The sequence below is a fragment of the Membranihabitans marinus genome (assembly GCF_019802045.1).
Classification (GTDB): domain Bacteria; phylum Bacteroidota; class Bacteroidia; order Chitinophagales; family Saprospiraceae; genus Membranihabitans; species Membranihabitans marinus_A.
This window is the reverse complement of record NZ_JAHVHU010000006.1, coordinates 115,344-173,014: the sequence shown is the minus strand read 5'-3', so window position 1 is coordinate 173,014 and position 57,671 is coordinate 115,344. Positions and strand designations below refer to the sequence as shown.

Genomic DNA, 57,671 nt, shown 5'->3' with positions numbered 1-57,671 from the left:
GCGTCAGATGATTTACGCGACATTGCTGCAAAAGCCCCTGGAGTTTTATAAAGAAGAACGAAAAGGAAACTTATTGACCATCATGAGCAGTGATGTGATGGAGTTCGAATCCAGCGTGCTTTCTGTTCTGGAGACTATCATTCGGTCGCCATTGATTGTCGCAGGCAGTCTGGGCTACATGCTCTATGTAAGCCCCACGCTCACGTTATACGTTTTGGGGCTTATGGTCTTTACAGCGGTGGTCATTGGGGGTCTGAGCCGACAATTGAAGCGTCAGTCCCGCGAAGCCCAGGATCTGATGGGGTCTACATTGTCTGTGACAGAAGAATCGGTGTACGGGATCAAAACCATTCGGGCATTTCATGCCCAAAAATACGTTGAGGGACTTTTTTCACAGTTTAATGAAGCTTTTCGGAAGATGCGTAATAAATTATTATTTCGCAAGGATCTGGCTTCCCCCATGTCTGAATTTTTGGGTGTATCTGTAGTTACATTATTGCTGTGGTTGGGAAGCAATCAGGTGTTTTCCGGTGATTTGGAAGCCAGCACATTTCTGACTTTTATATATGCGTTTTATAACATCATTGAACCGGCCAAATCATTTTCAGGGGCGTATTACAATTATCAAAAAGGGATGGGGGCCTGGGATCGCATCCGATCGCTGATGTACAGTGAGCGAGAACATCAACTCACCAAAGGGACGGTTACTCTACAGGCTTTCCAATCGTCGATCAGTGTGGAAGAAGTTTCCTACCGATACCCTGGGGAACCCGCCGAGGTACTTCACAATATTAATCTGGAAATTCCTAAAGGGAGTCGGGTAGCCATCGTCGGTGCGTCCGGGTCGGGGAAGACGACCCTGGTTGATCTGATCTGTCGGTTTCAGTCACCGACATCAGGACGGATTACAATGGACAGCATTGATATTGCGGAGATTCGGGAAGCTTCGTTCAGAGAAAAGATTAGTATCGTTTCGCAGGAGCCTGTCTTGTTTCATGACACGATTCGCAATAATATATGTCTTTCGGAATCTGTGCCGGATGAAGAGCGACTGACCGAAGCCTGTCGTAAAGCCAATGTGTGGACTTTTGTCACGGGTATGGAAGATCAATTGGATACGGTGATCGGGGAAGCCGGTGGAAAATTGAGTGGGGGACAACGACAACGCATCGTTTTGGCTCGAGCGCTCTATCACGATTCTCCGATATTGATTTTAGATGAAGCGACCAGTTCCCTGGATAGTGAATCTGAGGACATTATTCAGCGAGCGATTGAGAACCTGGGGAAAGACAAAACAATTATTATTATTGCGCATCGTTTACAAACCATCCGGAATGTAGACCGAATCATTGTTTTGGAGCAGGGTGAGATTATAGAGTCTGGCCGACATGATGATTTGATGGCCTCCAAAGGTGTGTACAGCCGTTTTGTTGAACTTCAGAGTTTATAGAGTTTGAAAATCAAGTCCTCCATCCCGCGAATGATTCTTTTAGGCATATTCCTGCTTGGTACGATGTATGGATCCAGTCAATCCGAGTATTTTCCTGCAGTAGGAGACACTTTGTATTTTCTCGTTGATCGGATGCCTGATAATATAACTATCAATGATCACAATCGTCATTCGAGATGGGATATTAGTATGGCCAAAGCTCCTTATCTAAGACCGGTGGTGCCTGTAAATCCGGGCGATGCAGCAGGTAGTTCGCATTTTCCCGATGCTGATTATGCCATGCGCATGGAAGATCGCACCATTCATTTTTACAAGAAAGAAGGCAAAGAACTTTACATGCTGGGACAGTATGGGTTTTATATATTCCAACAGTACATTCCCACGATCGTCCGGTTTGATTATCCGTTTATCGTCAATTATCCTTCTGCTCAGTATGGTCAAAAATGGGAGTACAACAGCCAGGCTGTGGTCGAATTTTCCGTGGCAGAACTCAAGCCCACATTTGTGTCAAAGTTGCCAGTCCATGCAGACAGCGTGCGGATTATAATGAATATTGATCGCCTGACGACCCGGGATGCGGAAGGTCAATTAAATTATGAAATTATTTCTGATGATGTTCTGCGACACTTTACCATAGAGCAATATCAATACCAGGTATTATTGCGGATTGGAGAAAAACCCTGGCAAGATTTTTCCGAATATGTAAATTATGAAGAATTATTTGGTCCGTTGGTTCAGTATCGGTATGACTTTCTAACTGATAAACACGGCATCCCGGTGGCCAGTGTTTGGATGAATCGACAAAATGGAAAACCGACCCGCATTAAATACTGGGTTCGGTCATACCTCCACCGATTCCGACGAATCGATGAATTGACTGAGCCGGATATCTATGCCTTTCCCAATCCGGCCATCGGATATGTCAATATAGAATTGAATAACCTCAGACCCGGACAGTACAAGATTGCTTTGTATAATTTTCTGGCACAGGAAGTATTTCAAATGCCTGTCAAGGTCGAAGCTGATGAGACCGTACGAATCGATATCACGGAATTTGACAAGGGACCTTACCTGTATGCACTGATTGATCAGTATGGTCGTCGTATTATCACCAAGCGGTTAACGATCATGAAGCCATGATTTTTTTAATTTTCAAGCTAAAATGAGTTGTAATTTGTAAAATTCTTGTAATTTTGCAGCGCTGAAGGGATAAGCTCAGGGCACACCCTGGAAAAAGCGTACCCCTTTAATATGGCCGCGTAGTTCAACTGGATATCTCTGAGGGTTGGATGAAAGTTGGTCGATAAAAAGGAATATCTTTAAAGTTAGATGTTGCAAAAAAAGAAATAATTCCTGAGTAGGAATATATGGCCGCGTAGTTCAACTGGATAGAATATCAGATTTCGGCTCTGAGGGTTGGGGGTTCGAATCCTCCCGCGGTCACTTGTTGGTCAAAATATGATGACCAAAGGTCATCATAGAAAAGAAAAAAATGCCCGCCCGAACTTGTTCGGGAGCGGGCATTTTTCTTTTCTAATGGACCGTAGGTCCATTTATTTTGAGCTCATACACGGATTAGGTGAGGCTCAACGCAGTTCATCCTATTCATATTTTGATTATCAGTCAGATCAAGATTCTCGTAGGTCCATTTATTTTGAGCTCATACACGGATTAGGTGAGGCTCAACGCAGTTCATCCTCCTATACTGATTTATAATCCATTGAAACTGTTTGTATTACCGAAGGTCCATTTATTTTGAGCTCATACACGGATTAGGTGAATGTGTTGAATGACTGAATGCAGTACCACGACGAGTGGTACCGATGGTTGATACACCATCGATGAAAGAACCGAAAACCCTTTTTTCGGTCGGGCGGGCAGTTCATCCTCGCGTAAAAAAGCTAATCCGACTTTCCGAAGTCGTTTTCAATTTTCAGCAATAGAGCTAACCTAATCCGACTTCTCTGAAGTCATTGGATGAAAAGCTGGTTGGCATGTCCATGGTGAGAAAGCGCAGAAAATTGAAATTAAATAAAATCTGTATTCGGATAGATCAATTGAATCTTAGATAGGTGGCACAATATTTTACGAATATAACCCATTATTCTAGAGCTACTGCCTCTGTTTATTGAAATTATTTATCTTTGAAAAATGAATTCAATGATTTACGACCAATTTTATTCGGCCCATCGTCATGGAAGAAAAGGCATTGCCTTGTTGATTGATCCCGACAATATAGGTCAAAATCATCTCGATATTTTAAGATCCAATGTTAATCAGTGTCACATTGACTATGTTTTTGTGGGGGGAAGCCTGCTGAAAAAGGATCATCTGGATCAATGTCTTCGTTTTACTAAAAAGCATTTTGATGTTCCTTCTGTTCTGTTTCCAGGAGATGTGTTTCAGATCAATACCCGGGCAGATGGCATCCTGCTTTTGTCGCTGATTTCCGGTCGCAACCCGGAGCTTCTTATTGGTAAACACGTCACAGCAGCACCTTATCTTCGACGAAGTAACCTCGAGATTATTCCGACCGGATATATTTTAGTGGATGGCGGTAGACCGACCACGGTGACCTATATGAGTCAAACGATGCCAGTCCCACGTGACAAACCGGATATAGCAAGTTGTACGGCAAGTGCCGGAGAGCTGTTGGGTTTGCGTGTCATCTATCTCGATGCGGGCAGCGGGGCGCAGGAACCCGTGAGCCAGGACATGATTCGGGAAGTGAAAAAGGAAATCGATATCCCACTGATCGTTGGAGGAGGAATCCGAAATGGTGATCAGGCACATGCCATGTGTGAAGCGGGCGCAGATATTTTGGTCGTCGGTAACGCAGTAGAAAAAGATCCTTCGCAGCTCATTGAGATCTCGACTGCCATCAATGCTTTTAATGAAATCAATCAATTTACATAATTTATGCAGGAAGGCGTTGTAGTGAAGTCAACCGGGAGTTGGTATGCTGTCCACATCAAAGGTGAGGTGGTTCTGTGTCGCATTGGTGGTAAATTCAGATTGGGAAAACTTAAATTAACCAATCCGGTTGCTGTTGGAGACCAGGTCATGGTGGAGATGGAGAATAATGAGGAGGGCACCGGTGTCATTCGAAAGATTCTGAACCGGGATAATTACGTTCTGCGACAAAGCCCCCGTCGAAAACATTATATGCACCTCATGGCGGCGAATATTGACCAGGCGGCATTAATGGTCACGTTGAGAGATCCTGCCATTAAGCCTGGGTTTATTGATCGGTATTTATTGATGACCGAACCACATAATATTCCCGTTCTTATTGTCTTCAATAAAATAGACATCTACACAGACGAAGATTTTCAAAAGCTGAGTGAGTTTGAGGAAATTTATCAGCGCATAGGATATGACACCCTTCGTGTTTCAGCACGTACCGGGATACACATTGATGAACTTAGAGGGAAGCTGGAGGGCCAAAGAACTCTGGTTAGCGGCCAGTCCGGCGTAGGCAAAAGCTCTTTGCTCAATACACTGGATCCCAACCTTCAAATTCTGGAAGGTAAATTGTCGGAATACTCTGGCAAGGGACAACATACGACTACTTTTGCTGAGATGTATACATTATCTGATCAAACTGAAATTATTGATACGCCGGGAATTAAGACCCTTTCATTCAACAACCTCGAAGTGCAAGACGTCGCGCATAATTTTCGGGAATTTTTTGAGTATTCCAAAGAATGCCGATTTGGGGATTGTACCCATCGGAATGAACCTGGTTGTGCGGTGAAAGATGCGGTTCGGGCGGGTGCTATTTCTGAAGTCAGATATTTAAATTATATCGCAATATTATCTGAGATTGAGGATCAAAACTATTGGGAAAGGCATACAGATCTTTAGGGGAAGGGGAAACCCACTGTAATCCATAGAGATAAATTTAGCTAGCTCCATTTCTCACTTGTTTGTGGTGGGCACGCTAACTCACTTCGTATTGTGCGGTTAGCTCTGCTGCATGTAGAATTTCGAAACGAAACACCAGTGGGGCCCCCACTGTTCAACTCAATCCACTTACCGGACCGGAATCTCTACCGTGAGATATTCTGCATTGCCGGTCGAGTCTTGGCCTTGCCAAAACTTGAAAGTATAAGGTTCGGCGTAAATAACCTGAAACAAAAACTGGTCTGTCGCCTCTTCAATAACCTGTGTGCATACCTCGTCTTCATACCGGGCGCCAATAGCCTGGACCTCCCTGACGGTTTGTTGGACGGGAAGGATGTCGAAGCCTTGCAGGTGCGTGCATCCATCCGGCCGATTGTAGTTCACTCTCATTTCATAGGTTTGTCCCAGTAAGAAAGTATCGGGAAGATCAACACTGGTGATTTCCAGCCGTTCGAAAGTGGGATTTACGATATCATCTTTTTCACAGGAGTAGATTACCAGTGAAATGAGTGCTAATACGGATATTATTAATAACTTTTTCATAGTGTAATGTTTTCGTCCTTATTTTTTAAGTATAATGAGAATCAAACTTAAATGTTGCTTGATTGAATTATTTAAATTAATATTATAATGCGTTAATTTAATTTATAGCAATGGTGATTGTGTTGGTGTAAAAGTCCCACTTAACTACGAAAGGCTTTCTACGATGTATCACAGATCTGATATATAAAACATGAGTTGTACGTCGGATTGGGTTTTACAATAAAATCAATTGTGTTCTTGGCGAGTGATTTGAGCGGAGGAGAAAAGCTCACTCTTGGAATAAATACTTCCGAGTTATTTGTATCTTTCCGCTCTGAGCATTACACAACGACCCATATTCATGATCGATCAGAACACCCTTGATTTTTTAAAAGAACTAAAAGAGAACAACAACCGGGACTGGTTTCAAGAGCACAAATCCTGGTATGAGGAAAGCCGGAAGGATTTTAAATCATTTGTGCAAAAGGTCCGATTGGAATTGATTAAACGGGATGGGATAGAAAAAACAAAAGTGTATCGGATCTATCGCGATTTGCGTTTTACAAAGGACAAGACACCCTATAAAACCCATTTTGCAGCCCATTTTACCCGGGCAGGTAAGTATCGCCGGGGTGGATTCTATTTGCAGGTATCATCGGATGAAATTTTGGTAGCCGGTGGGTTCTGGGGCCCAAACCGGGACGATCTTCAGTTTATCCGGGAGGGGATAGTAGCTCATGCTGATGATCTACGAGCGGTCCTGAATCAGCAGGAGGTCGTTGATCGTTTTGGCGGATTGACGGGCGATGAATTGAAAACAGCGCCGAGAGGTTATGACCGGGATCATCCTGATATTGATTTATTGCGTAAGAAGCAATTTATACTGCAGCGGAAGTATCCGGTAGCAGAAGCACTGCAGCCTGAATTCTATAAAAAAGCAGCTTCCGATTTTGAAGCTATGATTCCGGTTTTTGACGTGGTGACCGATTATCTGGTGTACGACGGGAATGGGGTGGAACGGTGAATTTTAATTATTAATTGTTAATTATTAATTGTTGATGATGAATTATTGACGATGAATTTTGGAGGGTGTGGACCACTGCTGAATGATTCTTTCCTTTTAATGTAAAAAACTATGATGAAATATCAAAACCCCGCATTACTCATTTTTATACTCCTGTACGGATTCCAGCTGAATGCTCAGGATGACCACCAGAACCATCCGGCGACGAGTCAGGAAATAATTATATCCATTGGCAATGATTCGATAGCAGGCTATGGCCTCTTTGCATCAGGAGCGGGAAAAAAGGAAACTGTATTGCTACTGCATGGCCTGCCGGGGAATGAACGAAATTTCGATGTGGCCCAGGAATTGCGGAGAAATGGAAGGAATGTCATTTTCTTCAACTACCGGGGCACCTGGGGGAGTCAGGGCGAATTCATGTATTCGAATTGCATAGAAGATGTGACCAAGGTCTTGGATTATTTCTCTGTGCCTGCGCATGCGGACCGATACAATGTTAAAAGTGATTCATTTGTTCTGTTTGGACACAGTATGGGGGGCGGAGTTGCGCTGATAAGCGGTGCTGAAGATCCCAGGGTAAAGAAGATTGCGATCTACTCGCCTTATAATGTCGCATTAGCTGCCAGGGATCCGCAAAGTTTAACCGGCGCCAGAAATCACCTCAAAAGTTTATTTATGCTCAAAGTGGATCCCGATCGGTTTATTGGAGAGTTGATCGATCGTACCGATGAATACAATCCTCTGACGTATCAAAAAGCATTGAGCCATAAGAAGCTTTTAATTTTTGATGAGAACGAACGCAATAAGGAGTGGATTGATCAGTTGGATGGCGCCCAATATATTTTAATGAAAACTGATCACGCCTTCTCTGACAAAAGGCTTGAAATGATTGATCGAGTTTCCGAATGGTTAGAAGAATAAGAATCGTATTCGGAGGTGATTATTCGTGAGGATCACGTATTCTGAGGGCTCGAAGTTTATTGAAGAGAAATGATTAAACTTTCATGTCAATGGGGACCAGTGCAAAGCCGGCCATTCCAACTTCACCTATCGTCCATTTACCCTGGAGGGGAACTTGGCTTTTGCGGCGGGTATCCAGGAAATGTTGATCCAGAGCCATACCGGAGTGGTGCATATATTTCCGGCGATCCCAGAAGAATGGCAGGACGCCTCGTTTGAGGATCTGCGTGCTCAGGGTGCTTTTCTGGTGTCGGCTGAGCGGAAGGATGGCTATGTCGCCTCTGTGGAAGTTTATTCGGAAAAGGGCTGGCAGCTACGGTTGAAGAATCCGTTTGGAGAGCGGTCCTTTGAGGTGTCGGGGGAATATGTGATGGATGGGGAGGTGATCGTAGTGGATATGGTAGAAGGTGAAAAAGTCCAAATAAACGAGAGGAAGGCGAGAAACTAAGATCGTAATCCTCATAGTGGGTTTATGTACCTGCAATTGTTTTCACTAGTGCACAAGGAACGAAGTTCGCATCATTATTTTATTTTCCCGCAGATTACACAGATCAACGCAGATAGTACCAAGTCTGCGGCTTGGTCTGATAGTAAATCTGCGAAAATCAGCGAGATCAGCAGGATCAGCGGGCAATATAGTAATACGGATTTAGTACCTTACGCACTAGCTATGATAAAATCCGTTTGAGTATTTTGGAATTTCTCCTTATCTTAACAATAGATATCCAATCAAAAATTATGGAAGCTAATGAAAACATCAATATTTCTGTGTCAGTATTAAAAAACCACTTGATAGATAAATTAAAAGAGGTCAATGATGAGAACATTCTTGAAGATGTCTTGGCTTTTATTGAGTTTGAAGTCTCTTCAGATAAAAATGTACACTTGTCTCCTGATCAGATATCCCGGATCGAAGAATCCAGGAAACAAATACAATCCGGGAAATATTTGACGCAGGAAGAAGTTGAACAGCGCATGAAAGAATGGATAAAAAAGTAATTTGGTCAGAGTTGGCGTTGATTGATTTAGAATCCATATTATCTTATTGGATTCTTCGAATTAATTCTATTAGCTATTCAGAAAAGTTGAACGAACGGATCCTTAAGGCTGTTGCCTTTATCGGTGCAAACCCAAAGATTGGAAGATGTCAGATTACGGAAGTATTAGATTGAAGTTAGAACTTAGTTACAACATTGTTTATGAGGAACTCGACGATAGAATTTTGATTCATGCAATATGGGATGTGCGACAGAATCCAGTTAAACTAAAAAAACGTCTTGAGAAATAATCAAAATGACTTCCAAGAACTATGAATATAAGCGAAAACAGTTTGTGCTGAATGTGATTTCTCATTGTTGAAGTAGTACACGGTGTCACTACTCGCCCGCAAGGGTACTTTTCGGTTTTCTCACTCATTCGCTCATCCAGCGCCTGAACCCTGGAGTATCTCAAGGTTCGGGGCACATTGGAAGTGCCACGCACCAGTGCTGTCAATGAGGTTAGGCATCGTCTCGTCCAAGGACAGCCTGTCTCGTAGGAGCGGAGAGAAGACAAGTTGTCCGTCAGGGAGAATTCGAAGGAAATCTTTCACGATCTTAGGATTATGTGCGTAATACCATGTTCGCACCGTTATTTTGTCAACCAAGCTGGTCCACTTCCCACCACCTCTTGATAAACCGCACACTCCTTATGATGCGCACCGGCCAGATAACCCGTGCTCATCAAAAATTCTTTGGTGATTTCACCGCCGGTGAATTTAAATGTTTTTTTGAATAACTTTGTCCATTCCTTCAGCGGTAGAGGATGGTGGTGATCCAGCCAATCAGCGAATGATCCGTATTCTTTTTGCAGCTCGAGAATTTGTTGGGCGTTGGATATCGTGGCATTGACTTTTAGTTTGTTGCGGATAATACCGGCATTGTTGAGTAATCGGTCCCGGTCGGCATCGTCATAGAACGCAACTTTATGAATATCAAACTGATCGAAAGCTTCTCTGAAATTTTCCTGCTTTTTCAGGATCAGTGACCAGTTGAGGCCGGCCTGGTTAATCTCGAGAATCAGCCGTTCAAATAATTCGTTGTCATCCTCCACAGGAAAACCGTAGACGGTATCATGATAAATCTTGTCCAGATTGTCGTGTGGAAGAAGGGTGGCTTTGTGGCAGTAATGGTTTTCGGGGATCATAATTGGTGATTTTTCAGTGGGTTTTTTTAAGAATGTAAAGCAGTGTGTTCAATATCATTGGTATATTCAGAATAATCTAAAGTATTATAATCCAAGAAAACATGTACGTGTTTAACATTTTTTGTGGCCCGGGAGGCAATCCCCAATGAATTCAGTGAATTTGCTCGCATAATTCACCTTACATATTTTTTCTTTCTTTTGAGCGGAGACATACTGTTTGAAAAAAGTTTACTACTAACGCCAAAGATCTCCCATATACGATACAAAATTTTCAGAAACCCTTGTATCGCCCCGCATGGAATTTGGGGCCGCTACGGGGGCTTCTGCTAATGTTTATCTGCTAGAGCGCTGCTCTTCCATTAGTACTTCGTTCCAATGCAGCGCCCGGGAGAAACGAACAGCTCTGATAGTTTCCAGGACTGATCTCAAGCCAAAACCACTGCACCCCTGTAGCGGCGACTTTAGTTGCTCGAGATGAGATGAGTTTTTCTCATCTCATCTAAAAATGTATGATTTATTATGGCGACCAATATTTCGATACTGCTTAATATGTTTGAAAATTAGAGCTAAAATTTAAGATCAAGAAAATCAGTTCGCCATAATTAATAAAACATAATATACTATCTTACTGATTATTAACAAAGGGCCAAGCAACTTCATTCTGGTTTTCAAGATTCAATTCAAAAGTAGAATGGAAGAGTTCTCCGTATACTTATGTAAAAGAAGGATTTGAATTAGGTTGAAGGAATGGCCTTTCGGCCATTGCGCCACCGCTAAAGCTTCAGCGAACGCGGTAGGCGGCTAAAGCCAGCTTGTACGAGGGTTTATCGGGTCGTTTTCTGACTTTGGAAGTTAAGAATGACCGTTGTAGTTATTTTGTAGTATTAGGAGCATTTGTTATTGGATGGAAATAAGTGTAAGATATACTGCCCGCTAAAAATCTCTGAATGAATTGGGGACAGCTCTTGGGCGAAAACGTTTTCCAGGGAGCAAGAGCTCCTTCTTCCCGGGGGCGCTTAACCATGCGGTATTGATACACTCAATTCATGCGGGAACAGGTTATCTTGGAATTATGTGCTTTATATATTGTACATGAATAAATTACTCAGTCGTGGTATTTTGTTCTTATATCAATTAATGATTGCCCGGGCACTGGAAATTCACTATTCTCAGAATCTACCACCAGCACCCAGTCATTGCCTAGGCCATGCGTGGATGGTGTGATCGTTACCTTATCGATGGAATTAGTGATCTCATTTCCCCGATATGAATTGCCGGTACGGGGATTATACCACCAGCTCTTAAATCGATCACCCTTTAACGCGCTCAGATCGAGCCTCGTTTTCTTTCCGGTCGGAAAATAAATCATGGCAAAAGCGCCCTTTTCATCTCGGGTAGCGATCACATAATCTTTGGTATTTTCTTGATCTTCCACCACCATGTATTGATCCGGGATGCGACTGAGGAACGGTCGGGACAACATCAGATTCTTCAAATGCCGGACCTGCGTGGCCATCGGCAGATCCAGGGCTTCCGGCCAGGGACGCAGCGGACCATTGATCCCTTTCTGGCCTGTGGTGTACATTTGCCAGACATCATGACAGCCATAAGTCTGACCAAATGCTCCGGCAAATACATTCCAATACATGATCCGGCGGATATCGCGGGCCATACTATATCCTTTATTTTTCGCATCGAAGCAAATGGGATGATCTTCATATAGAGGTTCCCCATCCAGGACGGGTTTGGTTGGTTTTAAATGATAATCGTGCGCAATGTTCTTATAACTGTCTTTGGGGCAGTGGCCGGTTTGGTGCATATTGAAATCCAGCCAATCATCCTGATGAAACCAGGTGGAAGATCCCCCCGGATTGCGTGGCTGCGGATGATAGCTCATCAAGGCTTTATCATTTCCACCTACTGCTTCGACGATACCTTTGGCCATCTGCTGCCAGACCTCCACGTCATCGGAGTCTGTACGGGGGGTACGGTCTCCACCGATGATCCAGATAATATTGTCCCGGGATTTGTATCGGTTTCCGATCCACCATCCATACTTCCGGGCATTTTCCCGGTTAAAAACCTCTGGACCTATTCCCCAGCTTCTGGTATGGAGTTTATCACCCCAGGTGGGGAGCAAAGCAATATACATATCAAGTTCGGCTGCCTTGTCAATGATAAAGTCCACGTGCTCGAAATAAGCCGGATTGAGCGTGGCCGGATCATCGTTGAATAATGGCGTTTCACCATATGTATTGGGTGTATGGAGTCCGTCCAGTTCAGCCAAAGCGACAGCCTGGATCACATTAAATCCCTGGCTTTTTCTTTTTTTCAGATACATGGTTGCTTCTTCCCGGTCACATCGGTGGAATAATTCCCAGGCGGTATCTGCGAGCCAGAAGAATGGAGATCCGTCTGACCTGACCAGAAATCGCTGGTTATCGCTAACCCGGAGCGGTTGTGCAAGTAGAGAACCGGTCGTCATGCTAAATATGACTATAATAAACCATATCACTCTAATAGAATGGCTCATGCTTTGTGGTGTTTATAGAAGCAACTATGTGAATATATTGATTTTCCATTTCTTGGCCGCCAACTTTCTTGGATCGACGAAGCTTTTTGCAATCGGCAGCACAGGAGTATCAGTCATTCCGCTTTTCCATTTCAACTTTCCATTTCCATTTTCCAATGCAAAGACCGGTAACTATAAATTCCGACAACCGCCAGACAGATCAAGGGAAGAATGAATGAAAACTTCACTTCGGGGATGACCCCCAGGACGGTTACATCCGAAAATCCGGTTCCACCCCAGTCCAGAATAGCTGCCTGCAGCGGTGGCATCAGTGCGCCACCGACGATCGCCATCACCAGCCCGGCGGAACCAAGCTTGGCCTCATCGCCCATACCTTTGAGGGCAATACCATAAATGGTTGGGAACATGAGCGACATGAAGATACTGATGGACACCAGTGATATAAGTCCTGCCATACCGGGTAAAAGAATCGCTCCGGCACAGGCGAGCACGCCTCCGATGGAGAAATAAAACATCAACCGGGCTCCATCGATGTATTTCATCAGCCAGGTACAGATCCATCGCCCGGTCAGAAAGGAGATCATAGCGGCCATGTTGTACCAGGTCGCCGTCAGCTGTTCATCCGGGCCGCGGGATGCATTCATATGATCCACGTATTGGAAAATAAAAGTCCAGCACATAATTTGTGCCCCCACATAAAACGCCTGTGCGATAACCCCTTCGTAGTACCGCTTGTTTTTTAGCAGGAGTGAAAGGGAATCGCGAAACCCCATCTTTACATGTTCTTTGGAGATCGGGAACCGGGTAAAACCAATAATGATTAATATGACCAGGACCAAAACGCCCAACCCTATGTATGGGAAACTAATAATGCTGAGATCATTTTCACGGATAGCCGCTTTTTCCAATACATCCAGCGCATCGTACGCCGCCGGTGTATAATCATCAGACCGTAGGGCACTGATCACAAATACTTGCGCGACCAACATCCCCAGCAGGGAGCCCATCGGATTGAACGCCTGTGCCAGATTCAGTCGTTGGGTAGCGGTCTTATCATCGCCCATCGCCAGTATAAATGGATTGGCCGTGGTTTCCAGAAACGCCAGTCCAAATGTGAGGATGTAAAGCGAAGCCAGGAAAAATCCAAATTTTTCATACGCCGCCGCCGGATAAAACAGAAATGCACCCAGGGCATACAGCACCAGACCGACCATGATCCCTTTTTTGTAGCTGAATTTTCGAATAAATATGGCCGCAGGAATGGCCATGGTCGCATAGCCTCCGTAAAAAGCCAGCTGTACCAATGCCGCTTCAAAATTGGATAATTCGGGCATTACCTTTTTGAAGGCAGATACCATCGGATTCGTCAAATCATTCGCTATCCCCCATAGAAAAAACAGGGACGTAATGATGATGAATGGGAAAAGCAGATTTCGGGCGACAACGGGGGTTCGACTGTTTGTTTTCATAGGATGATAAATATAACAGAAATACTCTGAAAAAATGAAAACAAATTCATCCAGGGTGACCCCCCGTAGGCAACATAAAAAAAAGGTAGTGTTTAAAAAATTGAAATGGATAATTGGTCAATTTGAGCCGACACAAATCTAGCCGTCCTGCTTATCCACAATACGTCCGGACTAATGGATTAGTTTGATATTGATTTCAGTATCATTTTTGACCTGAAATTTAGCATCATCAAATCCCGGCTTACTAAATTTTGGAACGAAATTATTTGAAAATCCATAGGGTTCTTTGGGAATAAAGAACATTTTAAAATTGAGCTCATCATCGGCATTCACGTCGTGGTACAGTGCGATCGCATAATCCCCTGCCGGAATATTTTCAAAGGAATAACTCACTTGCGGTTTCTGTGCGGACACCTCACCCACTTTATAAGCTTTGGTTTGTTTTGGAAAATCCGTCGGAGCATTATAGAGCGCTATTTTGATTGATCCGGCCCCGGTTTTGATATTTTGGATCGTGAGGTCGATGCTGCTGGTGGGTGGTGAAGTCAAGGTAGTTATGAGGAAGAGATACCAATAGGAGAATAAGGTCATCATTGAATTTGAGATTTACAACTAAAACGGTGAAATAGCTGGAATTGTTGGATGGGATGCCGGTAACCCGAAGGATTTATGGATGATCCCGGCAGACCTGGCTCTGAATATTAAACCATTAAGAGTGAGATTAGCAGAGATTTGGATGGATATGCTTCCTATGAAAAAAGGTTTGTCTAGATGGGTTATTTGACCGCCCGGATCAAGCCATAGGACCACAACCCGTTTTTTATTCCCGTGTAGAGATAATAGCACATTCGCGTATTGGCTAATTCCGTGGGGCCAAAAGGCTTTCCGATGAGTGCACGATACTGATTGTAAAGCCAGGCCGGGTAATAAAACCGCCGCAATCGTCTTACAGATGGAATCACATGGCGCGTCATGTCTTCGCATTCGTACTCCCGAAATCCGATTTTCTTCAGGTTTTGAAGGTACTGATTTTCCGTGTCCAGCGAATTAATTTTACACCCGTTGAACCCATAGGTGTATAGCTGATCGTATTCCGTGGGTGTCAGTTTTTCTTTGGCTTGCAGATTTTCGGCCAAAACCAGTCTTCCCCCCGGTTTTAGAAGTCGGTATGCTTCGGTTAAAAACCTTTTTTTTGAGGGTGCATGGCATATGCTTTCGATGCCTACTATGACGTCAAATTGCTCATCTTCAAATGACGTGTTGCAATAATCCATCACTTGAAAATCAGTCAAGTGAGATACTTTTTCCAACACGGCATTTTCATGCGCATCTGCTGCCTGCTGGGGAACCAGGGTGATTCCATGGGCTTCGAATCCATGGTTTTTGGCCATGTAAATGCTGGTTCCCCCTACGCCACATCCGGCATCTAGCAGGGTGTCTCCCTCTTCTGCGTTTGCTCTTTTTGCTACTTCAGCATTAAGATTTTCAAAAGCCTGAGCCAGATTTTTGGTGTTTTTGTACCACAGTCCGAGGTTGAGTTGCATGTATTTCTCCAGTCCCCAGGCGTCTTTGTACGCGTTGCGGCTTTTATTGTAATATTCTACGATACTTGAACGGTCCATTACTATGTAACCGAAAATCAGGCTTTTTATTTTTCGTAGTAATCGGCAGGCCAGACATCGTTGGATCCATTGATGTCGGGAAGCAGACGTTCCGGATCAATGATAATGGAATCAATTTTTTTATCGGTTCGGTGAAGGTGTGTCCAGTCGTTCCCGCGCTGCCAGATTTCCACAGGCAATTTTACATTTTCGGAAGTTTGGTCATCATAGGTTATTTTCATCAACACCGGCATTGGGATTTCTCCGTTGTTTTGAAGACGAAGCAAATATCCGTCCCGTACTCTTTGTGCCGCGGTGATGCTCAGATCGATATTCCCGGTTTCATAGAACCACCCTTTCCAAAACCAGTTGAGATCTTCTCCGGTGACATTTTCGATGGTGTTGAAAAAATCGGCCGGCTGGGGGTGTTTATAAGCCCACCGCTCAATGTAGGCCCGGAACGCCCGATCAAATCGATCGGGACCGATAATGTATTCCCGTAGTAAAACCAAACCGGCTCCGGGCTTTCGGTACGCGGTCATGCCGAGGTTTCTCAGGTTGGTGACATCGGGGTAAGTGGCGATCGGTTCCCGGGAATCATTGGTCATCCAACTCACGAACCGACGGGTCTGATCGAGTGTTGCCGGATACTCGCCGTTGTTGAAAGCCTGTGTGCTGTAGTGGTTGATAAAGGTATTGAACCCTTCATCCATCCAGGCATATCGGCGTTCATTGCTGCCTACGATCATGGGGAACCAATTGTGTCCGAACTCGTGATTGGTGACCCCCCACAGGCGACTGCCTCTGGCTTTGTAGTTGCAAAACGATACGGCTGGATATTCCATCCCATTGACATTGCATGCCACGTTAATAGCCGTGCCATAGGGGTAGGGGTAATAGGTCTTGTCAAAAAACTCAATGGCTGCTTTAGTGTATTCTGTGGAGCGTCCCCACGCCTCTTGCCCGGCACTCTCACGGGGGTAGGCCGACTGGGCCAAACCGGATTCTCCATTGACCAGATTCATTCTGGCAGCATCCCAAATGAATGCATTGGAAGTGGCAAAAGCGATGTCGCGCGATTGTTTCATATGAAAATGCCAGGTGATGGTGCCCGAATTTTTGGGTCGCGTCAGACTGTAGTTTTTGACTTCATCCTCGTTGATCAGAAAGACGGTCTCCTCACTTTTACTGGCTTCATCCCATCGGTCCAACAGTGTCTTGGAGAGCACTTCTTTTCGGTTAACCAGTTCCCCGGACCCCACAACGATGTGATCATAAGGAACGGTGACTTTATAATCAAAATCGCCATATTCCAGATAGAACTCACCGGCACCCAAATAAGGTAAGATGTTCCAGCCTCTGATGTCATCAAATACAGCCACTTTGGGATACCACTGCGCCAGTGCATAGATGGTTCCATCTTCCACGTTCAGGCGTCCCATACGATCCATCCCGCTCTCGGGTATCTTATAGGAAAAATCCATGCTGACTGTCCCCGAACCGCCATAGGGCGAGATGGGTTCGTCAAAAAAGACCTGCATGCGCGTATCCTCCACGATGTATTCGTGACTTGTGGTGTTGCGACCGGATTTGGCGGTCACATTTTTGATGTCATACCCGCCGTCCAAGTTTCCGGAATACCGGTTGCCTTGAATGGGGGTCGTCAATGTACCTCTGGAATCGGGCGTGAAGCGATTTTGTTCCATATGAAGCCAGATGAATTCCAGACTTTCGGGGCTGTTGTTAAGGTAAGTGATGGTGACTTTGCCCGATAGGGTGTGGGAGGTGGTGTCCAGCTGTACCTCGATTTCATAATCGGCTTCGTTTTGCCAGTACTTGGGTCCTGGTTTGCCTGAGGCTGTCCGATACTCATTCCCGCTGCGGTCCATAAAATCACCAAATGTAGCCTGATTTTGGAGGACATCATTCTGGGCCATGATGGATTCATGGGAGATTAAAAATAAGCTTGCGGTCAGGAGCAGAAAGTGAAGGAGGCGCTTCATGTATTTTAATGATTTAATATAAAGGAAAGCCCCAAAGATAAAGGATGTGGAGTAATAATCTAATTTTTTTATAAATAACAAACGGTAAATTCGGTGCGATAAGCTTTATTATAAATCAGTAAACATGGTGGTGTTTTGTGCCAACAGATAGCCACGTAGTTTATTACAGTTCTACTACAGTTGAAATAATTTACACAGATATATATCCCAATTCTACCAGAATCCTTTTGTAGTTCTCGGGGCAGATCAAACCACCTCTGGGAACGAAATCCATACTGCTCAGATGACGTCGAATAGTGGCATAGGACATGCCGGTTTCGTCTGCAATAATCTGTCGAGTGACGGGGCGATCGAATGTAAATTGCAAGTTTTTTTCGGGATTCTTTGATGAGATCGTGTCCTTTTCCATGCCCAGTAATTTTTGAACCAAAGAATTAGTTCTTTAATATAAGAATAAAATGTTAAAATGCAGTAAATTAAACTTATTTATTTTAGTGAATTTTAGTCATTATTATCTCGGATACGATACCTTAGGAGCCTAAAATCGTTTTCTTCCCAAATTGTGCCTGAAATAATGTCGCATTGAAATGGACATGTAAGTTGATTTGTCCAATTTTTTCAACGCTTCTTCAATCCATCTCCAGGTTTAGATTAATTATTCTAAGGCAAGTAGAATGGCCTCTATTTTTGTTTCTCCGCTAAACTTATGTGTCAGATTGCCAGAACTATTATACACGAGAATGTAAGGAATTGTTGTCGCACCCGCTGATTGCCATAAAAATCCGGTGGAATCATGAATGAAATGCAATCGTGAAATTGGAGTGAGCTTATATTCATTACTAAAATTATTGATTTCCTGCTGAGTAGCATCACTGATCCAATACCAGTTTGCATCCCCCAATTTTGTTCTATAATTGTAAAATCCAATGGCCTCATGCTGACAAAATTCACAATCCGGGTTAAAGTAGATCAGAACGGTTGGTGTGTTATTTTGGGAGAGAGTATCATTTGATCTCATATATTCTTCAAACCAATCGATGGTTTTACTGTTTTCTGTAACTCTTTCAATTTGTGCGTTTTTATAGATTATCCGGGCGATAAAATAGGCCGAAATACCTATAATGCTGAATATCAGTACGAAGGACAGTGGTTTCTTCATGGTAGTACAGGAATAAGATAGTCTTCCCAGGTTTGGGAATAGTTATTTTTATCCTTTAAAAGGTGATCGTGTGTACCATAGGTGTCTATAGTGCCGTTTTCCAATAAATATATTCGGTCAGCCTGACGAGCCATCCTTACATCGTGAGTTAATACAATCACTCCTGCGCGATTCCGGAGGTTTTCCAGTACAGAGAATAGATATTGCACCGATCTGTAATCCAGGTCAGAGGTCGGTTCGTCAAGTAACAAAAGTTGTGGATTGTGGTAAAGCGCTCTCGCCAAACTAATGAGCCGTCGTTGTCCACCGGAAATGTTGACCCCATCCTCTTCAAGGGTAGTCATGAGACCATTGGGGAAATGACTGAATTGTTGGTCCAGGTGATATGCTTCCAAAAACTCTTGTAATACTTCAGGGGTATCTGCAGGAAGTCCCAGTAAGATGTTATCGAGCAAGCTACCATTGAATATAATCGGCGTTTGTGGCACGATACCAATTATAGATCGTAATTTATCCAGGCTGAACTCTGAATGTTCTTTTCCATTGATTAATATTTGGCCCGACTCGTGCTTGAGAAATCTAAGAAGTACATTGAATAATGTACTTTTACCACTACCTATTTCGCCCCATATACCAATTATTTCACCTTTTTTTACCTGAAAAGACACATCTTTCAGAAGGCTATGATGACCAGGGAACCTAAACGACAATGCATTTACGGTCAACTCTTCAAATTCAGCAGAGGATTTAGTCTGAGTGGAAGTTCCAGTATTTTCTTTAGAAAGAGAAGTGAATTCATACATTCTATTAAAAGCAATACGGGCTTCTTGCAGCTGAATATTAGTTATAGCCAGATTACCGGCGGATGCCATAATCAATCCAGTCATCTGGAGAATGGCCATCAAAGCACCGGCGGTCATATCCCCCGAATAAACCGACCAGGAGGTCCATGCTAATACGGATACCAGGAAAAAAGTACCTACTACTTCTGAGATGAAATTGAACCGCGCGCCAATCATTGACAGTGTGTATATCGATTCCTGAAAAGTAGAAAATATTTGATTGGTGAGCTGCTTAAAAATGGATTCTCGTCGGTATGATTTTATAGGGGCAATGCCCCGGACAACCTGAACAAAATTATGCTCATTTTCAGCATATTTTTTCATAACACGTTCCTGGCCTTTTACAATAGGGCTGTGATACCGCCAAATAATCAATCCGTAGATCGGAACCCAAGCCAATACGAAGAAACCAATCTTCAGATTATAAGCCATCACTGCTATGCTTGCAACCAGGATCATGATTACATCGATCATCACATCTGCTATCAAGGAGGAAATGGTCTTTTGTATCCGCTGAATATCATTGAGCCGGGCAACCAAATCTCCGGTTTTACGGTGCGTGAAGAAGGTCATAGGAAGTCGGATTAACCTCCCGAAAAAGAAATCCAAGGTCCGCGTATTAAAATCCCGGGACTGTCGGTAAATGAATATTTGGCGGATGAGGGAAAACCCTGAACGAATAAATAATAGAACCAACAACAATCCCAATCCAACCATCAATCGCAGCATATCCCCAGAAGGAAGTATATCGTCCAATAACCTTTGTGAAAAAACAGCCGTTGATAGCCCAAGAATTGACATGCAAATGCCCAGAAAGAGCGCCAGGCCAAGAATATTGATGTCTTTCTCTATCAGCGCCTTAATCCACCGGAATTTTTGATGTCTTGATGAGGGGACCATTTTGTTAGGATCAGGATCTTTGAACAAAATGAGTTTCCTGGACATCCAAATGTTTTTCAATTCATCATCGCTGATAAAAGAAATATGACGATCAGCTGGATCTCCTATTTGCCAGGTTTTCTTTTTTAGATCATACCCGTAGCATACGACATAGTGTTCCCATTTCTGGTCTTTTACTACATGTAGTATAGCCAGTTCATTACAATTTCTCAAACTTTCCAGGTCAGCTTCATAGCCTTCTGCATCCAGCCCGCAAGCTCCAGCAGCATCCACCAACCCCAACATGGTGGTTCCGGAAGCTGTCGTTCCACTCAGTTTTCTCAGCCGGTTCAGGGCGGGTACTTCTTTGTGAAAGTAATGCAGCACTGATGCCAAACAAGCCACTCCGCAGTCGGACTGATCGTGTTGGTGGATGTGGGTCAAGTATTTTTTTTTTTGAGCATGTATTATTTGAACAACTTCTGAAATATCATCAATCTGTTATTTTTATAATAATCTTTATATTTAAATAATAATATGATGCCAGATATGATATATATTATTGATGTAGAGATTACTAATAGGTTTATTCTGTATCCAAATACAAAAGGTGAACAAATTATTATTGAAACTAAAGCAGGAATAAAACCTATCATTGGGGAAGGGTTAAAAAGTGAAAGGCTAACTTGCTTGGGGAATTCAACTGACCAATAAAATGCTAATGGAACAAATAATATAAGTTGACCCAAATAACTAACAAGTAATATTATAATATGCTCTTTTAAAAAAATCAATATCAATATAGTGACTATGATATCTGCCAATAATAGATTTTTGAAGATCCTGAGAAAATATGAGATAACAATGTGTCCTGAATTGGTGCTTTTATCTATTAAAAACCAATATCTATCTAGATATCCAAAAAGATTATTTAGTAGGTAGTTGAACATGATCACAGGAGAGGTAAAAAGAAAAATAAACGGAATCAACTCTGGATTAGCTTTCTTATGATAACCAACAGTTAAAAGTGTAAGGAATATTAATTTTATGGAAATTGCTAGAAGTCCTACGCTGCGGATATCTCGGTTATAAATTAAAATAGATAAGGAATAGCTTGTTGAACCACCGCTATTTGAAGAATGAGACGATAAAGGTGGAGATGTTATGAACTCTTCCAAGAAATAAACTATGACCACTATGCACATTATAGAGGCAGGAAATAACCAAAAATTTTGATTAGGGATTATAATGTTGCCAAAATATAGGACTATTACCGAGGCCCACATTAATGATATGAACACTTTTGACTTGATAGAAGCGGATTTCTGAACGATTGTAACTATCAAACCACGACGAAGTAAATAGGATCCCACTATAACACACCCCATCCAGAGCCATTCAGAAATATCGGTGGAATTATAAAGTATTGAAAATGTAAAACATGAAATTAAAATGAAATAAATACTAAGAATTGAATCATTTATAATATTGGTTAAGAAACGATTAAATGATCCTGGCGGATGTAGGGGTTTTACTAAATTGACCAGTTGGAATGGTGTTATAGTTCCTCTCCGTATAATAATGAGCATAAAAATTAAAATAGATAGAACCATTCGAGCTTGATTCCAGTGTAGTTCTTCCAGTAGCATAATACGAGCAAGGTATCCATTATAAAATGCAGCAAATATTAACAATAAATAAGTCAATACTTTACCAGTATTTCGAAGCTCATTTTTTATATATACATATGTTAAATATGGTAGAATATGCATAAAACTATTTACCTTGAATAAATTGCAACTAATCCATCATGCAAATCAGCTTGAAATGTATTCCTGAAATTTACTATACTTCCTTGATATTGGATTTCATTGTTATTTAATAAAATTAACTCAGGGTTTATTCTTTCAATATGATCTAGTTGATGCGAGGTTACTATAATTGTTCTACCTTCTATTTGGGTACAATACCCAGATAAATACTTAATAATCTTTTCTGCCCCGACTGGATCAAGGCCGGAGAATGGTTCGTCAAGTATAAGCATATCAGGTTTATGAATTAATACTGCACAGAATTCTATTTTTTTCCTCATTCCTGTAGAGAAAGTATTAATTTTGGTATTTTCTATTGATTCATTTTCAAAGAAATAATCGAGTAACTTTCTTATTCTCCTTTTGGGCTCTTTAACGTGGTAAAGATTTGCTATTAAAGTTAAGTATTGAAGGGGGGTTAGTTCATGAATTAATGAACTCTGATCAGACATAAACCCAATATTCTGTTTAATAAAAGTAGGTAAGGATGTGTATTTATAACTATTATATCTAATTTCACCAGAATCATATGGGATTATATTGCAAATAATATTTAATAAGGTGGATTTTCCTGCTCCATTTTTACCTAAGATTGAATATATTCGTCCTTCCTCGAAATCCACAGAAAAATCTTTCAGAACAAGTTTCTTTCCGAAACTCTTCCTTAAATTGTTAATTGATATCCTCATATGTAATATGTAAAATATAGTGCTGGGAAATTCCCAGCACTATATTTAATTAATCAACAATGATACCTATCATTGAGCCAAAACATGTGGGGCCCCACATAGCTACACCGGCTAATGCAAAAGGGGAAGCCAAAGCTATCGCCATCATTGCACATGTAAATCCTCCAATTCCGGCTAATGCGTTACTTCCTGCAGAGGTATTTCTAAGATTTTTTTCTGTTAATTTTTTCATTTTTTCATTTTTTCATTTTTTCGATTATTAAAATATTTGTGTGATAAATCTGGCACAAGCGAGCACGCTAAAGACGTTGGGGAAAAAGAAAGTTGAAGTACACCCTCCGACACCAATAAAAATATCGATTTCTCCTTGTGTTAATCTCCCTCCTTTTGACACCTCCATTTCTAAAATATTTAATTTTTTCATTTTTGTTAATTTAATATTATTACTAAAATATCACATCCCACCTTCTTTTTCGACATCCGGAATGTGGGTGAATGTCGTCCGGTATGCGTCCATATTGGCATGTCATATGACAATTTAACTTTTATCCTCCATAGAGGTTGATCATCAAAAATGTTCCTGTCAAGATCCATATCCAAAGACCAACACCATAGGTCATGGCAACGAATCCAAAGGCTTTTGGCCACTTTACTTTCAATAGTAACATCATACCCAGTGACAATATAATCCAGTATGCTAACTCAAGTAAATTGAGCGATCCCAGGGCAAATACCGCCCACTGGGGTACCTGATCGTAACCGATCACTCCAAGCATTGAAAAAAGATCAGCTTTGACCACATCGTCAATAGTCTGTAAATCAATCGAGGCGAAGTAGCCAATGTAGATCAACTTGCCGATCGCAAATACCGCTGTAGCATTCACTACGATACGCCAAATTTGTCCAAAGCCTATCTTGTAATCCATTAAAAAGGCACCTATATTCAGGCAAATAGTGGTTAGAAACATCTTGGCGAATACAAATATTATCACTACAAGATATCCCATGCCTTTCCACTGATCCTGCCATGCCAATACTTCCCGGATACGATCTACCGTCATCTGTTCACTCCAGGTATTGATGTAGAGTTGATCTGTAAGTATCAATTCGTTTTGGATGTAATGACATATAAGATATTCCATAATCACAAAACCAAACATAAACCAAGAATTGAGCTCGAAAAATGAACGAACCCAAGTTGATTTTTGATTGTATGTCAATGAAATTGTACTCATAATGACACCTTACAATGATTAAAAGAGACGTAGTAAATTTGAGAATTATTCCTCAATTTTTTTCGCTCATAATCGCTCATAATCGCTCATAATCGCTCATGGTTGAATAAATTTATTTAAGGACGTCACACTTAAAGATATTGCCCCAGGTGCCGGACCCTCCTCCCGCACCCTCTCAGCGGCAAAAAGCCACACCCGCATCCTGGTTCAGTCGAGTCTCCGAACCTGGACAAAAGTATGTCCTCGCCTAGTTCATTCTTAGGAGATTGCCAGTGAAAGGTGAGCACTTATTACGATCTTCGCACCTCTTAAGACTCATGCTTACTCCTCTGGTTACGATCCGCTGGTTTCAACAGCATTTACTACCCCAGCATGGTGGCTCCGGAGGCTGTCGTTCCACTCAGTTCTCTGAGTCGGTTCAGTGCAGGTCCTTCTTTGTGGAAGTAATGCAGCACTGTCGCCAGGAAAGCCACCCAGCAGCCGGATTGACTTGATAATGAGACGAAGCTTTATCTCATATAAGTTGTTATATATTCCTTATCAATAAAATGGTAATAATTGCTGAAATAAAGACAACTATGGAGACGATAATGAGATTCCGTCTTCCTTGTTTGGAATTCTTTACTGCTGGGACTTTTTCATATTTAGAATTTGGATAAAAAGCATATAGAACCCATCCGATTAATATAGCCACAAAAACTATAATTTTAATGGTCCATGAAATTTCCATATCAGCAATTCGCTCAAAATTAAAGACCGTAACCGCACAAAAGGCACCCCAGATAAAGGCATTAAATTCTCTAAGCTTGCTTTTACTCATTTTAATTGTATTGGTTAATATTATGTTCTTGTAATTGAAACTCTCTTACTATTCCACTTTATAGGAGAACCCTTCTGGCACCACTGAAGCGTGTCTGCCACAGCGTTACTCATGATCTGGTCTCACCTTAGTCCAGCTGATTGTATTCGCAGAATGTGTTTCACATTGTATATTTGATCATATAGCCATACTAGACAATTACAAATAAGCAAATAGCATTAGGAAAAAGTTTACCTTTTTACCCAAAGGATTATTCTGCACCCAATTAAAAATTAATCCTATAAGAGATATTCCTAAGAATAATATTCCAACTCATACCCGTCCAAAATAAATTCTGGTCTAAATGTAACTAATTGATATTCTCTATATTGTAATTGTGAAATCCCCAAAATTGAAATCAAGGTTCATTTTTTGCTTGTCACGATTTTTGGTCAAAAATCGCGCCAAGCCAACCTCGAAACCACATATACCCCGGGTTGAAACCCGGGGCTATGATATTTTGACCCCGTTGGGGTCTTTTAAATTAATTATTTTGGACGCTTATGATTCCAACTATGAATTTGAAAGAATAGTCCTCATCTGAAAAGTAGAAAAATAGGGCAGAAAGAAAAGTTGCTATAATTTGAGAATAAATTATCCGACGATTCATCTTAGTAATTTATAAATCAAAGATATATGCAACACTACATCCAACCCCAACAGATGTTACAGCTGCTGAAGAAAGAGGTATGACCAATAATGTTAATACTGATACTCCCATTGTAAACCCTGTACAATAATCACTCCATATAGAACCTCCTGTAATCCATTGTACATCCAAAGATATTTATCGATTTTTGCTTATAAATAATATAACAGTAATTAAAACTGACATGCCAAATGACACACTGATTACATATAGAAATCCTTGTTGTCCAGGAGTTTCTATGATACTGTTGAGCAATATCATGACCAATGAACTTACTGTCCAGCAGCCAAGAAACGCAAGTAGATATAATTTTTTTGCAGTTTTCATCGCCAAATACGATCTAAAACCTGAAGAGCTGCGTTTCCTACGGCCCCTCCTACTGCACCTCCAATACCTCCAGCTACATATCCTGGTATGGTAGCTGCTCCCATAGTAACAGAGCCACCAACGATAGCCCCAGCAACTGCACCACCAGCACCATATGCCACATCATTTTTAGCCACCGCTTTCCAACTAAACCAACGTCTCAAAATCCGAGTAGGTAAATCATAGATATCTTCCAGGGTTGATGTCCATTCATTTAAATTATCATGCCAATACCTTAAATAATTTTTACCAATTGAGGTTGTAATTAATATTAAATTTTGTTCTTCTAAAGAACAAGAATTTTTGACTTCTGATTCAATTTGATGGAGTCTTTTAATTGATTCATTTAAATCTAGGTTTTTATCATCCATTATTAATTCAATCTTCATTAGGATATCTTTTTGCTTGTTTGAAATAGCTTTTACTCATAAATTTTTGCTCATTTGATTTTAAATAAGCTAATACAAAATCCAATCCTTTGTTATGCTCGATTCCTATTTGATCGTAATGAAAATTCATTTCAGGAGCCAAACTTATAAAGAAGGATGTAGTTATGAATACAATAAATAGATAGGAGGCTAAAGTCTTCATAGTTCAAAATTTTAATTCTTTAATAAAAATCCATCCCTTTTATTTTCCGACAACTGGGATGGGTATGAATGTCGGTCAATATGCGTCTTTACTGAATTGAGATCGAAGAACGATCGAACCCAAGTTGATTCCTGTCTATAAGTTAATGTAACAGTATTCATGATGGATACTTTACTTACCATTTACAAAAGTGACACCGTAAATTTGAGGATTATTCTTTAATTATTTTCGCTCATCATTTCTCATGATTGCTCAAATTAAGTTCGGACAACTCCCTCAAACGCAAATCAATATTAGCTTTAAAGGGAATTAATCTGCTTTAACGCACTATTAGTGAGTGAACAGAATAAGACCCATTTTGAACGGGTTGCATCGTCCAATCGAGAAGGAGAAAGATTGATATATTTAGAATCGATCCTTGAGGATACATTTGCTAAGAATACTTTGCCCTAAATGGTAATTACGGATTGCTGAATATTAGTCAATGGAGAGATATATTTGGGTTGATGAAGTTTATGTAAATTCAAAGTCTGTTACTCTAACCTGCAGTCGTTAGGGGTGTGCATGTTTTTTCAGACAAGTATTCAAAACCGGTATGTGAGAATGTGATTTGGGTGTAGATTCTACGTCTAAGAGGCAATTATTATGCACCAATGAGCGTATTGGTGTCTCATCATTCTTACGAGTTAAGGTTCTTTGATTGCGACCCATGCCTGAATGATGCGGTGGAATAAGGTGTGGGACACCCCTCCTCACATTCTCAGCGGCACGTGTCACACACCATGGATGATGGGACTGGTGTGGATCGCTTTCAGAGCACACCACACCTGGATTGCGAATACCGGACGTCATGTAGAATCTGAGTTGCCACAGCTTCGGTGTATCTCTTCATTCTTATGGGATAAGGTTCTTTGATTGCGACCCATGCCTGAATGATGCGGTGGAATAAGGTGTGGGACACCCCACCTCACATTCTCAGCGGCACGTGTCACACACCATGGATGGGACTGGTGTGGATCGCTATTAGAGCACACCACACCTGGATTGCGAATGCCGGACGTCATGTAGAATCTGAGTTGCCACAGCTTCGGTGCATCTCTTCATTCTTATGGGATAAGGTTCTTGGAAGCAAGCTGGAGGTGCGCTATTATCAGTGTGTGCATTCAAAGTAATCAAGACTTGTAAACCCGGTACGCGTTTCATGACGTTCCGTAAATCCAAGCAAGGTTGCAGTGTACCCTTCAAGACACTGGAGTCAACTCAGATGAAAGGCACCTTAGAGGTTTCTTCCATCGAGGTTTACCGCAACCCGGCATTCACCTCCTCCAAAATCTTTGACCCCGGACATAGTACGTCCTGGCTCAGTTCATTCAAAGGGGTGTCGGTGGTACGGAGCATGGAGTGCAGGTCGTCACTTTCCGGGTCAATATAGAGTAACCCCGTCAGGATTTCTCCGGCTGTTTTAGCTTTTTGCAATTTGTCCAGTGCAGATGACCGGTCCGTCGGATCCCAATCGGGATTGAGTTTGCTGAGCTGGATGTGTGACCCATCGTGGAGGGTCACCGTTTTCTGGCTGCCTGCCGCATATTCGACCGCGATTTCTTCTTTCACCGGCACAAAATCAAATTCTGAAGTGGCCTCGATGTGGTCCCGAACGAAATCATATGATTTGGTGGACCCTTTGTTATTATTGAAGGTGACACACGGGGATATGACATCGATAAAGGCAAAGCCCGGATGGGACATCGCTGCTTTGATCAGGGGAACCAGCTGGGTTTTGTCTCCGGAAAAGCTCCGGGCCACAAAGGTGGCACCCAATTCCAGTGCTAATCCGACCATGTCGATCGGTGAAAACTGGTTGGTGGAACCAGACTTGCTCAACGAGCCCACATCAGCGGTTGCTGAATCCTGACCTTTCGTGAGTCCATAACAGCCATTGTTCATCATAATGTAAACCATATTCAGGTTTCGTCGACTGACATGCACAAACTGGCCGATACCAATGGATGCCGAGTCACCGTCGCCGGACACGCCGAGATAGGTCAAATCTTTATTGGCCATATTAGCGCCGGTAGCCACAGAAGGCATTCGGCCGTGGACCGTGTTGAAACCGTGGGAATTGTCCAGATAGTAAGCGGGTGCTTTGGACGAACAACCGATTCCGGACAATTTGACGACCTTATGGGGTTCGATATTCATCTCATAGCACGCCGCCACGATGGAAGCATTGATGCTGTCGTGACCGCAGCCGGCACACAATGTAGAGATCTTGCCCTCATAATCTGCTCTGTAGAATCCGGCCTCGTTTTTGGTGCTGGAAGGGTGACGAAAAGTAGGTTTGATATAGCTCATAACAGGGTCGTTTTTAAAGAGTGAGAAGAACCGTTTTGCCTGTGGTCAGGGGGCTGCAGCCCGTCGTAATCGTGCAGGTGTTGTTGCAGTTGCTTGAGAATGGCATCGGCCGTAATGGGCATGCCGTCATAATTGAGAATCGACTTTAACTTCGTGGGATCAATCCCCAGTTCGATCATCAGCAGGGAGCGGCATTGTGCATCCCGGTTCTGCTCGATGACATATATGGTATCGTGGGCGTCTATAAAATCTTTTACTATATTCGAAAACGGGAATGCCCGCAACCGCATCGCATCGATGGGTTCTCCATTTTGTTCCAAAATATCCATGGCTTCCAGAGCCGCATAAGTTGTCGTTCCAAAAAATACAATAGCGTGCTTCCCTTGATTTTCCTTTTGATAAAATTCGGGTTGGGGGACCAGTTCTTTCGCCGTATTAAATTTTCGTATCAATCGGTCGATTTCTCCGGCATGAACCACGCCATCTTCGGTGTAGACCCCATAGGGGTCGTGCGAAGTCCCACGGGACAAGAAGGCTCCCTTGGATGGGTGTGTTCCGGGGATGACCCGGTAACCTATTCCATCCCCGTCGACGTCCTTGAATCGGCCGTAATCTTCTACGGCATCGAGTTCCTCTTTGTTGAGTACCTTCCCCTTGTTGAATTTGCGAGCATCATCCCAGCTCAACGGTTCCGTCATATGGATATTCATGCCGAGATCGAGATCGGACAACAAGAAAACCACAGTTTGCAACTGGTCCGCCAGATCGAATGCGTCGGCCATAAAATCAAAACACTCTGTCGGTGTAGCGGGTAGCAATAATACATGTTTGGTATCACCATGCGAAGCATAGGCGCACGGTAATAAATCCGATTGTTGAGTCCGTGTCGGCATTCCGGTGGAAGGTCCACCGCGCTGTACATTGACGAGGACCATAGGGACTTCAGCAAAATAGGCCAGGCCGATAAATTCATTCATAAGGGATATTCCGGCACCACTGGTGGCGGTGAAAGCCCGGGCCCCATTCCAATTCGCACCCATGGCCATGCCAAACGCGGCCAGTTCGTCCTCCGCCTGGATTATCGCAAAATTGTTTTGACCTGTTTCGGGATCTACGCGGTATTTTTTGGCAAAGGTTTCAAAGTTTTTGGCCACAGAAGTTGATGGAGTGATGGGGTACCAGGAGAGCACTGTGGCACCGGCGTAGACGGCACCCAACCCCGTGGCGGCATTGCCATCCATCATGATCTTGTCTCCGGTAGCATTGCTGTGTTCCAACCGGACATCGAGGGGATAATTCAGGTTTTCTTTGACCCAGTTCGCTCCAAGATCCAGGGCTTTGTGGTTTGGCGGGATGAGTTTTGGTTTTTTCTCAAACTGTTCACTGATGATGGCCTTCACCACATCAAGGTCCAGATTAATCAAGGTAGCCAGGGCGCCGATATAAATGATATTTTTAAAGAGTTGCTGCAACCGGGGCACCTCGTAGTGGTCGATACTGAGCTGCATCATTGGGATCCCGATCATATGGATGTCCTCCCGGATCATATCATCGTGCAGTTGCCGTGTATTGTCGTATATAAAATATCCGTTGCTTCGTACAGATGCGATGTCTTTTTCCATACTCTGTGGATTGATACCGACCAAAATGTCGATATCATCCCGTCGCCCCAGGTACCCTTTTCCGCTAATCCTGACCTCGTACCAGGTTGGCAAACCCTGAATGTTCGAGGGGAAAATATTTTTCGGTGAAACCGGGATGCCCATCCGGAATACGGCTTTTGAGAATATCTCATTGGAACTTGATGAACCGGTGCCGTTGACATTGGCAAACCGGACGACCATGTCATTGATTCGAATCTTTTCACTCATATCTTTTCCTATAATATTTTAGTTGCTTTGGTGACTCCATAAAGATATTTTTGCATATCCCATGCTGCAGTCGGGCACCGTTCGGCACACAGACCACAGTGAAGGCACACATCTTCATCTTTTATCATAACGCGTTTGGTAGGTAGTTCTTCGGATACATAAAGAGGTTGATCCAGATTGTTCGCAGGTGCTGATAACCGTCCTCGCAAATCTTCCTCGTCGCCATTGGTCGTGAAGGTTATGCACGATGTGGGACATACATCCACACAGGCATCGCATTCGATGCACTGATCATAGGAGAATACGGTTTGTATATCACAGTTCAGACAACGCTGAGCCTCTTTGAATCCCGTCGGAAGATCAAAACCCAACTCTACTTCGATTTTCCGGTCTTTCAGCGAGATCGCTTGATCTTCGTGGGGTACCACAAAACGCTCATCATCCACCACGGGGCTGTCGTACATCCATTCATGGATGCCCATTTTTTGCTTGACCAAGTTAGTCGTCGGTGCCAGCCGGGCATTGACATCAATTCCCTGGCAATAGTGGTCGATGGAAATGGCTGCCTGGTGACCGTGCGCCGCAGCGGTAATGATGTTTTCCGGCCCAAAAGCAGCGTCCCCTCCAAAAAACACCTTGGGCAAGGTGGACTGGAAAGTGACATCATCGATCACCGGAACATCCCATTTGCCAAATTCGATGCCCAGATCCCGTTCGATCCACGGGAAGGCATTGTCCTGTCCAATCGCTATGATGACATCATCGGCTTCGATAAAGGTGTCTTCCTCACCCGTCGGAATCAGTTTTCGTTTTCCATTTTCGTCGTATTCTGCGCGAACATGACCGAACCACATTCCTTTTAATTGTCCATCCTCTACGACAAAAGACTTCGGTGGCATATTATTGAGAATAGGGATGTCTTCCCGCTGAGCGTCCTCGATCTCCCAGGGCGACGCTTTCATATCTTTGAATGGGCTCCTGACAACAACAGTCACCTCTTCTCCCCCCAATCTTCGTGAAGTTCGGCAGCAGTCCATGGCGGTATTCCCACCTCCCAGGATAATTACTTTTTTACCTATTTTATCTTTGTGTTCGAAAGCGACGCTGGCCAGAAAGTTAATGCCGATATGGACATTTTTGTCTGCTTCCTCTCGTCCGGGCAATTTCAGATCCCGTCCGTTCGGCGCGCCGGTGCCTACAAAAACGGCATCATAATCCGCTTCCAGGATTTCTCGCATGCTCTCCACGTAGTGGTTGTAATGCGTATGGACGCCCATATCTGTGATGTAATTCACTTCCTCATCCAACACCTTTTCCGGAAGACGAAAAGAAGGGATTTGGGTCCGCATCATGCCACCCCCCTTGTGCCATTCGTCGTACAAATGAAGTTCATAGCCCAGAGGTGCCAGATCACGAGCCACTGTCAACGAAGCCGGACCGCCTCCAATCAAAGCTATTTTTTTGCCATTTTTTTCTTCCGGGATGGTGGGCATGAGGTGTTTCACTTCGCCTCTGTTATCGGCAGCAACGCGTTTGAGTCGGCAGATGGCAACCGGTTCTTCTGGTCCTTCTTCCCCTTCCAACCGACCACGTCGGCATGCCGGTTCACAGGGTCGATCACACGTGCGACCAAGAATGCCAGGAAACACATTGGACTCCCAATTGACCATATAGGCTTCGGTGTATTTCTTGTTGGCAATGAGTCGGATGTATTCCGGAACCGGGGTGTGGGCCGGACAGGCGTATTGACAGTCCACCACTTTATGGAAGTATTCGGGATCTTTAATATTAGTGGGCTTCACAATTTGATTTCTTGGTTATATAAATTTACATCACCTAATGGTAATTACTTAGTAAAAGCACGATAAATATAATGAAAAGTGGGAATAATTTGCAATTCGTGATTGATTATTGAAATTCGCGTGAACGAACCCGGGGATTGTCACCAAGAAGATGAAATGTGACGCGGTTTATCAAATTTGCTTTATTGATACGTGCCACGGGAGCGGGGCAATACCCAGTGGTGTAGCCCATTATTGGGAAGGATATTTTCCAGGCGATCTAAACGTCGACGTCTGTAGAAAGAACACAGCCCAAAAAAGTCAAACGTCACCCAAAATTGGGCGATGTAATATGCCCAATTTTGGAATTTAAGTAGTTGATGCACTGCATATTATGTTTCATAATAGATTGACGTGGTGAATAAATCGGGCGAGGTCGTTACCAAGCGGGTAGGGGTGAAATACAGTTGCCGGGGTAAAAATCGTAATTTATCATTCGCCATTCATAATTACTTCAAATTTCCCCCCGGAATACTCTGTGGAGCTCTTTGCGGTCGTAAAGGAAATACAAAATCAGGGGAACGGCAAAAAACACCACTCGCATCCACTGTCCGATCACCCCATCCCAGGATTGTCCGTGCCAGGTTAGTTCGTAGAGCAAATAGCTCCCGAGGGTCAGGAGTAAGATGTATCCAATCTTTCCCCATTCCAGTCGAAATTCGTAAAACCGGGATCCGATCACAAAACACAGAATCGTCATCACCAGATAACAAGCAAAAGTGGTCCAGGCGGAGGCCATGTACCCATATCCACGGATAAAAAGGATGTTCCCCAGAACAGTCACGACCACACCGACCAGAGAAATGTACATGCCATACCGGGTCTTGTCCTGGAGCTTGTACCAGATACTTATGTTGTAATACAGACCGAGCAAAATATTGGCCAGAAGAATAACCACGGTGACATTGTACCCTTCTGCATACGAGGGTTTTCTTAGGAAAAAATCCTGCAACCAGGGAAGTGCCAACGTCACAGCCAGAAATCCGAACGCAGATACAATGGTATAGTAGGTGGCTACTTTTCCATACAGTACATTGGAATCTTTGCGTTTGTATTCCTGGAAGAAAAACGGTTCTGCTGCATAGCGGAAAGCTTGCGTGAACAGGGCAATAAACATGGCGATTTTATAATTTCCGGAATAGATGCCCACCATTTGGGACGTGGTATTCTTATCATACGGCAGAAAATTCTGCAAAAAAATACGATCCATGACCTCATTGACGATACCCGCCAATCCTACGATCAGCAAGGGCAGTGAATAGATCACCATTTTACGCATGGTCGTTGCGTCAAAATACTTCCAAAAAGCAGTCCATTCCGGAAGCAAGAGGACAAAGGCCACTCCACTTGAGATCACATTGGCACCGATCAGATAGGAAAGATGGTACTCCGGGAAATAGATGGCGTGAATCCAGTCCATACCTTGACGCAATAACCAAGGGCAGAGCAGGAAGAAAAAGCAGACGATCGCGACATTGGTCAGGATCATGGCCAGCTTTATGAAGGCAAAGCGACGGGGACGATTGGACAATCGAAGCCGGCAGAATGGGATTTCATTAATCGCGTCGAAAAACAATATGATGGCCAGCATCGGGATGTAAATACTGTAGTCGGACGTCAGGTTGAGCAGGGCAACAACCTGGTCTGAAAACGCAAAAAGGAGTACGCTTAGGATGACGGCAGAGCCATATATCATCGTCAGTGCACTGCTGTAAACAGTGTTTTCATTCCCCTCTTCACTCCCAAAACGAAAGTAAGCGGTCTCGAGCCGAAGCGTATAAAATACCAGAATGACGCCAACCAGGGAATAAAGCGTGGAATAGTTTCCAAATACGGCAGTAGAAAGTACAGCGGTGATGACAGGGATCAGCAGGATGTTGATCACACGCCCCACGATACTGCTCAATCCATACCAAATCGTATCACTGGCCAGTCGTCTTATTGTCGCCATGGTGTCGGTTTCATTTCCATGGGCGAATATAAGATATAGTTATGAGTTGCCAGTAGTGCGTTCGACGTTGAATGTTGGAATCAATGGCCGGACCTCTAAACGCCTCAACGCCTCAACAACTCAACAATGATTCCGATTTCTTTATTTTAGTTTCGCCGATTCAAATATTTTGACGACCAATTTTTGCTCTTTTCGTGTGATGTTATTGGTGTACATTTTTAAGGATACATAGCCCCCTAATTCTGAATAGTTTTCCAAATCTCTGATGTGCAGGGTCGTGAAATCCGCCTGGGAATCCTTGGGGACTACGATTTGTCTTTCCACGGTGCCAAAAGTTTCGAAATAAATATCATACTTTTCCTGATCCAAATCTTTGTCCGGGCTGGTGTAAACCCCAAAATCAAAGGGTATGTCAATTCCTTCGCCGGATAATTTACCAACATAAGAATCTATCCCTTGCTCCTCGATTAGTTCGAACTGCGCCGGTACTTCCAATTGATAATCATAAATATCGATCGATTTCAGATTGGAGTACTTCAACTTGTTGCAGCTGAGAAATGATAAAGCGATGATGACTGTGAATACTTTTGAAAAGATTTTCATGGGTATGATTTTTTTACCGGATATATTTTAAGAAGATGACCCCAATAAAGAGTTTATCGATGATATCAAAGTTAATGGAAAAAATAAAACCATACATACTGGAACAACCGGAGTCCATAACTATTGAGGAATTGAGCAAGTCTATTTATCATATCGCATCAAATTTTTAAAAGTGATATTTGTTTCACGGATTAAACATAAAGCCGCTAAGCATGAAGTATGAAATGATTAATAAAAGTGTATTTTTGCGACTAAAATTTAATCTGAGTACTATGACAGACTTCGAATTATTGAAGAAAATATCGGAATGTCCCGGTGCACCGGGGTTTGAGCAACCGATTCGTTCGTTGATTCTTGAACACCTGGATGGCATCGTTGATGAGGTGCGCATGGATTCCATGGGAAGCATCATCGCACGGATTCACGGAAAATCGGAAGACCCTGTCATGGTGACGGCCCACATGGATGAGATTGGTTTTATTGTCACTCATATTGATGACCAGGGCTTTATTCGGTTTCATACCCTGGGTGGCTTTGATCCGAAGACATTGACTTCACAGCGGGTGATAGTTCACGGGAAGGAAGATGTCATCGGCATTATGGGAACGAAACCCATCCATATTATGAATCCGGAAGATCGGAAGAAAGCACCTAAAATAGAGGATTATTTTATTGATACCGGTCATCCGGTTGCAAAGGTCAAAGAGTTAATCTCGGTGGGTAATCCCATTACCCGGGAGCGTGCGTTGATCAAGATGGGGAATTGCTACAATGGAAAGTCCCTGGATAATAGGATTTCAGTTTTTATACTTTTAAAGGCACTGGAACAACTGGCAGGCTCGGAACTTGATTATCCAATTGACGCCGTGTTTACCGTCCAGGAGGAGGTGGGATTACGTGGAGCGATTAATGCCGCCGGGCATGTGAATCCTCGTTTTGGAATTAACCTGGATGTAACTATTGCTTATGACGTCCCCGGTGCGCAGCCTCATGAAATGGTGACCCAGCTGGGACATGGTACGGCAATCAAGATCATGGATGGCAGTGCGATATCCGATTATCGCATGGTTCGTTATATGCAAGGTTTGGCCGCAGAACACAACATACCCTGGCAGCATGAAATATTACCCGCCGGTGGAACGGATACTGCTGGAATTCAAAAATATGGACAGCAGGGTTCCATAGCCGGCGCACTGTCTATACCACTTCGAAATATGCATCAAGTCATCGAAACCGTACATGAAAGCGATGTCCAGGCTACCATTGATTTACTCGTAGTGTCTTTGCAAGGATTGGGAGATTACGATTGGGCGTTTAACTAGGATGGACTAGGATTATGGGATGGACTAGGATTGTAGGATGGACTAGGATTGTAGGATGGACTAGGATTTTAGGAAGGACTAGGCTTGTAGGATGGGCAACTCCGGGAAGAGTCTCAAGGTAGTGGAACCAAAGATTCTAGGGATCTTTGACGAAGGAACCGCAAAATCCCTTCTGTAGTTGGGTGGGAGTATAGCCATAGCTAAATAGGGCTTTTGATGATGAAGAGCTGCGTAAAAGCAATCCGTCAAGAATGTTCTGTATTTGCGAATTGATGCGTTGCGTCTGCTGTTGTTTATCCGATAAAGCGTTCTCCTTCTTGCAAACACAAGGAACCCTTCAGATTGAAAACTACCACTACAACCCATGTGTCGGTCCCAAATTCCATAGGGGCAAGCTGACTTTAGTCGCTCGAGATGAGATGAGAAAAACTCATCTCCTCTAAAAATGTATGATTTATTATGACATCCAATATTTCCTACACTGCTTAATATGCTTGAAAATGTTATAACATTGAGTCCCTTGGGGACGATATAACTGTTGTCCCCAAGGGACTCATTTCAATAGAACATCTAATTCCAGGGTCTGACACCCCTGGCTATGATCTTTTATCCCTCTGGGATTTTGTAATGGATGCTAAACAGGTACACGTCCAGTGGACATGTGCCTGTTTAACCGAAACTGAACTCAGTCACCCACACATTTTTCCATAGCCGCCCACCCCAAGCATCGAGCTCACGTATATATGCGCTCTGGCTCCATTCAGCCATGCCTTGGGTCTGCATAAATTTAATTTTATGAATAAACCGGGGTAAAACATTCCACAGCGGTTTTTTGTACTATATGTAGGAGGGCGATAGAATCGTATTCATTAATCAAAAAAACAACTTACCATGAAAAATTGGAAAGAATCCAATGACACCCTTAAAGCGACTTTTGAATTTGATGACTTTGTCCAGGCGTTTGGGTTTATGACTCAGGTAGCCATTACCGCACAAAGCCAGAACCATCATCCCACCTGGACCAATACCTATAATAAAGTGGAGTTTGAGCTGTCCACCCACGATGCGGGGGATGTAGTGACCGAAAAAGACCGGAAGCTGGCCGAATCGATCAATGAGATCTTTGATAAGATGAGTTAAGCTTAATTGTTAATGGTTAATGAGGTATAGTTGGAGTTCTTTGGTCAATTTTAATATCTGGGATCTGTGGAATGTGCCCATGTTCGGGTATCTTTTGGCCCTTTGGCCTGGAGATTATTCTGAGGTTTGAAAGAAAGCCTGGTAAGGGCGACCTTATTTATTCGGTGGTAGTGTAGTTTGTAGTTTGGTTTCTGATTGTTGGAATGCTTGTTTAGGTTTAGAAAGTAGCTCAGCTTTACCAGCATTTTGCTGTTCTACACGGGTACGGTTTGTGGTTTGGTTCTCTTCTCATCAAGGGTGTAATTCCACCGCCTGTGGTCTGTCTACCGTCCAATCAATAGTCTTTATAAGCTAATGTACATACGCTGATGTCAGCGTCTGGATAGGCTCTTCGAAGTGTATGAGCCATCTCCACAAGAGTTATTCCACTGGTCGACACATCATCGACGAGGAGGAAATGAGGCTGATTCGTTGCCTGATAGGCGTTTGGGGTTCTCGTTGCACGGAACGCGTTTTTCATATTCTTGACTCTTTCGGATTTATTGAGTTGAGTCTGTGACTTCGTGAATTTAACACGTCGGATTATATTAGTGTTTATCGGGAGTCCTGTGGTTTGTGAAAGACCTACAGCATATTCATAGCTTTGATTATAACCTCTTTTGAGTTTCTTACGCCAATGCAGGGGCACGGGGATCAGGGCCGATACTTCATGTTTTTGGAGCAGAGGGCTGATTATCTGGCCGTAGTGAGCTCCTTCCAGGTGACCAATGTAGCGGAGATTTTGATATTTTAGTCCATGGATCATGTTGGAGATGACCGTGCTTTGGTTGGGATACCGGTATTTGCCCAGGACTAGTTTGAATGGGAAACCGACGCACAGTCGATTTTTCAATGGATGATTGTCGACCAAATGCGTGTCGCTGATAAAAACCTGTAGGTGACAAACCGGGCAGAAAACTTCACGTTTTGAATATTGCAACGTCTCTCTGCAGCCCAGGCAATGCGTTGGGAAAAAGATATCCCAGAACCATTCTGTATGGGCTTTTGTGACAGACCAATCCATGGGTCATACTGCTATTTCACATTTTAAAATTTTCCCTTTCCTGTTGACTATAAAGTCCAGGGTCGCATCCTGTGTGTTGTCCAGTTCACGTAAAAAATCATTCATTCGAGCCATTTCCCGTGAATTTACGGCAATAATTATATCTCCCTTTTGCAAACCTGCTTTCGCAGCGGGACTGCCCTCATCAAGTTGTGAAATAATCAATCCGTGCTTTACCGGTAAATTGTAATAACGAATAACCTCCTGGGTAAGTTCTTCGAGTTCAAACCCGATGTATGGGCGGGTTGACATATCCCGTGTAGAGACTTTAGGAGCTTTCCCCTGAATGATGTCGTCGACCACCTGACGGGTGATGTTAGACGGGATCGCAAAGGCATACCCGGCATAGATCCCATCGGGGGAGGCGATGGCGCTGTTGATGCCGATCAGATCCCCTTCGGTATTGACCAATGCCCCTCCGGAATTTCCTTTATTGACCACCGCATCGGTCTGGATAAAATCTTCGATAGCATTTTCACGATTAATGATGTTCCCTCGTCCTTTGGCACTGATGATACCTGCTGTCACGGTGGAAGCCAGGTCAAATGGATTTCCGACGGCCAGCACCCATTCACCAATACGGACATGATCTGAATTTCCAAATTCGATGGGTTCAAAGGTGTCGTCTGAATCAATTTTTAGCACTGCAAGGTCTACGTCCGGATCCCGACCCACGACATTTGCTTCAAAAGTTTGGTTGTTGTTGAGTGTGATTTCAAATTTGTCTGCAAATTCGATGACGTGGTCATTGGTGACTACATATCCGTCTTCAGATATGATTACGCCTGAACCAAATCCAACTTTCGGACCGCGATAGGGTTCGGAAAAGAAAAATCGGAAGGGATCATTGTATCGGTTCTGCCGTCGCTCAATGTATCGTTCTTTGGCTTTGCGTTCACTCTCCGCTGCCTTGATGTGTACCACCGAAGGCATCGCTTTTTCTGCTGCAATCGTCAGGTCCTGACTGGGTAATATTTCTCTGGATGAAGCCGGAACCGTTTTGATGGGTGAAATATATTCTGTTTTTGTCGGCACGGGTTTTGCCAACCACTGGTTGCCCGCTAGAACAATAATTCCGCCCAGTACCCCAGCAATAATAAATCCGACTATGTTTTTCATATTCGATTTGTTTTTTTTGACTTCTGTCTGTCCTTTTTTGTATGTTGTACCGATTCGCAGTCTAACCGAACTGAAATCATAACGATTTGCAAAACTAATAGATTTCATTTCAACTGAAAAAGTTTATTATGGTCGATTTCCGCATAATTCAAGTCACCGATATCCATATTGGCAGGAAAGAGGAATACCCATTCGGGGTCAATCTCCGTGCTAATTTTCTTAATACCTTAGCAGACTTAGAACAAATGAACCCTGATTTGTTGGTGTTGACCGGGGACTTTTGCTATAAAGATCCCCGGCAGGACGTGTATGAGTGGATTCACCAACAGCTGGATGTGGTGGGGGTCCCGTATGAGGTCATTGGTGGTAACCATGACGATACCAGTCTGATGACGACGGGCTTGCTCGGTGAAAACCTAAGCAATGAACAGTCAGAGTATTATTTTTCGGATGAAATTGCCGGTTATCACATTCTCTTTCTGGATACAGCTTCCGGAGCCATCTCACCCGAGCAATTGTCCTGGATGAAACAAGAAGTTCGGCGTTCAACCGACCAACAATTGTTGGTGTTTATGCATCATCCACCCGTTCTTGCTGGGGTCCCTCACATGGATAATGGGTATCCGCTCCAGAATCGGCAGGAAGTTCTGGAGGTGTTGACTATGCACCCGTCTTCAGTACAGGTTTTTTGCGGCCATTATCATGTCGACCGGAGTGTGGTCTGGCAGAATGTGATGGTTCACATTACACCCTCACTTTTCATGCAAATATTTCCCTACGTCAAGGATTTTGCGATTGATCATTACCAGATCGGTTATCGGGTGATTGATTTTGCGGAAGATACGATCCGTCATTCTGTGCGGTATTTACCGGGGAGCAGGTATTAAAACTTCGGATTTGGATATTCCATGAAGGATTGGGAAAGAATCCTTACCTGGTGAACAATGGCCAGCCTGCGATTCGTGAGCCCGTAGAGATCTGGAGGTGCAGACGTTTCAATGATAGAAAATTTTGGACCACACCAATTGAGTTAAGAGTGGCAATAGTATAATCATTAATCTTTTTTACCGCTTATCCCATTTGTATTTTGATCTATATCAATAATTAACAATCAATACTCCACAATTACTTAAACCGCAAGGCAGTCAATTCCACCGGTGTTTTCAGCAATGGCAACTCTTGAGCCAATAAAATAACCGTCACCTGCACATTCGTTTCTGCATTATAAAAACTGCGGGCATACCCATTTATAGCCTCCTGGTCTTTGATCAGAAACTGAGCATCAGCGGCCCAATCGGCACGGAGTTCTGTCAAAATAAAGTATTCATCCAACGAATAAAAAGCGATGCTGTGATCATTCTCATTGTTCATTAGATTGGCGACATGGCTGGAAAATTTTATTTGTGGGAAGATCGATTCTTCATCGATAAGAACAATGAATTCTTTTTCATCCTGTTCATTGACCAGATAAAGATCTGTTTTACCGAGGTACGGATTGGAGTGGTCGGTGAGAAGATAATGATCCAGAGAGTCTGTGCGGACCTCTATTCCAGTGTTTTCCATCAGAGTGGTAAATGGAAGGGTGTACCATATGGAATCACCCGTAGTTTGTGACCATCCACTGGTCAGTGAGAGCAAGGGAAGGAGAATATAAGCTAAACCTTTCATATTCAGAGCGAATTTATGTTCCAAGTACTTTGCGTACTCTGTTCATTAATCACAAATCAAACTAAAAAGTTCCAAAATTATCCAGAGGAATTTTTATAATAGATTCTGTCAAAATAAAGTATTTGTCCAAAGAAATAAAAAGTGGCGTTATGATCGTTCTCATTCTTTATTGGATTGGACATAGTAGAGGAGTATCCTATCCGTGAGGATGGTTTTCTTATTATGTAATCTTTTCTATATTGCAACGAGGAATAAAACCATGAAGGATAAATTGACCATATTAATGGGGACCATTCTATTTTACACAGTCTGTGTACTAACGGTAACATCTTCGTGGGGGCAAATGCCTGGCCAGGAGGGTGGGATGGTGTATGGAAACGAGTGGATTAATTATGACCAAACCTATCTTCGTATTCCGGTGGGTGAAGATGGCTGGTATGCCATCAGTTATAATGATCTAAAGATGGCAGGTTGGGCGGATGAAGACTTGACTGGCGACGCTATGATATTGTATCACAATGGTCAGCAAGTGCCATTGAGTACACCAGTTGAGGGCAGTCTGAAACCTGGAGATACATTGGTGTTTTATGGACGGAAAAACCGAACGGATCTGGAGGAATTTATGTTTCTCAATCCGGAGCGGCAAGTGCTCAATGCGTCATACAGTCTTTTTACGGACACTTCCGTTTATTTTCTTTCTGTCGATCCGGTGTCAACCAAATTAAGGTATCAACCAGGCCAGGTCACTGACGAAGTTAAACCTTTGACGGGTATTTGGACTAAAACAGAAGTTGTTTTTCACGATGGATTTTATACGCAGGGAACCCAGGGTATCATAGATCCGGACTTCAATGACCTCGAAGGATTTTCGACAGGGTTTGCTAATTCTGTTTCCAGAGATATTGATTTGACCGGCGTGACCCCGATCGGTGATAGCATTTACCTTGAGGTAGGTGTAGGAGCTGACCTAAACGCAAAGATATTTGAGCTTTATGTGGATGATCAGTTGCATGGGAAATTTACCAATGCATTGACCCAATCAGCCCGAAAGATTGAATTCTCCTGGCCCGCTTCTGAAGTAGGCAATTCCCTGAATATAACGGTGCATGCCACAGAAGATAATCATCGTGTGGCTTTGGCCTACCTGAGGGTTTTTCATCAGGTGGATGCAGGCCAACTTAAGTCTGAATATGCCGGCAGCTTTAAAATACAGGATGATGGCCGTGCATTTGGGGTGCAATTTGAAGAATCATCGCCGGAACGAACTGTATTCAATCTCGACCGGAGCCTATTTTTTAAGTCAGTATCAGGAGATGGAAAATCATACGAATTACTGGCCGATTCGGGAGATGAATTGGTGGTTCAGCAGGACCTGATATCTGTGCAGAATATCAGGAAAGTAAAGTTTGAAAATTATCTGGATCGCGCGTTTGATTATGTGATTATTACTTCGGATTCGCTGATGAATCTTAGTGGGAACGAGGATCCGGTTGCTGATTACGTGGCCTATCGGGAATCAGAAGCAGGTGGATCTTTTCAGGTAGAGGTGGTGACGATCGAACAGTTGCGTGATCAGTACATTTACGGTATACAGGGGCACCCTTATGCGATCCGGAATTTCGGTGCACACCTCGTTGAGGTGCAACACGGGGTACGCTATGTTAATATCATTGGAAAGGGGATGGGGTATGGTTATCTACGAACCCCGGCGAACTACCGGAAGTATTACTACCACTCGCATTTTGTGCCCACATTTGGCCATTATGGCTCTGACAATCTGTTATTAGCCGTCAAAGGGCAGGCGGTACCCCGCATTCCGGTAGGCCGTATTCCGGTGACAGATCCTGAAGAAATAACGCACTACCTGGAGAAAGTGAAAAGATACGAATCAGTGGTACAAAATCCAGCACAGATCGAGGACCGGCTCTGGATGAAACGCGTGATGCATTTTAATGGAGGAGATCGAAATATTTTTTCTATTATTTCCAACTTTATGGACAAACGTGGAAAGGAAATGGAACGCGATAGTTTTGCTGCGAATATGGTGTCTTTTTACAAAAGCAGTTTTGGTAGTACGGACATACCTGAACGGGATGAAATTTTCTCGTACATCAATGACGGAGCCGCTTTAATCTCATTTTTCGGACACAGTGCCTCCTCCAGTCTGGATTTTAATATTGATATAATCGAGGAATATAATAATGCGGGACGGTTACCTGTATTTTTGGCATTGGGGTGTTCCAGTGGAAATATATTTCTGCCCCAAAAAAATCTGGCAGAACGATTTATTTTGACGCCCGAAGTGGGGTCGATATTATTTTTGAGTACAGCGACATCTGAATACCTGACGAATTTGCAACACCTGGCCCGCGCATTTTATGAAGAATTCGGATCTGATCAATATGGCAATCCATTAGGAGATATTGTCCAGCAGTCACTTTCCAAATTGGGCCGATTTCAAAAGCATATGCAGTCTGCTTTTGTTTTTACAGGAGATCCAGCCATTGCTGCCTATCATTTTGAGGGACCAGATTTTACCTTCGATGATGTTTCGGTCCGGGTTACGCCGGAACGTCCTTCTCTTGTCGACGATACATTTACACTGGATGTGGATATTCAAAACCATGGCATTCGGATGACAGATACGTTCGCCGTCTTAATCCGCCAGCAGTTGCCGAATGGAGAATTAATCACACATGACACCGCGTGGACCAACGTGGATGGCTTTGATCATACATTGTCGCTGACACTACCGATCACTGAAGAAATGGAAGGTGCAAACACCTATTTCTTAACCATTGATCCAGATAATACGATTGAAGAACACCCCACAGGTGTAGCTGAGCAGAACAATCAATTTGTATCGGAGGGCCGGCAGGGCTTTCAGCTCTTTATCCAAAATACCACACTCCAGCTGATCTACCCATATGACATGGCCATAATCCCTGATAAGAATCCAACCCTTGAACTGTTCAATGGACATGTCGAAAACAATGTAAAAAAATATTATGTGGAAGTTGATACGACGCCCCACTTTTCCTCGCCGGCTTATTATTCCATGGTTCATTCAAGTCCTCAGGCCAGAATAAACCTTCCGGTGCAGCAGATGCTTGAAGAGGAAACGGTTTACTATTGGCGGGCTCGTTATGAAAATGATAGTGTATTTACAGCTTATCACTCATTTATGTATGTGCCGGATCAGACTGGATGGAACCAATCACACTACGGACAATTCGCCCGGGATAGTTTAGATAACTTGTCAGCTCAAGACCGAAAGCTTGATTTTGCTCAGTTGCAAAACAGTTATAAGCTCGATCATGGGCATAAGAAAGCGGCTATCATTTACAATGAAATACACCGTCCCCGATTTTTCCGCACCACCTATCCGGCATTGAATGTATCGATATTTAAACCCCGACAAAATGATTGGGTTCGCAATCCAAAACCAGGAGTGTACAATAGTATCTGGCCGGTAGCGAAAGACGAATACCTGTTTACTTTTGTCTACAGACCGTATAGTGAAATTCACCGGGCATCCATTACTGAGTTGATCGAAAATGAAGCGGAAGAAGGAGATTATGTTATTTTCTGGAATACGACCAATGGCCGAAACAGCCCGAAAGGAGACACCTGGGCTCAGGACTCTGTCAGTCATCAGGGGGTGAATTTGTTCAACTTTTTTGAAAAGGAGGGAGCTCGCCAAATTCGGGCTTTGGAAAAAGTCGATCGACGCGCATATTCGTTGATTTATCAAAAAGGAAAAGGTGTGGTCACCGAAATTTTAGGTGATTCTGCGGGCGTGAATATTGAATATGTAAATTTGTTTTCCTACGTATCCGAAGGAAAAGTATGGTCAGACGAAGTAAATTTACTCCAATCGCTAGACAGATGGGAAAGTGGGGTATCGGGGACCTCCGGGGACAGTGTGGCGATGAACCTCCACGTAGGCTCGACGTCCAAAGAATTGATATTTAAGGATGGATCGGAAGTCCAATCGGGAAGCTTCTCCGATTCTGAAGGGACGGCTTTTTCGTGGAAAGGTGACTTTAGTGATCCGGAAAGCAGGACAATGCCAGGCTTTTACTGGCGGATTTTTGGTGCTTTTTATCCGGATTGGCGCATCACCAACAGTGCAGATCAGCCATTGGTGGATACTGCTGCTCTTTCCGATAATCAATTATCTGTGCATTTTGAATTAGATGTTGTGGGCGATCCTCCAGCAGATTCTGTATTGGTCATGGTGGAACTTTTTAATCGGAGCAGAAGGATGGAGCACCGGTTTTATATGGATTCGGATCAATGGCGACAACCTGTGCACCGAGTCTGGCCACTAAGCCCGGATTATAATGGCCCTGCGGTCTTAAAGGTTACCATCGATCCAGACCAGGAGTGGAAGGAATCCAGTGAGAAAAATAATGTTCTGTTTCGAAATTTTGAGATTCGAGGTGATCGTATCGCACCCACGGTCGAGGTTTTGTTTGATCAGCAGACCATCCTTCACGGAGATATTATCGCTCCAAATGCTTTGATTACCGTCCAATTATCAGATTATCCCAATCAGAACTTACAGACGTCCTCTGATTTCCGTTTTGAGATTACAAAGCCATCTGGAAATATTCTGAAGATTGAAGCCGGAGATCCCAGGTTGTCAATCCGGGAATCGGAAAAAGGGCTGGAATTGCAGTACGACAGTGAATTTGATGAAAATGGAATGTATGAATTGCGTGTTTCCGTCCGGGACTTGGTTGGGAACAGTGCGTCGTCGGATTATAGGATTGATTTTGAAGTGGTCCTCGAGAATAAAGTGAGCGCTATTTTGCCGTACCCCAACCCATTTGTGGATGCGGTCCGTTTTGCATATACGCTGACCGGCAGCGATGAACCGGAAGTGTTCCGTATTATGATCTATACGGTTAGTGGCCGGCTGGTCAAAGAGATTACGAAGGCTGAGTTTGGACCGATGCGGATCGGAAGGCATCTATCGGAATTTGTGTGGGATGGTTCGGACAACTGGAATCAGGATCTGGCGCCGGGAGTTTATTTGTACAAGGTCATTTCCCGGGATTCTGCTGGTGATGATTATGAAAAATATCCAATAAATGCGTTGGAGGAAGGAAATTATTTCAAGAATGGGATTGGAAAAATGGTGAAACTGAAGTAATTGTTAATGATGAATTGTGGTTGTGAATTGTGAATTCGATTTTCATAAAGTGCTATCACGAACTTTTATATGATGAAGCCATTATATCCAAATGATTTTATGCGTGCACTAAATCAAAAATCTGAGATCTGAGATCATGATTCATCCACCACCACCATGGTCGTTCGGAATTCAACGTATTTCTCTTTGAATTGGTGGTTTAGTAAACGCATGTAGTTGGATTCGTGGTTTCTCTGGTATCGTTGGAGCATGATTTTGTTTTTTGCAATAAGCTGCACACTATATGTCGGTTCCTCATTGCTGTTCAATCCCACTAATTTGTGTAAGCGATAGCTTAAGAAGCAACCGGTTTCCATGATACCTGGCAAATAGTTTTTTATCATCCAAATTCGCCAGCGATCGACGTATTGTGGATCCACGACATAGGTGATGTTGTAAGCTAATTTCAATTTTCTTCGAGTGACGGTGACGGAATACTATCGTTTTGCGGTATTGCCGGGCTTTTTTCGGCATTCAGCACTGCACGGAGTTCGCGATAATTCTTTCGTGCATCTACGGCAAAAGTACTGTTGTCATAATCGATAAATATTTTCTCAAAGGTGGCCATGGCCTTTTCAGGATTATCCAGTTTGTTTAGATATAACTGAGCGATGGCATACAAGGAATTATCGGCCCATATACCATCGGGATAAAGGGCGACAATAGCTTCATACCGTTCTTTAGCTGCTTCATATCTTCTATTATCTCTTAAAATCTCCGCTTCCAGATAGATAATGTCATCACGGAGTTCATGATCGTCCGGTAGCGCCTGGCCCAGGCTATCTAGTTTGATAAGTGCCTTCTCATCTTGATTTTTGAAATGAAGAAAATCCGCTTCGGCATATGCTTTAAGGTTCTGTGTAGTGGTGTCCAGGCCAAGATTGTCGATGATAAAGATATTCATATCGATCGCATCATTGGCTATCAGCCGGGAGGTGGCTACGCGTAGAATATCAAATTGTTTTTGTGCCCATTCAAAATCTCCCATGTAATAGGAGAGTTTTGCATTTCTGAAACGGGCCAGCTGACCAGTTTCATCCTCTTTGTGTTCCTTATCTACCTGCGAATAAAGCAGGGTGGCCTCCCAGCGATCGCCTGTGGACAGATAGATATCAGCCAATAGTATTTTGGATGCACTTAGGAGTTCTCTGTTGATCCCGGAAATGCCGATAAGCTTTTCCAGGGTATGGATGGCACCTTCGTAGTCATGTATATCAAATGCTTGTATTTCAGCAATGTTTTTGATCAGAGAAGCTGTTAACCGGTTGTATCCGAGACTATCTGCGAGAGCTAGATATTCAGTAGTCAGGTCCGTCAGATTTTGAATTTGATTGGAATCAGCTTGTTCCAGAAGTATGGATTTCCGCGCTTTGAGAATGGCCTCCTGGGCAGGGTAATAGTATGTGGAATTGCGTCCTTTATCTGATATTATGTAGTCAAAAATTCGAACGGCTCCTTCAAACTCATCCGCTTGCATGGCATTTTGTCCCAGTCTAAAGAGACGGTGCCCGTTTTCATTTTTTCTTTTATCGATCGAACGAAGCTGGCGGTAAGCCATCGTGTAGTTGTTGTTTTGGATATAAGTCCAGGCGAGTATTTCGTTGTAGCTTTCGTTGCTGCTTTTTTGCAAACGTGTGAGAACATTTTGTTCCAGGTCATCCAGATAATCATCCGGGAGGTACCGTTGAAAATAATTGAGCACAAAGGAAACGCTTTCCGGTCGATAATCGATGGCATCCAGGTAGCTGTCGATCATTCGCTTATAATTTCCGATGTTGTAATATAAGTTGGCCATCGGTAGGGTATAGGAAGGATGAATTTTTCCGTTTTTCCGGGAAGCTTCAAAAGTTTCAAGAGCCAGTTCATATTTCCCGCGTTGTTGAAATTGCTGAGCCAGTCCAGCAATGGTGGCAGGGTTTTTTGACGCCGTTTTTATAGCTTCCTTAAACGATGATTTGGCTTTCTCATGCTCTTTTTTGAGCTCATAAATGTTGCCTTTGAGATAGTGGTTGACCGGATCTGACGGGTATCGTTGAATACGTTGTTCAATTTGGCTCAGCGCAACATCATATTTTCGGAGCTGAGTCAGACAATCCATCAGTTTCTCAAAATAGATCTTGTTCTCTGGTTGCTTGTTGACCAATTCACTGAAAATCGATTGGGCCTTTTCAAATTCACCACGGTTGTAATAATGCATGGCCAATTGCGGGTTTTGTGCAGACAGCGTAATCAGCCAGCCCAACAGCATACCCAGGGTAAGTCCTATAACTTTTATTTTATTGTTCATCATTATAAGGTCAAACGAAATTTGCAGTGAAATATGATAGTTATAATGCGGTTGGGGGGTAGAAAGTTTAAAAACCCGATCAATTTACTTTCCGAATAATCATCGAGGATGCCCCTCCGCCACCATTGCAAATCGATGCACAACCTACTGATTTGTCCCGGGAATCCAGCGCATTGAGAAGCGTGGTGACAATTCGCGCACCAGAAGCTCCCAAAGGATGTCCCAAGGAAACGGCACCACCCAGAATGTTCATTTTGTCGGGAGCGATATCCAGTTCCTTCGCGAACACCATCGGTACAATAGAAAAGGCCTCATTGACCTCAAAAAGATCAATATCAGTGACTTTAAGACCTCCTCGTGCCAGTACTTTGGAGGTCGCCAGCGGGGGAGCCGTGGTGAACCACTCTGGTTCGTGAGCGGCGTCTGCCCATGAGGTGATTTCGGCGAGGGGAGTCAGACCGTGGTCTTTCAGAAAGTTTTCACTGACAATAAGTAACGCTGATGCACCATCATTGATGGTGGACGCATTGGCCGCCGTCACGGTCCCACCTCTGGTAAATGCAGGCCGTAATTGTGGTATTTTTTCAAAGTTCACCTTCTTATATTCTTCATCTTCTGAGACTTTAACTGGGTCTCCCTTCCGCTGGGGAACCTTCACTGGTGTGATTTCATTTTTGAAAAGTCCGCTTTTTGTTGAGTTGGATGAACGCTGGTAACTCTGGATGGCATACTCATCCTGCGCTTCCCGTGAGAACCCGTGTTTCTCGGCGGTCCGGTCTGCACTGACTCCCATGGCTTCATGACTGTAGGCATCGGCCAAACCGTCTTTTTGCAATCCGTCAATCAACGCTCCTTCACCAAACTTGTATCCGAATCGGGCCTGTGGTACGTAATAGGGGATTCTGGACATGTTTTCCATACCGCCAGCTACGATAACATCCTGGTAGCCCAGCACAATATTCTGAGCGGCCAACATAATGGCTTTCATACCCGATGAACATACCTTGTTGATGGTGGTGCATGGGATAGAGTGTGGAAGTCCGGCTTTGAGAGCAGCCTGGCGGGCAGGTGCTTGCCCCAGATTGGCCGAAATAACGTTGCCCATATACACCTCTTCTACCATGTCCGGAGAGATGTCTGCATTTTCCAGGGCTCCTCGAATTGCGGTGGCTCCCAACTCGGTAGCGTCGATATTTTTAAAGATTCCGCCATAGCTGCCGATGGGGGTTCTGGTTGCGGAAAGAATATATGCTTTTTTCATTCTAATTCATTTTTTGAATGTTGTGAAATTACGGGTTTTAATTGATTATTATGGAATCAAACCGAAGGATTAAGATATTTCAGGTCTGAAGGCAGATGGAATATCAGCCTTTATCCACCATTAATTAAGGTTGTTTTTGACCCGATCAACGGCCGTCAATACAGTTAAAAAATTAAGTTAATTCATCTCGTTTTCACATTCTTTGCCATTTATTTTATTTCTTCGGATATCCGGACCCTCATGCCGGTGCCGTACAATATAACCGATCCCAAGTAATCTTTGTCCTGTCTTGTGTTCTGCGTCTATTGGTTTTTGTTTCAGCGGTATATAGATAAACATTAGGATATATTTAATAAACGTTATTTAACACCGGTTGAACTAATTGCATGGCAATATGCCAATTTTCATCCCGTTTTATCTCCACAAATTTCAATTTTTCATTCATACTAAAATACGACACTATGAATCTGAAACATGTTAGCTTCTTCACGATGATGATCCTCGGACTTTTTCTGTCATCATGTGAAAAAGAAGAAAATGATCTGACCCCTGATAATAATGAAAAGCAAGGTAAAATAGAACTTGAGATCACGGATGCTCCTGTTGATGATCCCGCTGTCAAAAGTGTTTTCGTCACTTTTGCGGATGTTCAAATCGACGGTCAATCCTTGCCCGGCTTTACACCGGTATCAATTGATTTGAGTTCCTATACGAACGGCGCGACCTATTTATTGGGTGGAGATAGCGCTAAAGTAGGCACCTATAACGATGTGACGTTTATCCTGGATCCGGAGGAATGTTATGTTCAGGATACGGAGGACAATAAACACTTGCTCAATCCGGAAGATACCCATCTGACGCTCGATTATGAATTTGAATTGGAGCAGGACAGTACTGTAAAACTGCTGGTCGACTTTGATTTGAGAAAATCCATTCAGCGGAACACATCAGACAGCACTGATCGCTATGATTTTGTTCCCACAGCTGATTTGGTAAACAGTTTACGAATTATGGATAAATCGGTCACAGGAGAGTTAAAGGGATCAGTCGCCGACGGTTCCACCGGAAGTGATGTTATAGTGGCCTATTTGTATGCCAAAGGAACCTACGATGCTTCGACTGAAATGGAGGAAGATGGAGATACAGGTCTTCAATTCAAAAATGCCATTTCCAGCGCACTGGTACAAGCCGATGGCAGCTATTATTTCCCTTACCTGGAAAGTGGTGAATATGAGTTGCATCTTGCTTCCTACGATACCGATGGAACATCCCAGCAAGTACAGTTTCGCGGAATGCTTGAAGTGAATAGTGTATTGGCTGATTTACTGGACATCCAGATTCAAAGTTCTGCTTCGACAGAGATTGATTTGTCCATCATAGGATTGTTGCCCTTGTAAATCATAAGAGTTTGAAAGTTGGACTGGAATTAGCCAGTTGTACCAAAGTGGAAACTGTTAAAAGAACAACAGTTTCCACTTTTTTTGTTCAGCTATATTCTGTATATTTTCAGCATGAAAAGTATAAAAAGGAATTTATTGAGATACACAGGTTGGTGGGTTTTTAGTACCGTACTTGTGCTGTCATCATGTAGTAGTATTATGCAGTTTCAGGATGCAGAGCCACTGGGCAAAGGTACAGCAGAGGTCATGGGAGGATTTGGTGCCGGTTATTACCCGGGAAGCCTCGAAGACAATAACTATGGTTTTCCGCTGGTGGGAGCGTTTCGTGTCGGGGTCGGTGACCGTACAGATCTTGGAGTGAAGTATTCATTGGACGATGATCTCGAACTAAATTTTAAATACAATTTTGTCAACACCCAACTTTTTTTAATGTCCACGGGCGCGCATGTAGGCCTGGATGGTGTTTTTTCACGTGACAATCACTTTTACGGACGGATCCCATTGTATCTTCAGGTACGTTTCGGATCTTTTTCTATTTATGGTATTCCGGCTGTAAGCACGGGACGGTTTGGCAGCGATTTTGGATTGACCGCCAATGCGGGTGTGTCATTTGGGAGGTATTATAATAAGATCTTTATCGAAGCTGGAGTAGGTGATTACCAGGGTATTGGGACAGCCATCAAAACCTTTGGATTGGGATTTGCACACCGTTTTTAAATCCAATAATTTCAGTTTTTTAGATAACCACTTCAGTATCTTTGTTATTTCAGAAATTTTATTTTTTTTCACCCAAACACCCTATCACCTAAACCATTCGCATGAAAATAGGAATTATCAAAGAAGGAAAAATCCCGCGGGATGCCCGGGTTGTACTCAAACCGTCACAATGTGCATACCTGCGAAATAAAGAGGGTGCAGACCTGGTCGTGCAGAGTTCCGAAGTCCGGTGCTATTCCGATGAAGAATACCGTGCTCAGGGAGTCCCTGTCGTGTCATCAGTGGATGATTGCGATATTTTATTGGGGGTCAAAGAGGTGCCGGTGGCGGAGCTTATTGCCCATAAAACCTATTTCTTTTTTTCGCATACCATTAAAGCACAACCTTATAACCGGGAATTATTACGTAAAATTTTGGACAAGAATATTCGATTGCTGGATTATGAGGTATTGACAGATGCCCAAGGAAAACGTTTAATTGCTTTTGGGTTTTTTGCGGGCATGGTTGGGGCTCATAACGCCTTACTGACCTACGGAAGACGAAGCGGTTCATTTGCTCTGGGTCGGATGAAGGATGCATTTGATTATGCCCAAATAAAAAAAACGTACCAGGATATTTCTTGGCCAGCGATTAAAATCGTGTTGACCGGGAAAGGCCGGGTCGGAGCCGGTGCTGCGAAGGTGCTTGATGATATGGGGATTCGAAAGGTGAATTCAGATGAATTTTTGCAGCAAGATTTCGATGAAGCGGTATATACGCAAATCGACTTTGATAAATATGTGCGTCCTAAGCCTTCTTCAAGGCATGGGCTCAAAGATTTTTTTGAACATCCTGAAGAATTTGAATCGGCCTTTTCACCATTTGCCGCGGTGGCGGATGTGATGATCAACGGGGTGTACTGGGATAATAAAGCACCTGCATTTTTCACCAAGGAAGATATGCGTCGTTCTGATTACCGCATAGAAGTGATCGCTGATATTACCTGTGACATTGCACCGGTATCGTCGATACCATCGACACTTCGTGCAACAACGATCGATGACCCGTTTTTTGGATATGATCCGGTGTCAGAAAAGGAAACTGATCCTTTTCAGGACCATGCTATTGATATGATGACGATTGATAATCTCCCCAACGAATTACCCCGGGATGCAAGCACGTCCTTTGGACAACAGTTTATAGAACACATCTGGCCACAAATAAAGGCTGGTGACTTTGAAGGAGATATATTGCTGGGAGCCACTATTGCCAGAGAAGGTAAATTGGGGCCTCATTTTAAGTATTTGGAAGATTTTGTGGCGAAGTAAACCCGCAAAATTCATGGCTTTTGATGTACCTACCTGGCGTTGATTATTGTTTTGATGGCAGTTAGACAGGTGCAGATGCAAGGAATGACTGAATAGAGTCGGAGTGCAGCGCAGGCCATAGATGGTAAATCTATCTTTGATGGAGATGAGCGAATGAAGCCTCGGCTTAGCCGGGGCACCAGGTTCGGTGAACCTTGGATGAGTGAACCGACCTGTCCCTGCCTTGGCTGTGGGAGGGCTCTGTCCCGAGGATAATATATGGATCAAAAGTCAAATGTCACCCAAAATTGAGCTATGTAATATGCCCAATTTTGGAATTTAAGCAATTATTGCGCTGCATATGATGGATCATAATAGATTGACGTGGTGAATAAAGCGGGTAAACTGTGTATTATTTCACAGCGTATCGCAAGGAATCTCACAGAGAATCAAAAATGACAAAGGAATTTACTTCTAAGCAAATTAGAAAAATATACCGCGCGAATTTTGTTCGGCTTCCATCATATGGGGGAGAATGATCAGGAATTATTGGTGTTCAAAAATGCCAGTACATTCTTCTCAATCCGCTCTAGTGGATCATTTCCTGCAGCTGGTTCAAAGGATTTTCCAGTCATCTTTTCATAAAGTGTGATGTAGCGCTGACTGATTTCCTGGACAAATTCATCCGGCATTTCAGGTATGACTTGTCCATCGAGCCCCTGAAAACCATGTTCCATCAACCATTCGCGGACAAACTCTTTGCTGAGTTGTTGTTGTTTCTCTCCTTGGTTCAGGCGATCTTCATACCCTGTGGCGTAGTAGTATCGAGAGCTATCGGGCGTATGGATCTCATCAATAAGGTATATTTTACCTGCATGGAAACCAAATTCATACTTGGTGTCTACCAGAATAAGACCTTTGTCCCGAGCCATGGCACTGCCCCGGTCGAATAAGGCTAAGGCGTAGGATTCCAATTGCTCCCATTCATTTTTTGAAACGATGCCTTGCTCCAAAATCTCCTGTACTGAAATATCTTCATCATGCCCTTCATCTGCTTTGGTTGCCGGGGTCACGATGGGACGTGGAAACGCCTGACTTTCCTTCATCCCATCTGGCATGGCAACACCACATAAAATTCTTTTCCCTGCTTTGTATTCTCGCCAGGCATGCCCCGCCAGATATCCACGAACGACCATCTCGATCTTGATGGGGTCACATTTTATTCCATAGGACACATTGGGATCCGGCGTAGCCAGAAGCCAATGCGGGACAATGTCGGCTACTTCATCTAGAAAATAAGCCGCGATCTGATTCAACACCTGTCCTTTGAATGGAATGGGCTTGGGGAGAATGTGGTCAAAAGCGGAAATCCGGTCTGTCGCTATCATTAATAAACGATCGCCCAGATCATAAACATCGCGTACTTTTCCGTGGTATACGTTGGTCTGATTTGGAAATTCAAAGTGGGTGGTAGGTATGGCATTCATGGGTCAGTGCTCAGCTGTTTTGTGAGTCAATAATTTTCATGGGTGAAATTAAACTTGTTTTCCGGGAAATAAAAATGATTTGCACTCAGATGATGAATGGTCATTAATTGTTCCAAAGATCGGATTGGGCACCTCCACGATATAAAAGATGCAAACATCGTGCTGAACCGCAAGGTTTAGATGTTTTTGACTGAGTTTCGATCCGATAGAATATCCTTAAGCTCTTTTAATTTCTCATATTCGTCCGGAAGCACTTTCTTTACAGCTTCTTTGATGGACACATAGGTGGCTTCATCGTAATCAATCAGATAATCTTTCAATCTTTTTTTCACATATTTCACATCATTGAGGAGTAGACTCCGAAAGGAAGGCAGATCATGTTCGTCTTTTTCAAAAGCGAATGTTCGATGAGCGGCCGCGTTCGGATCGGTATCGTGTGGTGCTTCCATTTCATCCAGCGGAATATATTCTTCTTTGATGGTATCCGGCTCGACGAAACCATTGGGCAGTGACCACTTATTACCGTTGGGATCTCCTTCATCTTTGATAAGGAGTATTTCTAGTCCTTTTTCCGCCATCCGGTATATAATAACTTTGGCTAGATGTTTAACACTCATGGAAATAAATTGAAGTGAACATAGTTAAGAAGCATTCAGGAAAAGATGGATTCTTAGTCAATTAACAAATATAGCAAAAATAATTTAAAGGAAACAGCAGCTTACTTTCGGAGTTTACTTTTGCTGGTGGTGGGTCAGATAAATGTCGATCATCTTCCGACATGCCAGTACCTTAAACGTAATGAGATTATGAGTATCCATGTCTTCGTAAACCTCCAGGGCCCGGGGAAACGGCAAGTCCCAATCTTCTGGGATTTTAATACTCCCAAGGACATTTTTTTCCTCATTCAGAATCTCATATTTGGAATATCGTTCTTCAGCTACAGATCCAAAGACCCGTCTTATTTTTGAGTTGGAAAAACGTCCTTTCTTGTCGATTTTTCCAAGAAATTCGCCATTCACATACACTTGATCTTTTCCGTCATAGAGTATTTCGTGTTGCTTCGTGATCACGATGGTAAAACCATTTTTGGCTTTGCCAAAAGGAATTTTTCGCTGGAAAACCATCATGTTTTCCTGATATACGGAAGTGAACACACCGCGGAAAGAATAGCCAAAGCCTTTTCGTTCTGATTTTTCGGAAACAAAGTAGGACAAGAGTTCCATTTCATTCCGGTTCCAAGAAATGAGATCCTGTAGTTGCTTTGCAAAGAGCTTTCGTGTTTTCACTACTTCCTTTTCAATGGCGTCCTTTGTGGTCCGACCAAAGTAAATCTTATTGAATATATAGACGGTGATCAACAAACCCAAAAGAAAAAATAAAAACATAGACTGTGATTTGTGTATCAAATATACCAAAAAAAAGCCCCGCAAAAATTAATTTGCGAGGCTGATATCTTTAGATCATTTATAAGCGTGGTGATCTAAGCGGACACTTCTCGATATAAGAAGTATCATTTCGGTTAATTCCGATTTCTTCGATCGTTATTTCGCCCCCGGTTATCACGACCGCGGTTCCGTCCTCCCCGGTTATCGCGTCCACCTCTTCGGTCGTTGCGTTCCTCCACATAGCCTTCCGGCTTTTCCATGGTCGCTTTCCGGCTTAGTTTCAGTTTTCCACTTCGCTCATCAATCGACAAGAGTTTTACCTTAACCTGGTCACCCATGCTAAATACATCCTCCACTTTGTCGACATGACTATAAGAAAATTCGGAGATGTGCAATAGTCCATTTTGACCTTTGAACTCTACGACCACACCAAAGGGCAGTACTTCTGTAACCTCTGCTTCGTAGGTGGCTCCAACTGTGGGTTCGAAGGTGATGATTTTGATCCGACGAATAGCCTCGTCAATATCATCTTTGTTGGAACTGGCAATCTGAACAATACCCTTGTCATCCACTTCTTCTATTGAAATGGTTGTATTGGTTTCTTCCTGCAGCTCTTGAATCACTTTCCCTCCTGAACCGATGACTGCACCGATTTTGGATTTTTCGATGATCACCTCTTCGATTCGTGGAGCAAATGGTTTAAGGTCCTCCCGCGGTCCCGCGAGAGCTTCGCTCATTTTGTCGAGGATGTGAATCCGGCCTTCTCGAGCCTGAATCAGCGCTTCTTCCATTTGTTCATAGGGTAAGCCGTCAATTTTTATATCCATTTGACAGGCTGTAATACCCTGGGCTGTGCCCGTGACTTTAAAGTCCATGTCCCCGATGGCGTCCTCATCGCCAAGAATATCAGTCAGAATAGCAATATCATCGCCTTCTTTGATCATTCC

At 43.2% G+C, this 57,671-nt stretch carries 48 protein-coding genes, 1 tRNA gene and 1 pseudogene (2 of these 50 cut by a window edge); 17 read left to right on the top strand and 33 right to left on the bottom strand.

From position 1 onward, the window contains the following. The 5 genes from KUV50_RS06695 to rsgA form a co-directional block, all read left to right on the top strand. Positions 1-1,450, top strand: partial view of an ABC transporter ATP-binding protein gene (locus KUV50_RS06695; RefSeq protein WP_222579329.1) — the 3' portion only. It extends 374 nt beyond the left edge of the window; only the last 1,450 of its 1,824 coding nucleotides appear in the window; its start codon lies off the left edge, out of view; it ends in the stop codon at positions 1,448-1,450. Positions 1,451-1,453: 3 nt separating this feature from the next. After that, a complete protein-coding gene (locus KUV50_RS06690; RefSeq protein ID WP_222579328.1) occupies positions 1,454-2,590 on the top strand; it encodes a T9SS type A sorting domain-containing protein in 1,137 nt (378 codons plus the stop codon). 229 nt (positions 2,591-2,819) lie between these two features. Beyond that, positions 2,820-2,893 (top strand) — tRNA-Arg (locus KUV50_RS06685). A gap of 717 nt (positions 2,894-3,610) precedes the next feature. Continuing rightward, on the top strand, positions 3,611-4,366 hold the full coding sequence (locus KUV50_RS06680; protein WP_222579327.1) for a geranylgeranylglyceryl/heptaprenylglyceryl phosphate synthase: 756 nt from the start codon (positions 3,611-3,613) through the stop codon (positions 4,364-4,366). 3 nt (positions 4,367-4,369) lie between these two features. Continuing rightward, complete coding sequence (rsgA, locus tag KUV50_RS06675; protein ID WP_222579326.1) at positions 4,370-5,317, top strand: ribosome small subunit-dependent GTPase A; 948 nt, start codon at positions 4,370-4,372, stop codon at positions 5,315-5,317. A 168-nt stretch (positions 5,318-5,485) separates the two neighbouring features. Here rsgA and KUV50_RS06670 read toward each other — a convergent pair whose 3' ends face one another. Further along, entirely contained in the window at positions 5,486-5,899 is a 414-nt protein-coding gene (locus tag KUV50_RS06670) for a hypothetical protein (RefSeq protein ID WP_222579325.1), read from the bottom strand. A 340-nt stretch (positions 5,900-6,239) separates the two neighbouring features. Between KUV50_RS06670 and KUV50_RS06665 the strand changes: the two genes are divergently transcribed. The 4 genes and pseudogenes from KUV50_RS06665 to KUV50_RS06650 all read left to right on the top strand — a co-directional run bounded on the left by KUV50_RS06665 (position 6,240) and on the right by KUV50_RS06650 (position 8,861). Continuing rightward, positions 6,240-6,902: a DUF2461 domain-containing protein gene (locus KUV50_RS06665; protein ID WP_222579324.1), complete on the top strand. Its 663-nt coding sequence runs from the start codon at positions 6,240-6,242 to the stop codon at positions 6,900-6,902. Positions 6,903-7,013: 111 nt separating this feature from the next. Next, on the top strand, positions 7,014-7,823 hold the full coding sequence (locus KUV50_RS06660) for an alpha/beta hydrolase family protein (protein WP_222579323.1): 810 nt from the start codon (positions 7,014-7,016) through the stop codon (positions 7,821-7,823). Positions 7,824-7,902: 79 nt separating this feature from the next. Further along, positions 7,903-8,310 (top strand): annotated as a pseudogene (locus tag KUV50_RS06655) (glycoside hydrolase family 95-like protein); the annotation flags it as partial. 290 nt (positions 8,311-8,600) lie between these two features. Next, a complete protein-coding gene (locus KUV50_RS06650) occupies positions 8,601-8,861 on the top strand; it encodes a hypothetical protein (protein WP_222579321.1) in 261 nt (86 codons plus the stop codon). Between the two features lie 630 nt (positions 8,862-9,491). Here KUV50_RS06650 and KUV50_RS06645 read toward each other — a convergent pair. From KUV50_RS06645 to KUV50_RS06605, 9 genes are all read right to left on the bottom strand, one after another. Beyond that, positions 9,492-10,046 carry a DNA-3-methyladenine glycosylase I gene (locus tag KUV50_RS06645; protein ID WP_222579320.1) on the bottom strand — a complete coding sequence of 185 codons (555 nt, stop codon included), beginning with the start codon at positions 10,044-10,046 and terminating at the stop codon, positions 9,492-9,494. Positions 10,047-11,151: 1,105 nt separating this feature from the next. Then, positions 11,152-12,579, bottom strand: coding sequence for a glycoside hydrolase family 140 protein (locus KUV50_RS06640; RefSeq protein ID WP_261395029.1), 1,428 nt, complete (start codon positions 12,577-12,579; stop codon positions 11,152-11,154). Between the two features lie 131 nt (positions 12,580-12,710). Continuing rightward, on the bottom strand, positions 12,711-14,048 hold the full coding sequence (gene fucP, locus KUV50_RS06635; protein ID WP_222579319.1) for an L-fucose:H+ symporter permease: 1,338 nt from the start codon (positions 14,046-14,048) through the stop codon (positions 12,711-12,713). A gap of 171 nt (positions 14,049-14,219) precedes the next feature. After that, positions 14,220-14,642: a DUF2141 domain-containing protein gene (locus KUV50_RS06630; protein ID WP_222579318.1), complete on the bottom strand. Its 423-nt coding sequence runs from the start codon at positions 14,640-14,642 to the stop codon at positions 14,220-14,222. A gap of 182 nt (positions 14,643-14,824) precedes the next feature. Further along, a complete protein-coding gene (locus tag KUV50_RS06625) occupies positions 14,825-15,670 on the bottom strand; it encodes a methyltransferase domain-containing protein (RefSeq protein WP_222579317.1) in 846 nt (281 codons plus the stop codon). Positions 15,671-15,696: 26 nt separating this feature from the next. Further along, positions 15,697-17,652: a M1 family metallopeptidase gene (locus KUV50_RS06620; protein WP_222579316.1), complete on the bottom strand. Its 1,956-nt coding sequence runs from the start codon at positions 17,650-17,652 to the stop codon at positions 15,697-15,699. Between the two features lie 190 nt (positions 17,653-17,842). After that, entirely contained in the window at positions 17,843-18,061 is a 219-nt protein-coding gene (locus KUV50_RS06615; RefSeq protein WP_222579315.1) for a hypothetical protein, read from the bottom strand. Between the two features lie 246 nt (positions 18,062-18,307). Beyond that, entirely contained in the window at positions 18,308-18,811 is a 504-nt protein-coding gene (locus tag KUV50_RS06610) for a TlpA family protein disulfide reductase (protein ID WP_222579314.1), read from the bottom strand. Then, on the bottom strand, positions 18,808-20,976 hold the full coding sequence (locus KUV50_RS06605; protein WP_222579313.1) for a peptidase domain-containing ABC transporter: 2,169 nt from the start codon (positions 20,974-20,976) through the stop codon (positions 18,808-18,810). Before KUV50_RS06605 ends, KUV50_RS06610 begins: the two co-directional genes overlap by 4 nt. A 93-nt stretch (positions 20,977-21,069) precedes the next feature. Here KUV50_RS06605 and KUV50_RS06600 point away from each other — a divergent pair, with 93 nt between their 5' ends. Further along, positions 21,070-21,246: a hypothetical protein gene (locus KUV50_RS06600; RefSeq protein ID WP_222579312.1), complete on the top strand. Its 177-nt coding sequence runs from the start codon at positions 21,070-21,072 to the stop codon at positions 21,244-21,246. A 1,066-nt stretch (positions 21,247-22,312) separates the two neighbouring features. On the opposite strand, the gene KUV50_RS06595 is transcribed toward KUV50_RS06600, so the two are convergent. The 12 genes from KUV50_RS06595 to KUV50_RS06540 all read right to left on the bottom strand — a co-directional run bounded on the left by KUV50_RS06595 (position 22,313) and on the right by KUV50_RS06540 (position 35,350). Continuing rightward, positions 22,313-23,032: an ABC transporter ATP-binding protein gene (locus KUV50_RS06595; protein ID WP_222579311.1), complete on the bottom strand. Its 720-nt coding sequence runs from the start codon at positions 23,030-23,032 to the stop codon at positions 22,313-22,315. A gap of 49 nt (positions 23,033-23,081) precedes the next feature. Next, positions 23,082-23,264 carry a hypothetical protein gene (locus KUV50_RS06590; RefSeq protein ID WP_222579310.1) on the bottom strand — a complete coding sequence of 61 codons (183 nt, stop codon included), beginning with the start codon at positions 23,262-23,264 and terminating at the stop codon, positions 23,082-23,084. Positions 23,265-23,291: 27 nt separating this feature from the next. Beyond that, the gene (locus KUV50_RS06585; RefSeq protein WP_222579309.1) at positions 23,292-23,456 is read right to left on the bottom strand and encodes a hypothetical protein; all 165 of its coding nucleotides are present in this window, start codon (positions 23,454-23,456) and stop codon (positions 23,292-23,294) included. 121 nt (positions 23,457-23,577) lie between these two features. Continuing rightward, entirely contained in the window at positions 23,578-24,267 is a 690-nt protein-coding gene (locus KUV50_RS06580; protein WP_222579308.1) for a hypothetical protein, read from the bottom strand. 526 nt (positions 24,268-24,793) lie between these two features. Beyond that, positions 24,794-25,087: a hypothetical protein gene (locus tag KUV50_RS06575; RefSeq protein ID WP_222579307.1), complete on the bottom strand. Its 294-nt coding sequence runs from the start codon at positions 25,085-25,087 to the stop codon at positions 24,794-24,796. A gap of 1,011 nt (positions 25,088-26,098) precedes the next feature. Beyond that, the gene (locus KUV50_RS06570) at positions 26,099-26,530 is read right to left on the bottom strand and encodes a hypothetical protein (RefSeq protein ID WP_222579306.1); all 432 of its coding nucleotides are present in this window, start codon (positions 26,528-26,530) and stop codon (positions 26,099-26,101) included. Further along, positions 26,520-26,732: a hypothetical protein gene (locus tag KUV50_RS06565; RefSeq protein ID WP_222579305.1), complete on the bottom strand. Its 213-nt coding sequence runs from the start codon at positions 26,730-26,732 to the stop codon at positions 26,520-26,522. Before KUV50_RS06565 ends, KUV50_RS06570 begins: the two co-directional genes overlap by 11 nt. A 1,299-nt stretch (positions 26,733-28,031) precedes the next feature. After that, the gene (locus KUV50_RS06560; RefSeq protein WP_222579304.1) at positions 28,032-29,084 is read right to left on the bottom strand and encodes a 2-oxoacid:ferredoxin oxidoreductase subunit beta; all 1,053 of its coding nucleotides are present in this window, start codon (positions 29,082-29,084) and stop codon (positions 28,032-28,034) included. Continuing rightward, positions 29,081-30,955 (bottom strand): 2-oxoacid:acceptor oxidoreductase subunit alpha, encoded by a 1,875-nt coding sequence (locus KUV50_RS06555; RefSeq protein ID WP_222579303.1) that lies wholly within the window; start codon positions 30,953-30,955, stop codon positions 29,081-29,083. The genes KUV50_RS06560 and KUV50_RS06555 overlap by 4 nt, the downstream gene beginning before the upstream one ends. A gap of 8 nt (positions 30,956-30,963) precedes the next feature. Continuing rightward, the gene (locus KUV50_RS19580) at positions 30,964-32,757 is read right to left on the bottom strand and encodes an FAD-dependent oxidoreductase (protein WP_222579302.1); all 1,794 of its coding nucleotides are present in this window, start codon (positions 32,755-32,757) and stop codon (positions 30,964-30,966) included. 493 nt (positions 32,758-33,250) lie between these two features. Then, positions 33,251-34,747: a lipopolysaccharide biosynthesis protein gene (locus KUV50_RS06545; RefSeq protein ID WP_222579301.1), complete on the bottom strand. Its 1,497-nt coding sequence runs from the start codon at positions 34,745-34,747 to the stop codon at positions 33,251-33,253. Positions 34,748-34,888: 141 nt separating this feature from the next. Continuing rightward, positions 34,889-35,350, bottom strand: coding sequence for a hypothetical protein (locus KUV50_RS06540; RefSeq protein WP_222579300.1), 462 nt, complete (start codon positions 35,348-35,350; stop codon positions 34,889-34,891). A 272-nt stretch (positions 35,351-35,622) separates the two neighbouring features. Here KUV50_RS06540 and KUV50_RS06535 point away from each other — a divergent pair, with 272 nt between their 5' ends. Together KUV50_RS06535 and KUV50_RS06530 are read left to right on the top strand one after the other, a co-directional pair. Next, positions 35,623-36,672 (top strand): M42 family metallopeptidase, encoded by a 1,050-nt coding sequence (locus KUV50_RS06535; RefSeq protein WP_222579299.1) that lies wholly within the window; start codon positions 35,623-35,625, stop codon positions 36,670-36,672. Between the two features lie 891 nt (positions 36,673-37,563). Further along, positions 37,564-37,812 (top strand): 4a-hydroxytetrahydrobiopterin dehydratase, encoded by a 249-nt coding sequence (locus KUV50_RS06530; protein WP_222579298.1) that lies wholly within the window; start codon positions 37,564-37,566, stop codon positions 37,810-37,812. Between the two features lie 334 nt (positions 37,813-38,146). Here KUV50_RS06530 and KUV50_RS06525 read toward each other — a convergent pair whose 3' ends face one another. Beyond that, positions 38,147-38,875: a ComF family protein gene (locus tag KUV50_RS06525; protein WP_222579297.1), complete on the bottom strand. Its 729-nt coding sequence runs from the start codon at positions 38,873-38,875 to the stop codon at positions 38,147-38,149. Between the two features lie 3 nt (positions 38,876-38,878). Next, positions 38,879-40,033, bottom strand: a complete 1,155-nt coding sequence (locus KUV50_RS06520; RefSeq protein WP_222579296.1) for a S1C family serine protease — start codon at positions 40,031-40,033, stop codon at positions 38,879-38,881. A 128-nt stretch (positions 40,034-40,161) separates the two neighbouring features. On the opposite strand from KUV50_RS06520, the gene KUV50_RS06515 reads away from it, so the two are divergent. Further along, on the top strand, positions 40,162-40,920 hold the full coding sequence (locus KUV50_RS06515; protein ID WP_222579295.1) for a metallophosphoesterase family protein: 759 nt from the start codon (positions 40,162-40,164) through the stop codon (positions 40,918-40,920). Between the two features lie 238 nt (positions 40,921-41,158). On the opposite strand, the gene KUV50_RS06510 is transcribed toward KUV50_RS06515, so the two are convergent. Beyond that, complete coding sequence (locus tag KUV50_RS06510; protein ID WP_222579294.1) at positions 41,159-41,701, bottom strand: hypothetical protein; 543 nt, start codon at positions 41,699-41,701, stop codon at positions 41,159-41,161. A gap of 259 nt (positions 41,702-41,960) precedes the next feature. Between KUV50_RS06510 and KUV50_RS06505 the strand changes: the two genes are divergently transcribed. Next, entirely contained in the window at positions 41,961-46,862 is a 4,902-nt protein-coding gene (locus tag KUV50_RS06505; RefSeq protein ID WP_222579293.1) for a C25 family cysteine peptidase, read from the top strand. Between the two features lie 134 nt (positions 46,863-46,996). On the opposite strand, the gene KUV50_RS06500 is transcribed toward KUV50_RS06505, so the two are convergent. The 4 genes from KUV50_RS06500 to KUV50_RS06485 form a co-directional block, all read right to left on the bottom strand. Beyond that, positions 46,997-47,311: a DUF4286 family protein gene (locus tag KUV50_RS06500; RefSeq protein WP_222579292.1), complete on the bottom strand. Its 315-nt coding sequence runs from the start codon at positions 47,309-47,311 to the stop codon at positions 46,997-46,999. Beyond that, positions 47,308-49,188 (bottom strand): tetratricopeptide repeat protein, encoded by a 1,881-nt coding sequence (locus KUV50_RS06495; protein WP_222579291.1) that lies wholly within the window; start codon positions 49,186-49,188, stop codon positions 47,308-47,310. The genes KUV50_RS06500 and KUV50_RS06495 overlap by 4 nt, the downstream gene beginning before the upstream one ends. A gap of 79 nt (positions 49,189-49,267) precedes the next feature. Continuing rightward, positions 49,268-50,449 carry a thiolase family protein gene (locus KUV50_RS06490; protein ID WP_222579290.1) on the bottom strand — a complete coding sequence of 394 codons (1,182 nt, stop codon included), beginning with the start codon at positions 50,447-50,449 and terminating at the stop codon, positions 49,268-49,270. A gap of 177 nt (positions 50,450-50,626) precedes the next feature. Continuing rightward, a complete protein-coding gene (locus KUV50_RS06485) occupies positions 50,627-50,788 on the bottom strand; it encodes a hypothetical protein (protein WP_222579289.1) in 162 nt (53 codons plus the stop codon). 122 nt (positions 50,789-50,910) lie between these two features. Between KUV50_RS06485 and KUV50_RS06480 the strand changes: the two genes are divergently transcribed. The 3 genes from KUV50_RS06480 to KUV50_RS06470 all read left to right on the top strand — a co-directional run bounded on the left by KUV50_RS06480 (position 50,911) and on the right by KUV50_RS06470 (position 53,873). Beyond that, positions 50,911-51,846, top strand: a complete 936-nt coding sequence (locus tag KUV50_RS06480) for a DUF4382 domain-containing protein (RefSeq protein WP_222579288.1) — start codon at positions 50,911-50,913, stop codon at positions 51,844-51,846. Positions 51,847-51,960: 114 nt separating this feature from the next. After that, positions 51,961-52,566, top strand: a complete 606-nt coding sequence (locus tag KUV50_RS06475; protein ID WP_222579287.1) for a hypothetical protein — start codon at positions 51,961-51,963, stop codon at positions 52,564-52,566. Between the two features lie 101 nt (positions 52,567-52,667). Then, a complete protein-coding gene (locus KUV50_RS06470; protein ID WP_222579286.1) occupies positions 52,668-53,873 on the top strand; it encodes an NAD(P)-dependent oxidoreductase in 1,206 nt (401 codons plus the stop codon). 518 nt (positions 53,874-54,391) lie between these two features. Here KUV50_RS06470 and KUV50_RS06465 read toward each other — a convergent pair. From KUV50_RS06465 to pnp, 4 genes are all read right to left on the bottom strand, one after another. Further along, on the bottom strand, positions 54,392-55,339 hold the full coding sequence (locus KUV50_RS06465) for a phosphoribosylaminoimidazolesuccinocarboxamide synthase (protein WP_222579285.1): 948 nt from the start codon (positions 55,337-55,339) through the stop codon (positions 54,392-54,394). Positions 55,340-55,515: 176 nt separating this feature from the next. Beyond that, positions 55,516-55,956 (bottom strand): hypothetical protein, encoded by a 441-nt coding sequence (locus KUV50_RS06460; RefSeq protein ID WP_222579284.1) that lies wholly within the window; start codon positions 55,954-55,956, stop codon positions 55,516-55,518. A 114-nt stretch (positions 55,957-56,070) separates the two neighbouring features. Next, a complete protein-coding gene (locus KUV50_RS06455; protein ID WP_222579283.1) occupies positions 56,071-56,724 on the bottom strand; it encodes a hypothetical protein in 654 nt (217 codons plus the stop codon). 134 nt (positions 56,725-56,858) lie between these two features. After that, positions 56,859-57,671: the 3' end of a polyribonucleotide nucleotidyltransferase gene (gene pnp / locus KUV50_RS06450; RefSeq protein ID WP_222579282.1), read on the bottom strand. It continues 1,422 nt past the right edge of the window; 813 of the gene's 2,235 nt are visible here — the last part of the coding sequence; its start codon lies beyond the right edge, outside the window; its stop codon occupies positions 56,859-56,861.

Bases quoted from the DNA above. Each gene is read 5' to 3' on its own strand.
- KUV50_RS06625 (WP_222579317.1), bottom strand. From the start codon at position 15,670: ATGGACCGTTCAAGTATCGTAGAATATTACAATAAAAGCCGCAACGCG.
- KUV50_RS06640 (WP_261395029.1), bottom strand. From the start codon at position 12,579: ATGAGCCATTCTATTAGAGTGATATGGTTTATTATAGTCATATTTAGC.
- KUV50_RS06555 (WP_222579303.1), bottom strand. From the start codon at position 30,955: ATGAGTGAAAAGATTCGAATCAATGACATGGTCGTCCGGTTTGCCAAT.
- KUV50_RS06570 (WP_222579306.1), bottom strand. From the start codon at position 26,530: ATGAAGATTGAATTAATAATGGATGATAAAAACCTAGATTTAAATGAA.
- KUV50_RS06520 (WP_222579296.1), bottom strand. From the start codon at position 40,033: ATGAAAAACATAGTCGGATTTATTATTGCTGGGGTACTGGGCGGAATT.
- KUV50_RS06540 (WP_222579300.1), bottom strand. From the start codon at position 35,350: ATGAAAATCTTTTCAAAAGTATTCACAGTCATCATCGCTTTATCATTT.
- KUV50_RS06465 (WP_222579285.1), bottom strand. From the start codon at position 55,339: ATGAATGCCATACCTACCACCCACTTTGAATTTCCAAATCAGACCAAC.
- KUV50_RS06565 (WP_222579305.1), bottom strand. From the start codon at position 26,732: ATGAAGACTTTAGCCTCCTATCTATTTATTGTATTCATAACTACATCC.
- KUV50_RS06615 (WP_222579315.1), bottom strand. From the start codon at position 18,061: ATGGAAAAGGACACGATCTCATCAAAGAATCCCGAAAAAAACTTGCAA.
- KUV50_RS06610 (WP_222579314.1), bottom strand. From the start codon at position 18,811: ATGAAGAAACCACTGTCCTTCGTACTGATATTCAGCATTATAGGTATT.
- KUV50_RS06665 (WP_222579324.1), top strand. From the start codon at position 6,240: ATGATCGATCAGAACACCCTTGATTTTTTAAAAGAACTAAAAGAGAAC.
- KUV50_RS06525 (WP_222579297.1), bottom strand. From the start codon at position 38,875: ATGGATTGGTCTGTCACAAAAGCCCATACAGAATGGTTCTGGGATATC.
- KUV50_RS06595 (WP_222579311.1), bottom strand. From the start codon at position 23,032: ATGAGGATATCAATTAACAATTTAAGGAAGAGTTTCGGAAAGAAACTT.
- KUV50_RS06585 (WP_222579309.1), bottom strand. From the start codon at position 23,456: ATGAAAAAATTAAATATTTTAGAAATGGAGGTGTCAAAAGGAGGGAGA.
- KUV50_RS06510 (WP_222579294.1), bottom strand. From the start codon at position 41,701: ATGAAAGGTTTAGCTTATATTCTCCTTCCCTTGCTCTCACTGACCAGT.
- KUV50_RS06580 (WP_222579308.1), bottom strand. From the start codon at position 24,267: ATGAGTACAATTTCATTGACATACAATCAAAAATCAACTTGGGTTCGT.
- KUV50_RS06505 (WP_222579293.1), top strand. From the start codon at position 41,961: ATGAAGGATAAATTGACCATATTAATGGGGACCATTCTATTTTACACA.
- KUV50_RS06600 (WP_222579312.1), top strand. From the start codon at position 21,070: ATGATGCCAGATATGATATATATTATTGATGTAGAGATTACTAATAGG.
- KUV50_RS06575 (WP_222579307.1), bottom strand. From the start codon at position 25,087: ATGAGTAAAAGCAAGCTTAGAGAATTTAATGCCTTTATCTGGGGTGCC.
- KUV50_RS06480 (WP_222579288.1), top strand. From the start codon at position 50,911: ATGAATCTGAAACATGTTAGCTTCTTCACGATGATGATCCTCGGACTT.
- KUV50_RS06660 (WP_222579323.1), top strand. From the start codon at position 7,014: ATGATGAAATATCAAAACCCCGCATTACTCATTTTTATACTCCTGTAC.
- KUV50_RS06645 (WP_222579320.1), bottom strand. From the start codon at position 10,046: ATGATCCCCGAAAACCATTACTGCCACAAAGCCACCCTTCTTCCACAC.
- KUV50_RS06650 (WP_222579321.1), top strand. From the start codon at position 8,601: ATGGAAGCTAATGAAAACATCAATATTTCTGTGTCAGTATTAAAAAAC.
- KUV50_RS06535 (WP_222579299.1), top strand. From the start codon at position 35,623: ATGACAGACTTCGAATTATTGAAGAAAATATCGGAATGTCCCGGTGCA.
- KUV50_RS06680 (WP_222579327.1), top strand. From the start codon at position 3,611: ATGATTTACGACCAATTTTATTCGGCCCATCGTCATGGAAGAAAAGGC.
- KUV50_RS06670 (WP_222579325.1), bottom strand. From the start codon at position 5,899: ATGAAAAAGTTATTAATAATATCCGTATTAGCACTCATTTCACTGGTA.
- KUV50_RS06475 (WP_222579287.1), top strand. From the start codon at position 51,961: ATGAAAAGTATAAAAAGGAATTTATTGAGATACACAGGTTGGTGGGTT.
- KUV50_RS06515 (WP_222579295.1), top strand. From the start codon at position 40,162: ATGGTCGATTTCCGCATAATTCAAGTCACCGATATCCATATTGGCAGG.
- KUV50_RS06545 (WP_222579301.1), bottom strand. From the start codon at position 34,747: ATGGCGACAATAAGACGACTGGCCAGTGATACGATTTGGTATGGATTG.
- KUV50_RS06590 (WP_222579310.1), bottom strand. From the start codon at position 23,264: ATGAAAAAATTAACAGAAAAAAATCTTAGAAATACCTCTGCAGGAAGT.
- KUV50_RS06460 (WP_222579284.1), bottom strand. From the start codon at position 55,956: ATGAGTGTTAAACATCTAGCCAAAGTTATTATATACCGGATGGCGGAA.
- KUV50_RS06620 (WP_222579316.1), bottom strand. From the start codon at position 17,652: ATGAAGCGCCTCCTTCACTTTCTGCTCCTGACCGCAAGCTTATTTTTA.
- fucP (WP_222579319.1), bottom strand. From the start codon at position 14,048: ATGAAAACAAACAGTCGAACCCCCGTTGTCGCCCGAAATCTGCTTTTC.
- KUV50_RS06630 (WP_222579318.1), bottom strand. From the start codon at position 14,642: ATGATGACCTTATTCTCCTATTGGTATCTCTTCCTCATAACTACCTTG.
- KUV50_RS06495 (WP_222579291.1), bottom strand. From the start codon at position 49,188: ATGAACAATAAAATAAAAGTTATAGGACTTACCCTGGGTATGCTGTTG.
- KUV50_RS06455 (WP_222579283.1), bottom strand. From the start codon at position 56,724: ATGTTTTTATTTTTTCTTTTGGGTTTGTTGATCACCGTCTATATATTC.
- KUV50_RS06470 (WP_222579286.1), top strand. From the start codon at position 52,668: ATGAAAATAGGAATTATCAAAGAAGGAAAAATCCCGCGGGATGCCCGG.
- KUV50_RS06485 (WP_222579289.1), bottom strand. From the start codon at position 50,788: ATGTTTATCTATATACCGCTGAAACAAAAACCAATAGACGCAGAACAC.
- KUV50_RS06490 (WP_222579290.1), bottom strand. From the start codon at position 50,449: ATGAAAAAAGCATATATTCTTTCCGCAACCAGAACCCCCATCGGCAGC.
- rsgA (WP_222579326.1), top strand. From the start codon at position 4,370: ATGCAGGAAGGCGTTGTAGTGAAGTCAACCGGGAGTTGGTATGCTGTC.
- KUV50_RS06530 (WP_222579298.1), top strand. From the start codon at position 37,564: ATGAAAAATTGGAAAGAATCCAATGACACCCTTAAAGCGACTTTTGAA.
- KUV50_RS06560 (WP_222579304.1), bottom strand. From the start codon at position 29,084: ATGAGCTATATCAAACCTACTTTTCGTCACCCTTCCAGCACCAAAAAC.